57 protein-coding genes, 2 tRNA genes and 1 riboswitch (2 of these 60 only partly in view) are annotated in these 57,520 nt (G+C 51.4%); of the genes, 25 read left to right on the top strand and 34 right to left on the bottom strand.

Translation table 11 applies throughout. From position 1 onward, the window contains the following. The 4 genes from brnQ to O3660_RS03775 all read right to left on the bottom strand — a co-directional run. Positions 1–467, bottom strand: partial view of a branched-chain amino acid transport system II carrier protein gene (gene brnQ, locus O3660_RS03790; protein ID WP_049352530.1) — the 5' portion only. Its footprint begins 862 nt before the window's first position; 467 of the gene's 1,329 nt are visible here — the first part of the coding sequence; it begins with the start codon at positions 465–467; its stop codon lies off the left edge, out of view. 1 nt (position 468) lies between these two features. Continuing rightward, positions 469–1,365 (bottom strand): ScpA family protein, encoded by an 897-nt coding sequence (locus tag O3660_RS03785; protein ID WP_003684326.1) that lies wholly within the window; start codon positions 1,363–1,365, stop codon positions 469–471. A gap of 92 nt (positions 1,366–1,457) precedes the next feature. Further along, on the bottom strand, positions 1,458–1,925 hold the full coding sequence (locus tag O3660_RS03780) for a hypothetical protein (protein ID WP_049329026.1): 468 nt from the start codon (positions 1,923–1,925) through the stop codon (positions 1,458–1,460). A 13-nt stretch (positions 1,926–1,938) separates the two neighbouring features. Then, the gene (locus O3660_RS03775) at positions 1,939–2,715 is read right to left on the bottom strand and encodes a ThiF family adenylyltransferase (RefSeq protein ID WP_049352528.1); all 777 of its coding nucleotides are present in this window, start codon (positions 2,713–2,715) and stop codon (positions 1,939–1,941) included. Positions 2,716–2,901: 186 nt separating this feature from the next. Here O3660_RS03775 and O3660_RS03770 point away from each other — a divergent pair, with 186 nt between their 5' ends. Further along, a complete protein-coding gene (locus O3660_RS03770) occupies positions 2,902–3,366 on the top strand; it encodes a universal stress protein (RefSeq protein ID WP_049333908.1) in 465 nt (154 codons plus the stop codon). 83 nt (positions 3,367–3,449) lie between these two features. Here the strand turns inward: O3660_RS03770 and hemL are convergent, their stop codons facing one another. Further along, a complete protein-coding gene (hemL, locus tag O3660_RS03765; protein ID WP_049352527.1) occupies positions 3,450–4,733 on the bottom strand; it encodes a glutamate-1-semialdehyde 2,1-aminomutase in 1,284 nt (427 codons plus the stop codon). A 198-nt stretch (positions 4,734–4,931) separates the two neighbouring features. Here hemL and O3660_RS03760 point away from each other — a divergent pair, with 198 nt between their 5' ends. From O3660_RS03760 to O3660_RS03750, 3 genes are all read left to right on the top strand, one after another. Continuing rightward, positions 4,932–5,327, top strand: a complete 396-nt coding sequence (locus O3660_RS03760; protein ID WP_049352525.1) for a hypothetical protein — start codon at positions 4,932–4,934, stop codon at positions 5,325–5,327. A 73-nt stretch (positions 5,328–5,400) separates the two neighbouring features. Continuing rightward, entirely contained in the window at positions 5,401–6,723 is a 1,323-nt protein-coding gene (gene miaB / locus O3660_RS03755; RefSeq protein ID WP_003684389.1) for a tRNA (N6-isopentenyl adenosine(37)-C2)-methylthiotransferase MiaB, read from the top strand. Between the two features lie 224 nt (positions 6,724–6,947). Beyond that, positions 6,948–8,258: an NCS2 family permease gene (locus O3660_RS03750; RefSeq protein ID WP_049352523.1), complete on the top strand. Its 1,311-nt coding sequence runs from the start codon at positions 6,948–6,950 to the stop codon at positions 8,256–8,258. Positions 8,259–8,341: 83 nt separating this feature from the next. On the opposite strand, the gene O3660_RS03745 is transcribed toward O3660_RS03750, so the two are convergent. The 16 genes from O3660_RS03745 to gcvT form a co-directional block, all read right to left on the bottom strand. Continuing rightward, a complete protein-coding gene (locus O3660_RS03745) occupies positions 8,342–8,899 on the bottom strand; it encodes a hypothetical protein (RefSeq protein WP_049352577.1) in 558 nt (185 codons plus the stop codon). Positions 8,900–9,290: 391 nt separating this feature from the next. After that, positions 9,291–9,365: transfer RNA gene (locus O3660_RS03740), tRNA-Glu, on the bottom strand. 12 nt (positions 9,366–9,377) lie between these two features. Beyond that, positions 9,378–9,454, bottom strand: a tRNA-Arg gene (locus O3660_RS03735). 132 nt (positions 9,455–9,586) lie between these two features. Beyond that, positions 9,587–10,945 (bottom strand): deoxyguanosinetriphosphate triphosphohydrolase, encoded by a 1,359-nt coding sequence (locus O3660_RS03730; RefSeq protein ID WP_049352068.1) that lies wholly within the window; start codon positions 10,943–10,945, stop codon positions 9,587–9,589. A gap of 56 nt (positions 10,946–11,001) precedes the next feature. Next, positions 11,002–12,261, bottom strand: a complete 1,260-nt coding sequence (rho, locus tag O3660_RS03725) for a transcription termination factor Rho (protein WP_003680905.1) — start codon at positions 12,259–12,261, stop codon at positions 11,002–11,004. 244 nt (positions 12,262–12,505) lie between these two features. Next, entirely contained in the window at positions 12,506–13,408 is a 903-nt protein-coding gene (locus O3660_RS03720; protein ID WP_049352067.1) for a DMT family transporter, read from the bottom strand. Between the two features lie 82 nt (positions 13,409–13,490). Beyond that, a complete protein-coding gene (locus O3660_RS03715; RefSeq protein WP_049352065.1) occupies positions 13,491–15,179 on the bottom strand; it encodes a glutamine--tRNA ligase/YqeY domain fusion protein in 1,689 nt (562 codons plus the stop codon). Positions 15,180–15,284: 105 nt separating this feature from the next. Beyond that, positions 15,285–16,064 carry a DeoR/GlpR family DNA-binding transcription regulator gene (locus O3660_RS03710; protein WP_049352062.1) on the bottom strand — a complete coding sequence of 260 codons (780 nt, stop codon included), beginning with the start codon at positions 16,062–16,064 and terminating at the stop codon, positions 15,285–15,287. Between the two features lie 72 nt (positions 16,065–16,136). Continuing rightward, entirely contained in the window at positions 16,137–16,850 is a 714-nt protein-coding gene (locus O3660_RS03705; protein WP_004519550.1) for a GntR family transcriptional regulator, read from the bottom strand. 262 nt (positions 16,851–17,112) lie between these two features. Continuing rightward, positions 17,113–17,532, bottom strand: coding sequence for an OsmC family protein (locus O3660_RS03700; RefSeq protein ID WP_003679886.1), 420 nt, complete (start codon positions 17,530–17,532; stop codon positions 17,113–17,115). 111 nt (positions 17,533–17,643) lie between these two features. Next, positions 17,644–18,453 (bottom strand): bifunctional hydroxymethylpyrimidine kinase/phosphomethylpyrimidine kinase, encoded by an 810-nt coding sequence (thiD, locus tag O3660_RS03695; RefSeq protein ID WP_049352060.1) that lies wholly within the window; start codon positions 18,451–18,453, stop codon positions 17,644–17,646. A 224-nt stretch (positions 18,454–18,677) separates the two neighbouring features. Further along, positions 18,678–21,530, bottom strand: coding sequence for an aminomethyl-transferring glycine dehydrogenase (gcvP, locus tag O3660_RS03690; RefSeq protein ID WP_049352057.1), 2,853 nt, complete (start codon positions 21,528–21,530; stop codon positions 18,678–18,680). Positions 21,531–21,586: 56 nt separating this feature from the next. Beyond that, positions 21,587–22,138, bottom strand: coding sequence for a DNA-3-methyladenine glycosylase I (locus O3660_RS03685; RefSeq protein WP_049352054.1), 552 nt, complete (start codon positions 22,136–22,138; stop codon positions 21,587–21,589). A gap of 106 nt (positions 22,139–22,244) precedes the next feature. Continuing rightward, positions 22,245–22,643: a glycine cleavage system protein GcvH gene (gene gcvH, locus O3660_RS03680; RefSeq protein WP_036492952.1), complete on the bottom strand. Its 399-nt coding sequence runs from the start codon at positions 22,641–22,643 to the stop codon at positions 22,245–22,247. Between the two features lie 36 nt (positions 22,644–22,679). After that, positions 22,680–23,219: a hypothetical protein gene (locus tag O3660_RS03675; protein ID WP_152333183.1), complete on the bottom strand. Its 540-nt coding sequence runs from the start codon at positions 23,217–23,219 to the stop codon at positions 22,680–22,682. A gap of 147 nt (positions 23,220–23,366) precedes the next feature. Next, a complete protein-coding gene (gene gcvT, locus O3660_RS03670; RefSeq protein ID WP_049352049.1) occupies positions 23,367–24,467 on the bottom strand; it encodes a glycine cleavage system aminomethyltransferase GcvT in 1,101 nt (366 codons plus the stop codon). Positions 24,468–24,677: 210 nt separating this feature from the next. Then, positions 24,678–24,775, bottom strand: a riboswitch (glycine riboswitch). 206 nt (positions 24,776–24,981) lie between these two features. Between gcvT and ubiB the strand changes: the two genes are divergently transcribed. Continuing rightward, positions 24,982–26,493, top strand: coding sequence for a ubiquinone biosynthesis regulatory protein kinase UbiB (gene ubiB / locus O3660_RS03665; RefSeq protein WP_049352048.1), 1,512 nt, complete (start codon positions 24,982–24,984; stop codon positions 26,491–26,493). A 75-nt stretch (positions 26,494–26,568) separates the two neighbouring features. Here the strand turns inward: ubiB and O3660_RS03660 are convergent, their stop codons facing one another. The 6 genes from O3660_RS03660 to O3660_RS03635 all read right to left on the bottom strand — a co-directional run bounded on the left by O3660_RS03660 (position 26,569) and on the right by O3660_RS03635 (position 31,770). Beyond that, positions 26,569–27,939, bottom strand: a complete 1,371-nt coding sequence (locus O3660_RS03660) for a chloride channel protein (protein ID WP_049352046.1) — start codon at positions 27,937–27,939, stop codon at positions 26,569–26,571. Between the two features lie 77 nt (positions 27,940–28,016). Continuing rightward, positions 28,017–29,237, bottom strand: coding sequence for a bifunctional glutamate N-acetyltransferase/amino-acid acetyltransferase ArgJ (gene argJ / locus O3660_RS03655; protein ID WP_049328557.1), 1,221 nt, complete (start codon positions 29,235–29,237; stop codon positions 28,017–28,019). A 43-nt stretch (positions 29,238–29,280) separates the two neighbouring features. After that, the gene (locus O3660_RS03650; protein ID WP_049328556.1) at positions 29,281–29,979 is read right to left on the bottom strand and encodes an LrgB family protein; all 699 of its coding nucleotides are present in this window, start codon (positions 29,977–29,979) and stop codon (positions 29,281–29,283) included. Next, positions 29,979–30,323, bottom strand: a complete 345-nt coding sequence (locus tag O3660_RS03645; protein WP_049328555.1) for a CidA/LrgA family protein — start codon at positions 30,321–30,323, stop codon at positions 29,979–29,981. Before O3660_RS03645 ends, O3660_RS03650 begins: the two co-directional genes overlap by 1 nt. A gap of 186 nt (positions 30,324–30,509) precedes the next feature. Beyond that, on the bottom strand, positions 30,510–31,256 hold the full coding sequence (locus O3660_RS03640; protein WP_318250580.1) for a HesA/MoeB/ThiF family protein: 747 nt from the start codon (positions 31,254–31,256) through the stop codon (positions 30,510–30,512). A 49-nt stretch (positions 31,257–31,305) separates the two neighbouring features. Beyond that, positions 31,306–31,770 carry a cyclic pyranopterin monophosphate synthase MoaC gene (locus tag O3660_RS03635; protein WP_049352038.1) on the bottom strand — a complete coding sequence of 155 codons (465 nt, stop codon included), beginning with the start codon at positions 31,768–31,770 and terminating at the stop codon, positions 31,306–31,308. A gap of 187 nt (positions 31,771–31,957) precedes the next feature. On the opposite strand from O3660_RS03635, the gene ppc reads away from it, so the two are divergent. The 4 genes from ppc to tyrS all read left to right on the top strand — a co-directional run bounded on the left by ppc (position 31,958) and on the right by tyrS (position 37,983). Next, positions 31,958–34,660 (top strand): phosphoenolpyruvate carboxylase, encoded by a 2,703-nt coding sequence (ppc, locus tag O3660_RS03630; protein ID WP_371464578.1) that lies wholly within the window; start codon positions 31,958–31,960, stop codon positions 34,658–34,660. 350 nt (positions 34,661–35,010) lie between these two features. After that, the gene (locus tag O3660_RS03625) at positions 35,011–35,400 is read left to right on the top strand and encodes a hypothetical protein (RefSeq protein ID WP_371464574.1); all 390 of its coding nucleotides are present in this window, start codon (positions 35,011–35,013) and stop codon (positions 35,398–35,400) included. 123 nt (positions 35,401–35,523) lie between these two features. Further along, complete coding sequence (gene ychF / locus O3660_RS03620; protein ID WP_371464573.1) at positions 35,524–36,615, top strand: redox-regulated ATPase YchF; 1,092 nt, start codon at positions 35,524–35,526, stop codon at positions 36,613–36,615. 69 nt (positions 36,616–36,684) lie between these two features. Continuing rightward, entirely contained in the window at positions 36,685–37,983 is a 1,299-nt protein-coding gene (gene tyrS / locus O3660_RS03615; protein WP_371464571.1) for a tyrosine--tRNA ligase, read from the top strand. Between the two features lie 171 nt (positions 37,984–38,154). On the opposite strand, the gene hslO is transcribed toward tyrS, so the two are convergent. Next, positions 38,155–39,051 carry an Hsp33 family molecular chaperone HslO gene (hslO, locus tag O3660_RS03610; RefSeq protein ID WP_371464569.1) on the bottom strand — a complete coding sequence of 299 codons (897 nt, stop codon included), beginning with the start codon at positions 39,049–39,051 and terminating at the stop codon, positions 38,155–38,157. 260 nt (positions 39,052–39,311) lie between these two features. Here hslO and O3660_RS03605 point away from each other — a divergent pair, with 260 nt between their 5' ends. Then, the gene (locus O3660_RS03605; RefSeq protein ID WP_003684586.1) at positions 39,312–39,941 is read left to right on the top strand and encodes a C40 family peptidase; all 630 of its coding nucleotides are present in this window, start codon (positions 39,312–39,314) and stop codon (positions 39,939–39,941) included. Positions 39,942–39,949: 8 nt separating this feature from the next. Beyond that, positions 39,950–40,171 carry a hypothetical protein gene (locus tag O3660_RS03600; RefSeq protein WP_004519529.1) on the top strand — a complete coding sequence of 74 codons (222 nt, stop codon included), beginning with the start codon at positions 39,950–39,952 and terminating at the stop codon, positions 40,169–40,171. A gap of 79 nt (positions 40,172–40,250) precedes the next feature. Here the strand turns inward: O3660_RS03600 and O3660_RS03595 are convergent, their stop codons facing one another. Next, entirely contained in the window at positions 40,251–41,651 is a 1,401-nt protein-coding gene (locus tag O3660_RS03595) for an L-serine ammonia-lyase (RefSeq protein WP_049352024.1), read from the bottom strand. Positions 41,652–41,716: 65 nt separating this feature from the next. Continuing rightward, positions 41,717–43,606 carry a 1-deoxy-D-xylulose-5-phosphate synthase gene (dxs, locus tag O3660_RS03590; RefSeq protein WP_049352021.1) on the bottom strand — a complete coding sequence of 630 codons (1,890 nt, stop codon included), beginning with the start codon at positions 43,604–43,606 and terminating at the stop codon, positions 41,717–41,719. A 133-nt stretch (positions 43,607–43,739) separates the two neighbouring features. Between dxs and orn the strand changes: the two genes are divergently transcribed. The 6 genes from orn to O3660_RS03560 all read left to right on the top strand — a co-directional run bounded on the left by orn (position 43,740) and on the right by O3660_RS03560 (position 48,549). Next, the gene (gene orn / locus O3660_RS03585; RefSeq protein WP_049352019.1) at positions 43,740–44,297 is read left to right on the top strand and encodes an oligoribonuclease; all 558 of its coding nucleotides are present in this window, start codon (positions 43,740–43,742) and stop codon (positions 44,295–44,297) included. A 63-nt stretch (positions 44,298–44,360) separates the two neighbouring features. Then, a complete protein-coding gene (gene queD / locus O3660_RS03580) occupies positions 44,361–44,783 on the top strand; it encodes a 6-carboxytetrahydropterin synthase QueD (RefSeq protein WP_003748900.1) in 423 nt (140 codons plus the stop codon). Between the two features lie 73 nt (positions 44,784–44,856). After that, complete coding sequence (locus O3660_RS03575) at positions 44,857–45,228, top strand: DUF1304 domain-containing protein (RefSeq protein ID WP_003684508.1); 372 nt, start codon at positions 44,857–44,859, stop codon at positions 45,226–45,228. A 106-nt stretch (positions 45,229–45,334) separates the two neighbouring features. Next, positions 45,335–45,970, top strand: a complete 636-nt coding sequence (locus tag O3660_RS03570) for a 7-carboxy-7-deazaguanine synthase QueE (RefSeq protein ID WP_049352016.1) — start codon at positions 45,335–45,337, stop codon at positions 45,968–45,970. Between the two features lie 332 nt (positions 45,971–46,302). Next, entirely contained in the window at positions 46,303–47,889 is a 1,587-nt protein-coding gene (locus O3660_RS03565) for an L-lactate permease (protein WP_003684590.1), read from the top strand. A gap of 297 nt (positions 47,890–48,186) precedes the next feature. Continuing rightward, positions 48,187–48,549, top strand: a complete 363-nt coding sequence (locus O3660_RS03560; RefSeq protein ID WP_049352014.1) for a hypothetical protein — start codon at positions 48,187–48,189, stop codon at positions 48,547–48,549. 139 nt (positions 48,550–48,688) lie between these two features. On the opposite strand, the gene dnaN is transcribed toward O3660_RS03560, so the two are convergent. Both dnaN and dnaA read right to left on the bottom strand, forming a co-directional pair. Beyond that, entirely contained in the window at positions 48,689–49,792 is a 1,104-nt protein-coding gene (dnaN, locus tag O3660_RS03555; protein WP_003684553.1) for a DNA polymerase III subunit beta, read from the bottom strand. 106 nt (positions 49,793–49,898) lie between these two features. Next, the gene (dnaA, locus tag O3660_RS03550) at positions 49,899–51,467 is read right to left on the bottom strand and encodes a chromosomal replication initiator protein DnaA (protein WP_049352012.1); all 1,569 of its coding nucleotides are present in this window, start codon (positions 51,465–51,467) and stop codon (positions 49,899–49,901) included. A gap of 315 nt (positions 51,468–51,782) precedes the next feature. Here dnaA and rpmH point away from each other — a divergent pair, with 315 nt between their 5' ends. The 4 genes from rpmH (at position 51,783) to yidC (ending at position 54,244) form a co-directional block, all read left to right on the top strand. Then, the gene (gene rpmH / locus O3660_RS03545; RefSeq protein WP_002214728.1) at positions 51,783–51,917 is read left to right on the top strand and encodes a 50S ribosomal protein L34; all 135 of its coding nucleotides are present in this window, start codon (positions 51,783–51,785) and stop codon (positions 51,915–51,917) included. 2 nt (positions 51,918–51,919) lie between these two features. Beyond that, positions 51,920–52,261, top strand: coding sequence for a ribonuclease P protein component (gene rnpA, locus O3660_RS03540; RefSeq protein ID WP_049352010.1), 342 nt, complete (start codon positions 51,920–51,922; stop codon positions 52,259–52,261). Further along, complete coding sequence (yidD, locus tag O3660_RS03535) at positions 52,258–52,479, top strand: membrane protein insertion efficiency factor YidD (RefSeq protein WP_049352007.1); 222 nt, start codon at positions 52,258–52,260, stop codon at positions 52,477–52,479. The genes rnpA and yidD overlap by 4 nt, the downstream gene beginning before the upstream one ends. Positions 52,480–52,597: 118 nt before the next feature. Further along, positions 52,598–54,244, top strand: a complete 1,647-nt coding sequence (gene yidC / locus O3660_RS03530; RefSeq protein ID WP_049352005.1) for a membrane protein insertase YidC — start codon at positions 52,598–52,600, stop codon at positions 54,242–54,244. A 95-nt stretch (positions 54,245–54,339) separates the two neighbouring features. Here yidC and O3660_RS03525 read toward each other — a convergent pair whose 3' ends face one another. After that, the gene (locus O3660_RS03525) at positions 54,340–55,050 is read right to left on the bottom strand and encodes an SAM-dependent methyltransferase (RefSeq protein WP_049328886.1); all 711 of its coding nucleotides are present in this window, start codon (positions 55,048–55,050) and stop codon (positions 54,340–54,342) included. A 54-nt stretch (positions 55,051–55,104) separates the two neighbouring features. Next, positions 55,105–55,695: a Maf family nucleotide pyrophosphatase gene (locus tag O3660_RS03520; protein ID WP_049352071.1), complete on the bottom strand. Its 591-nt coding sequence runs from the start codon at positions 55,693–55,695 to the stop codon at positions 55,105–55,107. A gap of 55 nt (positions 55,696–55,750) precedes the next feature. On the opposite strand from O3660_RS03520, the gene O3660_RS03515 reads away from it, so the two are divergent. From O3660_RS03515 to plsX, 4 genes are all read left to right on the top strand, one after another. After that, positions 55,751–56,254 (top strand): DUF177 domain-containing protein, encoded by a 504-nt coding sequence (locus O3660_RS03515; RefSeq protein WP_049352003.1) that lies wholly within the window; start codon positions 55,751–55,753, stop codon positions 56,252–56,254. 33 nt (positions 56,255–56,287) lie between these two features. Further along, positions 56,288–56,467 carry a 50S ribosomal protein L32 gene (rpmF, locus tag O3660_RS03510; RefSeq protein WP_002240035.1) on the top strand — a complete coding sequence of 60 codons (180 nt, stop codon included), beginning with the start codon at positions 56,288–56,290 and terminating at the stop codon, positions 56,465–56,467. A 92-nt stretch (positions 56,468–56,559) separates the two neighbouring features. After that, a complete protein-coding gene (locus O3660_RS03505; protein WP_049352000.1) occupies positions 56,560–57,084 on the top strand; it encodes a phosphoribosyltransferase in 525 nt (174 codons plus the stop codon). Between the two features lie 122 nt (positions 57,085–57,206). Then, a protein-coding gene (gene plsX, locus O3660_RS03500) for a phosphate acyltransferase PlsX (RefSeq protein ID WP_049351994.1) crosses the window boundary here: on the top strand, positions 57,207–57,520 show its 5' end (the start). Its footprint extends 757 nt past the window's final position; the window shows 314 of its 1,071 coding nt (coding positions 1–314); it begins with the start codon at positions 57,207–57,209; the stop codon falls past the right edge of the window.

The raw sequence follows: 57,520 nt of genomic DNA, 5'->3' as shown, positions 1-57,520 counted from the left end.
AGGATTTTACCGATACGGTCAACCAGCTTCCCCGGAGAAATTGACAGCCAATAAGTCATGCCGAAAAACACCAGGCTGAATACGGCCAATGCGATGTTTTTCCAAGATTCACCAATGAAAGGGGAAATCGCGGTTTCAAAAGACACTGTCGCCGTACGCGGCATGGCAAACAGAGGGCCGATTGCCAAATAAAGCGCCGTGGCAAAAGTCACGCCGTACCAAGGCGCAACACGGGAAGCCAGTGCCTCCACATCACGCGAGCCGGAATAACCGACGGCAATCACACCCAACAATGGCAAACCCGCCCCTGTCAGCAAAAAGCCAAACATGGCCGAAAGCCATTTTTCACCGGCCTGCTGTCCCAAAAAAGCAGGAAAAATCAGGTTCCCCGCCCCAAAAAACAGGGCAAACAACATTAAGCCCACCGCCCATAAAGAAGCTTTGTTATGACTTGTCGTCGAATCCATTTTAGTTCTCTTTATTCAAATTCTCGTTATCGGTTTCATCGGCTTCAAGGCCGTCTGAAAGCATTTCAGCTTCGTTTGTTTCCAAACCGTCTTTCAGGCTGATTTCGATTTCACCATAATTTTCAGGCTGCACGATACGCACCAAGCCTTCTTTAGCCAATTCCAGCAATGCAATAAAATTGACCACCACATATGTCGCGCCCTGCTCCGGCTTAAATAAATCGCTAAACTTGCTGATACCACTTTCGTTCAAGCGACGCAAAATCGCCGTCATCTGCGCGCGCACGGAAATGGTTTCCCGCACCACTTCATGACTGCGCGTATGCTTGGCACGCGACAAAATACCCAACCAAGCCTGCGTTAAATCGGCAACGTACACTTCCGGCAACTTCGCTTCGACCGCGATTTCCAGCGGCAAATACGCCCAAGCAAAATCACGTCCGGCACGCGGCAACGCATCCAAGCCCTGAGCCGCCAGTTTCATCTGTTCGTAAGCCAATAGACGGCGCACCAACTCGGCACGCGGATCCGCCTCTTCATCCTCAACCTCTTCAGGACGCGGCAGAAGCAGGCGCGATTTAATTTCAATCAACATCGCCGCCATCAGCAAGTATTCTGCCGCTAAATCAAACTGATACGCTTCCATTTGGGCAATATAGTGCAGATACTGCTCGGTAATCTTCACCATCGGAATATCAAGGACATCGATATTCTGCTTGCGGATGAGGTACAGCAACAAATCCAACGGCCCTTGGAAGCTGCTCAATACCACCTTCAGCGCATCGGGCGGAATAAACAAATCCTGCGGCACATCAGTAACAGGCTGACCGAACACCCACGCAACGGTATGTTCAGACGGCGTTGCAGCAGTGGAAGAAATAAGGTGTTCTGAAGGCATGGTTAAAGGGTCTTTTTCTTTTTAAGTTTAGTAAGAAGTTTCATCAACAAAAGGCCGTCTGAAACAAGGACGACCCGTTTTTAATATAAAAATCAGAGTTTTTTACGATTGATTTGCAGAGAAACAATGGCGACGGCAAAGGTCTGAGCCAAGGCCATACCCAACAGCGGCAGACTGGCGAAAACTGTACCCGCCAGTACCGAGCCAACATCTCGGGACAACACAAAACCATCCCTCGCAAGCATCGCCACTATCAAAGCCAACAGCAGCAAACTTTCGCAGCCGACCAAAAACCAAATCATTTTAACCGAACGGAGTTTGCGCCATTTCATAATACCGGCGTGCAACAGGCTGAATATCACGACGGACAGAAACGGATAAAGAAAAGTGGTGAATGGGCGGTCATAACCGCTTTGCACACACAAATAATCGCCCGGCAGCGTATCGCATTCCATCACATCAAGAAACATCGGATCGACAGCATACATCAATACGCCGAACCATACCGCATAAATCAGACTGGCAATAAAATAGGCTTTGAAAAATCGGCTCTTAACCATCTTCCTCTACCCCTCACTTCCGCCCCGCGATATGCTCCACCGCCGCCTGCGCACAATACAGCCCAAACGAAGCCGTCACCAGCATACTCGCGCCGTAGCCCGCACAGGACAAACCTTGCGGCGCGACATCGGTCGAACACGCTTCGCCGGATTGCGGCGGCGTAATATTCTCGGTTGAATAAACGCAAGGCACGCGCATTTTTTCTTTGGTATCGCGGCTGAAGCCGTAGCGTTTACGCAAGGTGTAGCGCAAGTTGGAAAGCAGCGGATCGTGGGTAACGCGGCTCAAATCGGCGGTTTGGATTAAAGCCGGATTTTTCTGTCCGCCCGCGCCGCCGCTGATAATAAACGGTTGTTTGTGTTGCACAAAATAAGCCGCCATCGCCGCTTTGACACGGATTTGGTCGATGGCGTCGATCACGAAGTCAAAAGGCCGTCTGAAAAGCTCGTCCAGATTGTCTTCGGTAACAAAATCTTCGATTTCCGTCACTTCGCATTGCGGATTGATTTGGGCGATGCGTTCGCGCAAAGCGGTAACTTTTGCCTTACCGAAATCATCGGTCAAAGCGTGCAACTGGCGGTTGACATTCGACTCGGCAACGTTGTCCAAATCAATCAGCGTTAAACGACCGATACCGCTCCTCGCCAAAGCCTCCACCGCCCACGAGCCGACACCTCCGACGCCGACCACGCACACATGCGCACGCGAAAAGCGCGCCAGTGCTTCGTCTCCGTAAAGTCTGGCAATGCCGCCAAAGCGGCGCGAAGAAAGAAAAGCGGCATCCTGCATAAGTAACCTTGTGATATATCAATAAATTAATGAAAAACGCCACAGGCGAATCGGACTGACATTATACTTGAAAGCAGATGGGCTGTTGTACCCGCCCGAAAGAGTTTATAATCGTTTCACATTCAGACAAGTTCTGATTTCATATTAAACGAAAGTGCCGCTACTCGGCGCAAAAGGAGAATAAATATGTACAAACATCTGGTTGTAGCCGTTGACGGTAGCGAGACTTCCCTCAATGCATTGAAACACGCCGCCGAACTGGCAAGCCTCAACAAAGCCCAACTGACTTTGGTTCACGTTGCCAACCCTGCCGAATACATGGCTTTGGCTCCTGAATTCCTGCAACACGAAAGCTATGAAGCCGCCGCAGTGGCTCAAGGTAACGAAGTTTTGGATTTCGCAGAAAAAACAGCGCGTGAAAACGGCGTTGAAAACATCGTGAAACACCTGTTGGTTGCCAACAAAGGCGCGCGTGAAATGGCGCAAGACTTGGTTGACTACGCCGACAACAACGGCGCAGACCTGTTGGTACTCGGCACACACGGCCGCACCGGCCTGATGCACCTGCTGATGGGCAGCTTCGCCGAAACCGTAATGCGTCAAAGCCACCTGCCTCTGCTGATTATCCGCAGCAAAGCTGAAGAAGCATAATCAAGCATTTATTTAACATAGCGAAAGGCCGTCTGAATATTTTTCAGACGGCCTTTTTTCATTTCACATTACAGCTTCAGCTTTTATTTCGCCATTTCTTTGAACACTTCGTGTGCCACAGCAATGGTTTCGTCAATCAGCTCAGGCGTATGCGCGGCGGAAACAAAACCGGCTTCGTAAGCTGACGGGCCGAATGCGACATTGCGGTCGAGCATACCGTGGAAGAAATGTTTGAAACCGTCGATATTGGAACGCGCCATGTCGGCATAGTTTTGCGGCGTATGGCTGGCAAAATACAAACCAAACATGCCGCCCACGCTGTCCGCCGTAAATTCAACGCCATGTGCTTTAGCCGCATCGGCAATACCGTTGGCGAGGCGTTGGGTCAGGGCAGTCAGGTTTTCATAGAAGCCTTCGCGCTGAATGATTTCCAGCGTTTTCAAACCGGCGGCGACGGCAATCGGGTTGCCGGACAATGTACCTGCCTGATATACGCCGCCCAACGGGGAAATGCATTCCATAATATCTTTACGGCCGCCGAACGCCGCCAAAGGCATACCGCCGCCAATCACTTTGCCCATGGTGGTCAAATCAGGTTTGATGCCGTGCAAAGATTGCGCGCCGCCCAGCGCCACGCGGAAGCCGGTCATCACTTCGTCGTAAATCAACACGGCACCGTGTTTTTCAGTCAATTCGCGCAAGGCTTTGACAAAGGCTTCAGACGGCCTAACCAGATTCATATTACCGACAAAAGGCTCCAAAATCACACAGGCGATGTCATTGCCGCTTTGGGCAAAGGCTTCTTCCAGTTGGGCGATATTGTTGTATTCGAGTACCAAAGTATGTTTGGTAAAGTCGGCAGGCACACCGGCGGAAGAAGGATTGCCAAACGTCAGCAGACCGCTGCCTGCTTTCACCAACAGGCTGTCGGAATGTCCGTGGTAACAGCCTTCAAATTTGATGATTTTGTCGCGGCCGGTAAAACCGCGTGCCAAACGAATGGCGGTCATCGTTGCTTCTGTACCGGAGCTGACAAGGCGCAGCTGCTCGACAGACGGCATGATTTTGGCGATTTCTTCGGCGATGACGATTTCGCCTTCAGTTGGCGCACCAAACGACAAACCGCCCAATGCTGCTTCGCGCAAGGCTTCAATGACTTCAGGATGGGCATGGCCGACAATCGCAGGGCCCCAAGAGCCGACATAGTCGGTATAACGCGTGCCATTTTCGTCCCAAACATACGCGCCTTCTGCCTTTTTGATGAAGCGCGGCACGCCGCCGACGCTGCCGAATGCGCGTACAGGAGAGTTCACGCCGCCGGGAATAATGGCTTTAGCGCGGTTGAACAAGCTTTCATTACGGTTCATGGTCAATTCTTTCGTAAGAGGTCGTCTGAAAATCGAATCGGTGCCATTTTAACACCAAATCCTTTTCAGACGGCCCAAGCTTCAAAATAAGAATCGGGCGCAAAATCAAAATTATTCTTTAAAAACAAACACTCTATCCACATTTTTCCTGCTTGTGCTATAATCCGCGACCTATTGAAACAATAAAAGAAAAGCATCATGTTACGCGGATTCATACTCAGCCTCGCCCTTTTGTCGTCCTCCTTCGTCCATGCACAACGCAGCCTGCCTGACGATATGGATGTAGCCGTTTTAAAGACTGTCGATTTGCCTTATCTGAAAGTCAGCAAAGGCGGTTTTTCTTGGACGCGCCTGCTGACCTTGGGTATTGTAGACGGCAATGCGGCCAAACTGCAAATCACCCGCTTCACTAAAATTCACGATGAAAACGACCGTTTCATTCCGATGGGCCGCCTGCTGAATCAAACCGGCAAAGCCGTTGCGTTCAAATACAACGAAGAAAGCCGCCTCGTCCGCGAAATCTGGATTTTGACCGACGCCGAAGCCGACAGGTTCATCGAACACGCTAAAAAGCAGAAAAAGGCGGAAGAATAATTTTTCAGACGGCCCGAGTATTTCACAGGCCGTCTGAACCCTTTTACAACAAGCAAATCAATCAAAACAAACCATGAAAAAAGTATTTATCCGCACCTTCGGGTGCCAAATGAACGAGTACGACAGCGAAAAAATGCTGTCCGTCCTCGCCGAAGAACACGGCGGCATCGAACAGGTTACCCAACCTGACGACGCCGACATCATCTTGTTCAACACCTGCTCCGTGCGTGAAAAAGCGCAAGAAAAAGTCTTCTCCGACTTGGGCCGCGTACGTCCGCTCAAAGAAAAAAATCCCGACCTCATCATCGGCGTTGCCGGCTGCGTTGCCTCTCAAGAAGGCGAAAACATCGTCAAACGCGCTCCGTATGTGGACGTGGTTTTCGGTCCGCAAACGCTGCACCGCCTACCCAAACTCATCGTCGACAAAGAAACCACCGGCCTCTCGCAAATCGATATTTCCTTCCCTGAAATCGAGAAATTCGACCACCTTCCGCCTGCGCGCGTAGAAGGCGGCTCGGCTTTCATTTCCATTATGGAAGGCTGTTCCAAATACTGCTCTTACTGCGTCGTCCCTTATACCCGCGGCGAAGAATTCTCCCGCCCGCTCAACGACGTATTGACTGAGATTGCAGGCTTGGCGCAACAAGGTGTTAAAGAAATCAATCTCTTAGGCCAAAACGTCAATGCCTATCGCGGAGAAATGGAAAACGGCGAAATCTGCGACTTTGCCACTTTGTTGCGCATTGTCCACGAAATCCCCGGCATCGAACGCCTGCGCTTTACCACCAGCCATCCGCGCGAATTTACCGACGCGATTATCGAGTGCTACCGCGACCTGCCGAAGCTGGTTTCCCATCTGCACCTGCCGATTCAAAGTGGTTCCGACCGCGTATTGAGCGCGATGAAACGCGGCTACACCGCCTTGGAATACAAATCCATCATCCGCAAACTGCGTGCCATCCGTCCTGATTTGTGCCTCAGCTCCGACTTTATCGTCGGCTTCCCGGGCGAGACCGAGCGCGAGTTCGAGCAAACCTTGAAACTGGTCAAAGACATCGCCTTCGACTTGAGCTTCGTCTTTATTTACAGTCCGCGCCCTGGCACGCCTGCCGCCAACTTGCACGATGACACGCCTCATGAAGAAAAAGTGCGCCGCCTCGAAGCTTTGAACGAAGTCATCGAAGCCGAAACCGCGCGCATCAACCAAACCATGATCGGCACGGTTCAACGCTGCTTGGTTGAAGGTATCTCCAAAAAAGACCCTGACCAACTGCAAGCCCGTACCGCCAACAACCGCGTGGTCAACTTTACCGGTACACCCGACATGATCAACCAAATGATCGATTTGGAAATCACCGAAGCCTACACCTTCTCCCTGAAAGGCAAACCGGTATAAGTACACACAAACAAAGGCCGTCTGAAACTGTTCAGACGGCCTTTATCTTGGCTCGGCTCAGTATCATCTGATTCATTTTTATTACCCGAACAAAAGGCTTTTCAGTATAATACCGCCCGAAAATTCCCTTATCTGTTGAGAAGTTAAGGCTAAAATCCGAGCTTCCGGCAGTTAAACCCGATGATGCCGTCCTTAAACGGCTTTCCCCCAAAGGAATATCTCGAATGAGTTCTTCAAATCAAAGCGTTTTGGAAAGATTGTTCAACCTCAACGCCAATCAGACCAACGTCCGCACGGAAATTATGGCCGGTGTGACAACCTTCCTCGCCATGTGCTACATCATCATCGTCAATCCCCTGATTTTGGGCGAAACCGGCATGGATATGGGCGCAGTATTTGTGGCTACCTGTATCGCCTCCGCCATCGGCTGTTTCGTGATGGGCTTTGTCGGCAACTACCCGATCGCCCTTGCTCCGGGCATGGGTTTGAACGCCTACTTTACCTTTGCCGTCGTCAAAGGCATGGGCGTGGACTGGCGTGTGGCTTTGGGTGCCGTTTTCATTTCAGGCATTATTTTCATCCTGTTCAGCTTCTTTAAAGTGCGCGAAATGCTGGTCAACGCCCTGCCTATGGGCTTGAAAATGTCGATTGCCGCAGGCATCGGCCTCTTCTTGGCATTGATTGCGCTCAAAGGCGCAGGCGTGATTGTGGCCAATCCTGCCACATTGGTCGGTTTGGGCGACATCCACCAGCCTACCGCCCTGCTGGCAATGGCAGGCTTTGTCATGGTGGTTGCACTTGGCCACTTCCGCGTTAAAGGCTCCATCATCATTACCATTCTGACACTGACCGCCATCTCCACCATCTTGGGCTTGAGCGAGTTCAAAGGCGTGGTCGGCGAAGTTCCGAGCATTGCGCCAACCTTCATGCAGATGGACTTCAAAGGCTTGTTCACCGTCAGCATGGTCAGCGTGATTTTTGTATTCTTCCTGGTTGACCTGTTTGACTCTACCGGCACATTGGTCGGCGTTTCCCACCGCGCAGGCCTGTTGCAAGACGGCAAACTGCCGCGTTTGAAACGCGCCCTGCTTGCCGACTCTACCGCCATTATCGCCGGCGCTGCCTTGGGTACTTCTTCCACTACCCCTTACGTTGAAAGCGCGGCAGGCGTTTCTGCCGGCGGCCGCACCGGCCTGACTGCCGTTACTGTCGGCGTACTGATGCTGGCCTGTCTGATTTTCTCCCCGCTGGTTCAAAGCATTCCTGCATTCGCTACCGCACCCGCCCTGCTCTATGTTGGCGCACAAATGTTGCGCAGCGCGCGCGAAATCGATTGGGACGACATGACCGAAGCCGCACCGGCATTCCTGACCATTGTCTTCATGCCGTTTACCTACTCGATTGCCGACGGTATTGCGTTCGGCTTTATCAGCTACGCACTCATCAAACTCTTGTGCAACCGCACCCAAGACGTACCGCCTATGGTATGGATTGTCGCCGTGTTGTGGGCATTGAAATTCTGGTTCTTAGGTTAAACCACTCAAAAGAAAAGGCCGTCTGAAAACTTTTCAGACGGCCTGTTTTATTTTATCCAGCGTTTAAAGCTGTCGGTAAAAAATTATTTTTTCACTTTTTTAGCAGCTGGTTTAGCGGCAGCTTTCGCGCCTTTGTCCAATGCGCAGAAGCGGGTAACGATTTGATCAACCACTTCTTGTTTGCCGTTTACTTCGGTAGTACCGCGGATAGTCAGCATGTTGCCGTCAACTTTGTCTACGTTGGCTGCAGTGGCTGCTTCAGCAACCCAAGCAACATTACCGCCCCAAAATGCGTTTACATCTTTGCTGCTGTCAGTGATACGGAACAGGTTTTCAGTTAATTGACCTTTGTATTTTACTTGGGCGGCAACAACTTCGTTGCCTTTGAAGCCGTACATTACGCTCAGAGGTTCTTTGCCGTCTTTACCGCATTTGTAGTGAACTTCTTTAGTACCGTCGATAGAGTCTACTTTCAAAGTATTAGGTACTGGAGCTTGAGCTTGTTGAGCTTGGGCTTGAGTTTGTTGTTGCGCAGTAGGCGCAGCTTTGGTTTCAGGTTTGGCTTTAGAACCGCTGCTACATGCAGTCAGGGCAACAGCCGCCAAAACGGTAGGAACGATTAATTTAACATTCATATTCATAATTGACTCCCAAATGGTTTCAATAAAAACCGGCAAATGCCGTGACATTTACACATTAACAGAGATATTCCGTCTTGTCTTTATCTCAGACGGCATTTTTCAAGAAAAGTTCAAATAAATATTTTTATTTTCTGAAATCAAGAAATTATAAATATGAAATCATGTAAATTCAGGTTTGGGAATTTTTAAGATGAATACTGTTGTCAATAAATTGGGTTTTGACAATGGTAAAATGAGATTGAAAAGCGCATATAGACAACAAAAAGCCTGAGCAATTTATTTTACACACTTCTGCCTTTGGATTTACTGAGCGTTTCAGACGGCCATAAAACATACACAGCAAATACAATAAAAAAACGCAATCCGAAACAGATTGCGTTTTTTTGAAAACTGGCACGCCCACGGGGAATCGAACCCCGGTTACCGCCGTGAAAGGGCGATGTCCTAACCGCTAGACGATGGGCGCAGATAAATCTTGTGGCGCACCCGGAGCGATTCGAACGCCCGACCCTCTGGTTCGTAGCCAGATACTCTATCCAACTGAGCTACGGGTGCATCCTTATCACTTCGCTAGTGCGTTGTGAATCAAGAAGACCGAATAATATAGGCTTTGCCGAAACCTGTCTACTCTTTTCGCAGATATTTTTTATATTTTCAATTAACTGATTGAAATTAAAAAATATAAAATTAACGTAAAATCCCTACTCCTGACAAATCCTGCGCCATTTTAGCGGCGGAGTTATCGGTCATACCGCCGACAAAATCCAAAATTTTCATATAGGCCTGATACAGACTGTCTTCAGGAAGAATCGGATTGTGCTTTTTCAATAATTCCAACGCCAAAGACTGACGTGTTGCCAGCTGTTTTTCAGCAATCAGGGCATACGCGGCAGGGACGAGTAAATCTAAGATAGATCCTAAACATGGGAATGTAGCAATTTCGGTCAAGAGCTTGGTGTGATGGCGGAAAATCCGTGTTTGCGCCAAATCTTTTGCTTTTGCCAAAGTGTTTTGCACTTGCGGGCTACACAACGCAAGCAAGTCTTTGCCTTTGAATGTTCCGTCCAACAAATCGGACTGATGCAGCATAAAGGTTTGCGCGACATCATCAATCGCCTTGCCGATCGCAATGCCGCGTAACATGGCGCAACGCTGACGGCTGGAGCTGGCGTGCCATGCACTTTCGGCAAAGGTCAGCTCGGACAAAATACTTTCCACTTCCGTATCCGTGAGCAAATCCAATTCGACGGCATCTTCCAAGTCCAGCAAGGCATAGCAAATATCGTCGGCAGCCTCCATCAAATAAGACAAAGGATGGCGCGCCCAGCTGTCTACTCCTGCGGAAACCAGCCCCAATTCGTCGGCAACTTGACGGATAAACGGCAACTCGGTTTGATAAATATTGAATTTCTTTCTGCCGTTCGGATGTTGCGTTGTCCACGGATACTTCAGCAATGCGCCGATGGCTGCCGCAGTCAGGCGCATTCCGCCCGCCTCCGGATACATTTCAAGGCTGGCAACGATACGCAGGCTATGCGCATTGCCTTCATAAGTTTGAATATCATTGCGTTCCGCTTCGTTTAATGTGTTCAGATAAATTTGATGTTCAGGCCGTCTGAACCAATCGCGCAAAGCATCTTCGCCGGTATGGCCAAACGGCGGATTGCCCAAATCATGCGCCAAACAGGCAACCTGCACCACGGCACCAATATCGCTGGGCGTATTGCCCTGCGGCAGAAAACCGCCGTTGTGCAACATCACGCCCACGCGGTTACCCAAGCTCCTGCCCACGCTGGCAACTTCAACGCTGTGCGTCAGACGGTTGTGCGTCAAGTCATGTTGCGCCAGCGGATGCACTTGCGTTTTACGGCCAAGGCGACGGAAGGCTCCGGAGAAAACAACCCGGTCGTAGTCGATGTGAAAATCCGTACGCAAAGCATCGGCACCTTCCTGCGTCGAAGGGGTAACGGTCGGCACGATTTCGCCGTTTTTGGTACGGAAGCGTTGGGTGGACAATAAGTTTTGCCAATTCATTCGGATGGTCATAAAGGTTCCTCAAGCAAAGTAAAGGCCGTCTGAAACATATTCAGACGGCCTTATGCTTATTTACCGCGCATCAATTCAAAGAAATCGTCGTTATTTTTAGAGTCTTTGAGTTTACCCACCAAAAACTCGGTTGCTTCGATTTCGTCCATAGGATGCAAGAATTTGCGCAAGAGCCACATACGTTGCAACTGATCGTTCGGCACCAGCAATTCTTCGCGGCGCGTACCGGATTTATTGATGCTGATGGCCGGAAACAGGCGTTTTTCTGCCATGCGGCGGTCAAGGTGCAATTCCATATTGCCCGTGCCTTTGAACTCTTCGTAAATCACGTCGTCCATGCGGCTGCCGGTTTCAACAAGTGCCGTCGCAATAATGGTAAGCGAACCGCCCTCTTCCACATTACGCGCTGCACCGAAGAAGCGTTTCGGACGGTGCAAAGCGTTGGCATCGACACCGCCGGTCAGAATTTTGCCCGAAGTCGGCACAACGGTATTGTAGGCGCGTGCCAAACGGGTAATCGAATCCAGCAGAATCACCACGTCTTTTTTGTGTTCGACCATGCGTTTGGCTTTTTCAATCACCATCTCGGCCACTTGTACATGGCGTTGCGCAGGCTCGTCAAACGTAGAGGAAACCACTTCGCCGCGTACAGAACGGCTCATTTCGGTCACTTCTTCCGGACGCTCGTCAATCAACAGGACAATCAACTCAACATCGGGATAATTGGCGGTAATGGCGTGGGCAATGTTTTGCAACATCACGGTTTTGCCGGTTTTAGGCGGCGCAACCAACAATGCACGTTGGCCTTTACCGATTGGGGAAACCAAGTCGATGGCGCGGCCGGTCAGATTCTCTTCGGCTTTGATGTCGCGCTCGAGTTTGAATTGTTCGGTTGGGAATAAAGGCGTGAGGTTTTCAAAAAGGATTTTGTGTTTGCAGACTTCGGGCTGATCGCCGTTGATGGTATCAAGGCGGACAAGTGCGAAATAACGCTCATTGTCTTTAGGCACGCGCACGCTGCCTTCGATGGTGTCACCGGTGTGCAGATTGAAGCGGCGGATTTGCGTGGGCGAAACATAAATATCATCAGGGCCGGCAAGGTAAGAAGTATCTGCGCTGCGCAAGAAACCGAAGCCGTCGGGCAGGATTTCGAGTGTACCGGAACAGGTAAAGCTGACATTCTGCTTCATCATCTGGCGGACGATGGCAAAAACGAGGTCTTGTTTGCGGAAACGGTTGGCGTTTTCAATGCCATGTTCTTCTGCCATTTCCAAGAGTTTGGAAATGTGGAGGGTTTGGAGTTCTGAAACGTGCATAGTATTGATATATTTTGAATGGTATCAGAGAGATGGCACAAAGGCCGTCTGAAAGTATGAAATCGTGCCGCAGGATACGGTAGATTTTTGAGAAAGTTGAATTTTAGGCAGTTGGAGGCAGGGTGTCAAATTTTTAAATCGAACACTAAGGCCGTAACTTAGTCTTATCCTTCAATAAGATTACGGCTGGAAGTAACGTGGCAACTGCAATCTTATTATCAAAAATCCGAGTATTTGCCCAACTTCAGACGGCCTTCTGCCCGTACCGCATCAGCGTCATGCCGCCGACTGCCGCTGCACAACCTGCAACCAGCGAAATATGCAACGGTTCGCCCAAAAACCACGCCGAAGACAGTACACCGAAAATCGGCACGAGCGTAATGTACGCCGCCGCACTGCCTGCGCCCAAAATCTTCACACCTTCGAAATACCACGCATATGCCAATACCGTCGCGCCGATGACCAGCCACGCCAAGGCCGTCCAACCGCGCCCATCCATTGCCGCCATTGCCTCAAACGGTAATCCATCGACCCACAACGCCACCACCGACAACATCAACGCGCCGATAAGCGAAGTTGCCGCCGTTACCGTCAGCGCGTCTATACCGCGCAAAACCGCGCGACCGATTAAAGTATAAGCCGCCCAGCAGACCACGCAGCCGAAAATCAACCACTCCCCCGCCTTGATGCCGCCCGACAATACCGTCAAAGGCTGTCCTTGCGTTACCGCCGTTATTGCACCCAAAACCGCCAGCAGCATACCCGCCAAAATCTTCGCGTTTAAACGCTCGCCGAAAAGCCAAGCCGCCAGCAGCAGCGTCAGCACAGGATTCACCGCCACGACCACCGCCGCCTTACCCGCCGGCATCGCCTGCAAACCCAACATAAAAAACACCGCATAGCCGCATACCCCGACGGAAGCAGCTACCGCCAAGCCCAGCCATTGCCGCGCCGACAAAGCCGCCAAAGTCGCAAACCTGCTGCGCGCAAACAACCAACCCAACAACAAAATCGAAGCCAGTACAAACCGAACTGCCCCACCCGCCAATGGCGGCAGCGACTGCCCCAGCATCCGCCCCATCGGCCAAGACGCACCCCACAACACCGCCATTCCCAGCAGTTTCAAATGTACAGAATAACGTTCCATCTCATCCCTTTATCGACAAAGGCCGTCTGAAAACCGGATTTCAAGTTTTCAGACGGCCTTCAATATAGCAACTGCAAACAGATTACTTGGGCTGCCAAGAATCTTTCAACGTCACAGTGCGGTTAAACACCGGCGTGTCTTTGCTGTGGTCTTTGCGGTCGGTTACGAAGTAGCCGATGCGTTCAAACTGCCAACGGCTTTCTGCCGGCAGATCTTTTGCGACAGGTTCGGCGTAGGCGGTGATTTCCTTAATGGATTCGGGATTGAGGAAATCGGTAAACGGCAGGTATGCGCCGTCTTCGCCGCGCACGGCATCGGGACGCTCGACGGTAAAGAGGCGGTCGTACAGGCGGACTTTGATTTCTGCTGCGTGTTCGGCAGACACCCAGTGAATCACGCCTTTGACTTTGCGGCCTTCTGGATTTTTGCCCAAGGTATCGTGGTCGATGCTGCATTTGAGTTCAACCACATTGCCTGCCTCGTCTTTTACTACTTCATCGCATTTGATGACATAGCCGTGGCGCAAACGCACTTCGCCGCCGGGAATCAGGCGTTTGAAACCTTTAGGCGGATTTTCGGCAAAGTCGTCAGCTTCGATGTAGATGGTTTGTGAAATAGGTACTTCGCGATCGCCCATTTCCTCGTGGTTCGGATGGAACGCGGCACGACGGCTTTGTGTTTTGCCGGCTTCAAAGTTGGTCAGGGTCACTTTGAGAGGGTTCAAAACCGCCATCAGGCGTGGCGCAGAGTTTTCCAACTCTTCACGAATTGCGCCTTCCAACACGCTCATGTCAACGACGTTTTCAGATTTGGAAATACCGGCGCGTTTGGCAAACAGGCGCAGGCCTTCGGGCGTGTAGCCGCGGCGGCGCATACCGGAAATGGTCGGCATACGCGGGTCATCCCAGCCGGAAACGTGGCCTTCTGAAACCAGTTGGTTCAGCTTGCGTTTGGAGGTGATGGAATACAAAAGCTCCAAACGGGAAAACTCGTATTGGCGCGGGCGGGTGGCGTGTGGCGCGGGGATGTTGTCCAACACCCAGTCGTACAGCGGGCGGTGGGCTTCAAATTCGAGCGTACACAAGGAATGCGTGATGCCTTCGATGGCATCGGAAATGCAATGTGTGTAGTCGTACATCGGATAGATGCACCATTTGTCTCCGGTGTTGTGGTGATGGGCGCGGCGGATGCGGTAGATGACGGGGTCGCGCATATTGATGTTGCCTGAAGCCATGTCGATTTTCAGGCGCAGGGTTTTGCTGCCGTCGGGGAACTCGCCGTTTTTCATGCGTGTGAACAGGTCGAGGTTTTCTTCGACGCTGCGGTCGCGGTAAGGACTGTTTTTACCCGCTTCGGTCAATGTGCCGCGGTATTCGCGCATTTCTTCGGGCGTCAAATCATCGACATACGCTTTGCCATCTTTGATCAAACCGACGGCGTAGTCGTAAAGCTGGTCGAAATAATTGGAAGCGAAACGCGGCTCACCCGCCCAATGGAAACCCAACCACTCGACGTCTTCTTTGATGGCGTTGACGTATTCGTCGTTTTCTTTTTCAGGATTGGTATCGTCGAAACGCAGGTTGCACAAGCCGTCGTAAATATATGCCAAACCGAAGTTCAGGCAGATGGATTTGGCGTGACCGATGTGCAAATAGCCATTCGGCTCGGGCGGGAAACGGGTTTGGATGGCTGTATGTTTACCGCTTTTGAGGTCTTCTTCGATAATGGTGCGGATGAAATGGTTGTCCGCGAATTGGTCTTTATTCAACATAATATTTCTTTGATGGGAAAATGATTTTCTGTTTTCAGACGGCCTGAACATTCAATCAGGCCGTCTGAAAGGAATGGAATGATGGCTCAATTGTACCCGACTTGGCTACTTTGATACAGGGTCGGCAACCTGCCACGCTACGCCGCGCTCGTTTAGGGTTTTCTGCATGGCGACGGATGGTGTGCGGTCGGTAAACAGCTTATCGAATGCGCCGATATCGCCCAGCCTGACCAAGGCATTGCTGTTGAATTTGCTGTGATCGACGCCAAGATAGCGCACGCGGGCATTGTTCACCATTGCCTGCATCACGCTGACTTCCTTGTAATCGTCATCCAAAAGCGAGCCGTCGTTTTCTATGCCGTGGGTACTCATGATGGCATAGTCGACTTTGAATTGGTTGATAAAATCGACGGTCGCCACGCCGGTAATACCACCGTCCAAGGGGCGGACCACCCCGGAAGCGATGATGACCGTGTAATCGGTACGCGCCGCAGTGATGGAGGCGGCGTAAATATTGTTGGTGATAATCCGCAGGTTTTTACGCTGTCTGACCAATTCGGCGGCAACGGCTTCCATGGTGGTGCCGATGCTGATAAACAGCGAGGCATTGTCGGGAATGGTGGAAGCAATCAGTCGGGCAATGGCGTTTTTTTCCTGCTGCTGATGGTTGCGCCGCTCCTGCCCTGCCGTTACAACTGAAACATCGCCCAAAGATGCGCCGCCGTGATAGCGTTTGAGCTGTCCGGTCTCGCTTAACTCTTGCACATCGCGGCGTATGGTTTGCGGTGTCACATCCAAATTCGCCGCCAACTCTTCCACCGTCATAAAGTTATGTTCGCGGACAAGGGTGAGGATATGTTCGTGTCTTTGGATTTTTGGTTTCATGGCGTTTCGTTTTATAGGGATAAACCAATGGCCGTCTGAATATTTCAGACGGCCTTGTTATTGTCAAACCGATTACATCTCGAGTTTCTGTTCCAAGCGTTCCATACACGCGCCCAAATGGCGGCGCATGACTTTGGTCACACGGTTGCGCTTGCCTGCCAGCAACAAATCGAGGATTTCCCGGTGTTCATGGTGTGAATTGGAATCGATGTTGCGCTTTTCTTTGCGAAGCGGGTCGGAAACGGCCACAATCAATGAAGAGCGCGCACACAAGGTATTCATGATTTCAAACAGGACATCATTATCCAACAGCCGCGCCAATTCGACATGGAAGGCATTGGACAGGCGGTTCCAACCCACGCGGTCGCCGCTTTCGGAGGCTGCGCCCTCTTGCTCAATCATGGCGTAAAGCGGTTGCAGACGCGTTTCCAAATCAGGCATATCAATGAGGACGCTCAAAATCATGCTTTCCATTTCGATACGCGTGTTGAACACGTCTTTCATTTCTTTCAAGTCCGGCACATGGACAAATGCGCCGCGGTTGGGCTGCAAATCGACAATTTTGTCGTGCGCCAAAAGCGACAATGCGCCACGCACGGTATTACGCGAGCAAACCATTTGTCGGCAAAGCTCGGACTCGGTCAGTTTTTTGCCCGGCAACAGCAGATGGTCGGTAATGCCGTCCAAAATCAATGCGTACACGCGGAAGAGTTCGGAATCGTGACGCTCTTCCAAAATAAGCGATGAAGTTGCAGGCGCAACGTTGGTATTATTTTCGTAATCCATAATGTTTCCCCAGTATCCGTATTAAGGCACAAGCGTTTACAAACCTGCAGCTTTCGGGGGTGTTTAAAATATAATTAAAAATTGTTGACAATGTTAAACGAAACTTGCACAATGAGATCAACAAGCCAAGTTATAAAGGCTGATAGAGAGAGAAGAAAAAGGAATAAAAAGCAAGCAGATATATTCATGTTAATGCGTGAATATATCTGCTTTTTTTGTGGGTAGTCGGTTCACGCTCCGACACGCCCACCCTGAAACCGTCCTATTCTGTTTCGACGATCTCGAAGCTGTGGCTCATTTTTGCCGCTTTGCCCAGCATAATCGATGCGGAGCAATATTTTTCGGCAGACATCTGTACGGCGCGTTCAATCGCGCTTTCTTGCAAATCCCGACCATACACTTTGAAATGGATATGGATTTCGGTAAACACGCGCGGCGCGGTGTCGGCGCGTTTGGCAGTCACTTCGGCACGGCAGTCGGTGATTTTTTGGCGTTGTTTCTCGGCAATCATCACGACATCGATGCTGGAGCAGCCTGCTACACCCAACAACAACATTTCCATCGGGCTGGGGCCGCGTTTGACTTCGCCTTCAGCCGCCGCGCCTTCCATCACAACGCTGTGTCCGTTTGCCGTTGTACCGACGAAGCACATTCCGTCTATCCATTTTGAGGTAACTTGCATGGTGTCTTTTTTATCCGTAAAAGCATTAATCCGATATTGTAAACAATTTCAAATGATAAACCTAGTCAGGCCGTCTGAAAAATACAATCAATTACAATCGGACTAAACGCATCATTCGTCCTGATACGCCCAGTGGTTGACCGGCCCGTGCCCTGCCCCGATGCCCAAAGGATGGGAAATGGCGGCGGCAATATAGTTTTTTGCCGTTTGAACCGCCTCAGGCACGCTAAACCCTTTTGCCAACTCGGCAGTAATACAGGCGGAAAACGTGCAGCCCGTGCCATGCGTATGCGGCGTTGGGAAACGTTTGCTGTTCAGCTCAATGGTTTCGTATGGCGTAAACAGCCAGTCGGTGCAATATTCGCTTTGGCTGTCGGCAAGATGGCCGCCTTTAATCACCACATTTTTCACGCCCCAATCCTGAAGAATTTTGGCGGCGCGTTCCGCATCTTGGCGGTTTTCAATATTAATACCCGTCAAAGCCTGCGCTTCGGGCAGATTGGGGGTCAAGACGTCCGTATGCGGCAGCAGCAGGCGTTTCATGGCTTCGACGGCCGAGTTTTCCAACAACGGCGCACCGCCTTTAGCAATCATGACCGGATCCAATACGCGTTTACCGAAGTCGCATTCGGCGGTTTGTTCCGCCACGCATTCGATGATTTCCGCCGTACCCAGCATGCCGATTTTATAAGCACGGATTTGAAAATCCTCCTGAATCGCGGCAATTTGCGCGGCAATTATGTCGGTCGGTATCGGATGCACTGCCGATACGCCCAAAGTATTTTGTGCGGTAACCGCGGTCAGTACGCTGGTGCCGAACACGCCGCGCATCTGAAATGTCTTCAAATCCGCCTGTATGCCTGCGCCGCCGCCGGAATCTGAGCCAGCAATCGTCAACGTTTGAATAAAAAGTTCGTCCATCGTGTCCTCCTGTTTTTCAGACGGCCTTTTGCTTATCGTTATGGAAAGCCGTTTGGTTTTATCCGCAAGCAAAGGCATTCGCCGTCTATCTTTCCGAATGCCTTATCCGTTGTTTTACCAAAAACAAATGTATGTTCTCGGGCGAAATATCTTAACAAACAAAAGGCCATCTGAAAACTATTTTCATTTTCAGACAGCCTGTTCAATTTTAAACCTATTCAGGCTTAATCTTCGTATGCGTCAATCGGCAAGCAGGAGCAAATCAGATTGCGGTCGCCATACACTTCATCTACACGTTTGACGCTCGGCCAGAATTTGTGTTCGCGGACGAACGGCAATGGGAAGACAGCTTCTTCGCGGGAGTACGGATGCGTCCATTCGCCGGTTACGTCGGATGCAGTGTGCGGAGCGTTGACCAGCGGATTGTCTTCTTTCGGCCATTCGCCGCGCTCGACTTTCAGCACTTCCTGTTTGATTTGTTTCAAGGCGGCGATGAAGCGGTCGAGCTCGGCTTTGCTTTCGCTCTCGGTCGGCTCAATCATCAGCGTACCGGCAACAGGGAAGGAAACCGTCGGCGCGTGGAAGCCATAGTCCATCAGGCGTTTGGCGATGTCGGTTTCGGTGATGCCGCTTTCGGCTTTGAGCGGACGCAAATCAACGATACATTCGTGCGCGACGCGTCCGTTTTTGCCTGTATACAGGATCGGATAGTCTTCGCTCAGGCGTTTGGCAACGTAGTTGGCGTTGAGCAATGCCCAGCGTGTCGCCTGCTCCATGCCTTGTTTGCCCATCATGGTCAGGTACATCCAGGTAATCGGCAGGATGGACGCTGAACCGAAGGCCGCAGCAGCAACGGCGGTTTGGTCGGCACTGGCGCTGTGGGTGTCGGTCAAAGCGTGTCCCGGTGCAAACGGGGCAAGGTGGGCTTTCAAACCGATAGGGCCGACGCCCGGACCGCCGCCGCCGTGAGGGATACAGAAGGTTTTGTGCAGGTTCATGTGCAACACGTCCGCGCCGACTTCGGCAGGCTGCATGATGCCGATTTGGGCGTTGAGGTTGGCGCCGTCCATATAAACCTGTCCGCCGTTTTCATGGATGATGCGGCAGATGTCGCGGATGCCTTCTTCGTACACGCCGTGGGTGGACGGGTAAGTAATCATGATGGCGGACAAAGCGTCGCGGTATTGCTCGGCTTTGGCTTTCAAATCGTCGATGTTGACGTTGCCGTGTTCGTCGGTGTCGACAACGACGACTTTCAAACCGAGCATGGCCGCAGTCGCAGGGTTGGTACCGTGGGCTGATTTTGGAATCAGACAGATGTTGCGGTGTCCCTCGCCGTTGGCTTCTTGGTAACGGCGGATGGAGAGCATGCCGCTATATTCGCCCTGTGCGCCGGAGTTAGGCTGGAAGGAAATCGCGTCAAAGCCGGTGATGGCTTTCAGGCTGTTTTCCATATCGGCAAGCAATTCGCGATAGCCGGCGGTTTGCGCTTCGGGAGCGTAAGGATGGATGTCGGTGAACTCAGCCCAAGTAATCGGCAACATTTCCGCAGTCGCGTTGAGTTTCATGGTGCAGCTGCCCAATGAAATCATGCTGCGGTTCATCGCCAAGTCGCGGTCTTCGAGTTTTTTCAGGTAGCGCAACATTTCGTGTTCGGTGTGGTAACTGTTGAACACAGGATGTTGCAGAATGTCGTCCTGACGCAGCAATTCGGCATTCAGACGACCTTTGACATCATCGGCAAATGTGAATGTATCTTTGCCGGTAAATGCGCGGTACAAATCGACCAAATCTTCGTATGCCGACGTTTCATGGAACGCAGCCGCAACTTGAGTATCGTTGACGCGGCGCAGGTTGTAACCCGATTTCAAAGCAGCGGCAAACACTTGGTCTGCTTTCTCTTTGCTGCCGAAATCAACGGTAATGGTATCAAAGAAGACTTTGTGAACCACATTCAGGCCGTCTGAAACCAGCGCATCGGCAAAGGCAGAAGCCAGCGCATGAATGCGGTTGGCAATGCGTTTCACGCCTTCAGGGCCGTGGTAAACGGCATACATACCGGCCAAGTTTGCCAGCAATGCTTGTGCGGTACAAATATTGGATGTCGCTTTTTCGCGGCGGATGTGTTGCTCGCGTGTGGACAACGCCATGCGCAGCGCGGGTTTACCCGATGCGTCTTTGGATACGCCGATGATGCGGCCCGGAGCGGAACGTTTGAACTCGTCTTTAAACGCGAAATAAGCAGCGTGCGGACCACCAAAGCCCATCGGCACACCGAAGCGTTGGGTGTTGCCCAAAGCAATATCTGCGCCTAACTCGGCAGGGGATTTCAGCAAGACCAAGCTCATGATGTCGGCGGCAACGGCCACAATTGTGCCTTTGGCTTTCAGACGGCCGATAACGTCCTGCAAGTCTTGCACGTCGCCGTCTTTGCCGACGTATTGGAGCAGCGCGCCGAAGTATTCGCCTTCATCCGCTTGGGCAAAATCGCCGACCACCAGTTCAAAGCCGAAATATTTGGCACGGGTTTTCATCACGTCTAAAGTTTGCGGATACACGCGCGCATCCACAAAGAAACGCTCGGATTTCACTTTGCCCACGCGGTGCGCCATCGCCATCGCTTCAGCGGCGGCAGTTGCCTCGTCCAACAAAGACGCGCCTGCCACAGGGAAACCGGTCAAATCGATACACACTTGTTGGAAGTTCAACAAAGCTTCCAAACGGCCCTGGGCAATTTCCGCCTGATACGGGGTGTAGGCAGTGTACCAACCCGGATTTTCCAATACGTTGCGCAAAATCACGTTCGGCACGCGTGTCGGGTAATAGCCCAAGCCGATATAGGACTTGTTGATCACGTTTTTAGACGCGATGCCTTTCAATTTCGCCAACGCGTCCGCCTCGGTCAAAGCTTCGGGCAAATCGAGTTCGGACGGCATACGGATGCTTTGCGGCACGGTATTGCCGACAAAATCATCCATGCTCTTCTCGCCGAGCGCTTCCAAAAGCGCAGCCTCGTCGCCAAAGCTCAAATGGCGCGCGGCAAATTCGTTCGGGTTGAACAATTCAGATAGTTTCATTTCTACTCCTTGCGGTGTTATCGATATCAACACTGTTTTTTCTTGCAGATGTTGTTTCAGACGGCCTCCGCCCACTTTGGACGACATGCCAATATTTCCCTATAAACCGGACAGGTTTCCACATGCGCGCCAGGCAGGTAGCCGGTACTCATCAGAAATTCGCCGACGATTTCGCCACCGACAAATTTGAAATGTTTTTTAAACAGCTTCACCCATTCAGTCTTGTCGAGCGGATGGTGAGTATCCAGCCAGTTTTTGAATGAGCCGTATTCTTGCTGTATTTGTCTGATTTGTCGCGCGTTATAAATGGCTGCGTTGATTTTCAGGCGGTTGCGGACGATGCCTGCATCGGCAAGCAGTCGCTCAATATCGGCTTCGTCAAATGCAGCGACCGTATCGATGTCAAAACCTTTAAATGCCGTCTGAAATGCCTGCTGCTTCTTCAGCATCAGCGTCCAGCTTAATCCTGCCTGATTGATTTCCAACACCAGCCGCTCAAACAATTCATTGTCGTCCTCAATCGGAAAACCGTATTGCGTGTCGTGATAATGTTTGTTGGGATTGTCTGTATCGTCAGGAAGCGTGTCGACAAATTCGCAGTAATTCATGTTTGCTGAGGGAAAATTGAAACAAAGGCCGTCTGAAAGCATTTTTCAGACGACCTAAGACCTGCAATATCAAACAGATGAAAACCTGTTTGGATGTTTGCAAAAATCAAGCTACTTCGCCTGCGTATTGTTCGGCAGTCAGCAGACCGTCGTAATCGGCAGGGTTGGCAGGTTTGATTTTGAAGAACCAGCCTGCGCCGTAAGGGTCGCTGTTGGCAGTTTCCGGAGCGCTTGGCAAATCTTCGTTGACGGCAACGACTTCGCCTGCAATCGGCGCGTACACGTCAGATGCGGCTTTTACAGACTCAACCACACCGGCTTGCTCTTCGGCAGCCAGGTTTGCGCCGACTTCTGGCAGCTCGACAAACACGATGTCGCCCAACAGCTCTTGCGCGTGATGGGTAATGCCGACGGTGATGGTACCGTCTTCTTCAAGGCGCAGCCATTCGTGGCTGGCAACGTATTTCAGTTCTGCTGGGATGTTGCTCATGGTTTGATACTCCATTGATAGGGGGTTATTTTCAGACGGCATCTGCACAGCTTAGCGTGCGCAGATACCTCGTGCGATTAATTCTTCCAAGCGTCCGTAATGGACGGCAATCATATTGTTTTTATCTTGTTCCAATTTTTGCTTTTGGGCGGAAGGAAGTTTAGGGGATGCAGAATAATCCAAATATGCTTCGTTTATCTTGCGCTTGTTACTTGCCATTACGCCGCTTGCGCGGAATACAACGATTCCTTGTTTGGACCTCATATTGTCTGCAACGGCAACCTTCAGGCCCTTACTGCGGTAATCTGCACAAATGCCTGTAACAGCCGATACTTTATCCACTTCAACTGTTCCTGCATAACGGCTGAACGCAAACAGGGTAAATGATTTCGCTTGCGACAATGATTTCAGGTCGGAAGCACGGCTTCTACCCTTATTATCTTGCACGGCAATACTCAAATCATCATTCATGCGGATAATATCAAGAGCATATTCCTCGTCTATCGTCACCTCGCCGGCAATCTTTCCATTGCTGCCAACGGTTTTCATAAATGTTGCAGTACGGGATTTTCCTTCTGTATCGAAAAACATCAATCCGCTCTCGCTGGCAGACGAAGCGCAAGCCGATAACATCAATAACAACAATAAACTGCCAAAGGTTGCTTTCATAGGAAACAACAATTCCTTAAAACCTGCTTTCAGACGACCCTTAACAAATAAAGGCCGTCTGAACCGATATTAATCAAACTGTTTTTGACCGTTGCGCACAAACGGCAGCTTCAGTACGCGTACGTCCACTTCTTTGCCGCGCATCAGCACTTTGGCGGTATCGCCGTCAAAGTCTTTCGGTACGCGTGCGATGGCGATGGATTGTTTCAGGCTTGGCGAGAATACGCCGCTGGTGGTTTCGCCTTGGCCTTTGCCGGTCAACACTTCCATATGCGCGCGCAGGATGCCGCCTTTGTCGAGCAACAGGCCGACCTGTTTGACGGCAACGCCTTTTTCTTTCAATGCCAATAAAGCAGCTTTACCGACGAAATCGCGGCTTTCGTCTTTCAAGTCAACCGTCCAACCCATGCCTGCTTCGAGCGGGCTGGTGTCGTCGTCCATATCGTTGCCGTAAAGGTTCATACCGGCTTCCATGCGCAGGGTGTCGCGCGCGCCGAGGCCGCAGGGCTGTACGCCGGCTTGTTGCAGGGCTTTGAAGAATGCGCTAGCTTCGGTGCTGGGCAGGATGACTTCAACGCCGTCTTCGCCGGTGTAGCCGGTGCGGGCGACAAACCAGTCGTTGCCCAAATCCGCGCCTTGGAACGGTTTGAGGTTGTGGACGACATCCGCCCATTCGGGTTTGACGGTCAGGAGTTTTTCGATGGCTTTAGGACCTTGTACGGCAATCATACCGAGGTCGTAGCGCGGGTTGAAGGCGACGCCGAACTCTTGTCCGATTTTGTGGAGCTGGGCGGTATCTTTTTCGCGGGTCGCGCCGTTGGACACAATGCGGTATTGGGTTTCGGCTTCGTTGGTGCGGTAAACGATTAAGTCGTCAATCACGCCGCCGTTGTCGTTGAGCAAAGCAGAATAAAGGGCTTTGCCGACAAAAGCGAGTTTGGCGACATCGTTGGCAATCAATTTGCGGAAAAAGGCTTTGGCATTTGCGCCTGCTACGTCGGTAACGAGCATATGGGATACGTCAAACATACCGGCGTCGGTGCGCACGGCTTCGTGTTCGGCGATTTGTGAACCATAATGGATGGGCAGCTCCCAGCCGGCAAAATCTACCAGCTTCGCGCCTGCATCTTGATGGGCTTGATGAAATGGGGTGGTTTTCAGAGCAGTCATTCTCAAGTTTCTCCGGATTTTTTGTTCAGATGCCGCCCGCGCACCTGTGCGCGGATGACCCTATCTGTCCTTGAACCTGAGATTTTCGGCTGTATCCGCATGATGGCAAACCAGTCTGCTCACTGCTTTGCGCGGTTGTCTGAATGGTGGTTCAGACGGCCTTCTCCCCTTCGGTGGACGTTATTCTAACGCCGCTCTCCAGATTGTTTGTTTCAATGTGCAGTCCCTGATACCTGAGCGATTTAAGGGTGTCTGCGCCTTCGGTGGTTACATTGTAGTTGGATGTAACACTCTCCTGCACATTTCCCGATTATGTCTTGAATCGGCGGTTTGGGCAAGTAGCCGACGAATATTTATGATGCGAATATTCGTCTTTTTATTGAGGCGGCAAAACCTTAGCCTTTATAAAATTGTTAGCCATGCGGCAAATGTTTTTGCAAAAGTCCCAGGCCGTCTGAAGCCCTTGGCCGTTTTTCCTATATAATTCTGTTTTTTCGATTTATCTGCGTCCATCATGAACCGCCTCAAACGCATTAAAACCATCCTCTGCACGCTCTACCGCTACCGCCTTGCCGAGCTGATTGCCTCGCTGGTCCGTCCGGGTTGGGCGCGGACTTTCCTCAATATGCTGCCGCAGTCGTCCAAGTTCAAACACGAGATGCCTGCCGTGCGCCTGCGTTTGGCGTTGGAAAGCCTGGGGCCGATTTTCATCAAATTCGGACAGGTATTATCCACGCGACCCGATTTGATTCCGCATGATTACGCGGTCGAACTGGCAAGGCTGCAAGACAAAGTGCCGCCGTTTGACGCGCAGCTTTCACGCTCGCAAATCGAAAAATCTTTGGGCCAATCCATCGACACTTTATACGCGGAATTTGAAACAGAGCCTGTCGCCAGCGCGTCCATCGCCCAAGTACACAAAGCCCGCCTGCATTCTGGCGAACAGGTCGCAGTGAAAGTCTTGCGCCCCAACCTTTTGCCCGTTATCGAACAGGATTTGTCGCTGATGCGCTTTGGCGCAGGCTGGGTGGAACGTTTGTTTTCAGACGGCAAGCGTTTGAAGCCGCGCGAAGTGGTGGCCGAATTTGACAAATACCTGCACGACGAATTGGACTTGATGCGCGAAGCCGCCAATGCCAGCCAACTTGGACGTAATTTCCAAAACAGCGATATGCTGATTGTGCCGAAGGTGTTTTACGACTACTGCACCAGCGACGTACTGACCATCGAATGGATGGACGGCACGCCGATATCCGATATTGCCAAACTCAAAGCAGACGGCATTGATTTGCACAAACTTGCCGATTACGGCGTGGAAATCTTCTTCACGCAAGTTTTCCGCGACGGCTTTTTCCATGCGGATATGCACCCCGGCAATATTCTGGTTGCCGCCGACAACCGCTACATCGCCCTCGATTTCGGCATCGTCGGCACGCTGACAGATTACGACAAACGCTATCTCGCCATCAACTTCCTCGCCTTCTTTAACCGCGATTACCACCGCGTCGCCACCGCCCACATCGAATCGGGCTGGGTGCCTGCCGACACGCGTGCGGAAGAATTGGAAGCCGCTGTCCGCGCCGTGTGCGAGCCTGTGTTCAACAAACCGATTTCGCAGATTTCCTTCGGCTTGGTGCTGATGCGCCTGTTTGAAGTCAGCCGCCGTTTCAATGTCGAAATCCAACCGCAGCTGGTATTGCTGCAAAAAACGCTGCTCAACATCGAAGGCTTGGGGCGTCAACTCGATCCCGATTTGGACTTGTGGAAAACCGCCAAACCGTTTTTGGTGCGCTGGATGAACGAACAGGTCGGCCCCAAAGCCCTTTGGCGCAACCTCAAAAACGAAGCCCCCGACTGGGCGCAAATCATCCCTTCTCTGCCGCGTAAAATCAGCGCGCTGGTTGATGAAAACCGCCAACAGGAAATGCGCGATGCCTATGTGCATTTGGTCAAAGTACAGCAACGCCAAAGCCTTTGGTTGGCTGTGATTGCGGTTGTTTTGCTGCTGATTTTGCTGTTTAAGTAAACCGTAATACAGCTTTAAACGACATAATAAAGGCCGTCTGAAATCTGATTTTCAGACGGCCTTTTATATACCGACCTATTCTTTTTTCTCGTGCTGAACATGTCCGCTTTCGGCTTCAATATGCCGTCTGAAGCGCAAACCTGCGGCATGGTAAAACGGATGCGGCGAGAATTGGCGCGAGACTTGCGAAGCGAAGATGCAAGTCAGCAACATCCAAAACAGTAAATTCTGTCCGCCCGTCATTTCCATGACCACCACAGCGGCGGTCAACGGCGATTGGGTTGCGGCGGCAAGGAATGCGGCCATGCAGAGCAAAACCGCGACATTGGACGCGTCGCCCAGTTGCGCGAAAGAAGCCATGTGTTCGCCTATCATCGCACCGATGGTTAACGACGGCGTGAAGATGCCGCCGGGAATGCCTGCCCAATAGCTGAACACGGTTGCCGCCCATTTTGCGACTGCCAAGCCGAACGGCGCTTCATACGCACCTTTGAGTGCGGCTGCGGCTTCGTGATAGCCCGTGCCATAGGTTTTACCTTGATAAAACGTACCGAGCAGCGCGAGCAAGATACCCATTGCAAAGGCGACCACCAACAAATGGCGGCGGATGAAACTGCGCCAGCGTACCGGTGCGAATGCCGCCGCTCCGCGATACAAAAAGCTGCCGAACAATCCGCCGGCCACGCCGCAGACGATGCCCGACACCGCGGCCCACATCAGCATGTTTGGCAACTCATGCCCTTGAAAACCTGAGAAATACGGGTTATTGCCCTGTATCGCCACTTGAATGAAACCGGCTGCCAACACGCCCATCAGGATTTGACGTTCCCAACGTAAAAGCACGCCACGCCCCAATTCTTCGATGGCAAACACCACGCCGGCCAAAGGCGCGTTAAACGCCGCCGCCAAACCGCCGGCCGCACCTGCGGCAATCAAATCGTTTTCCTGCATGCCCCTAAACGCCAGCCCGTGCTTTTTACACCACGCACCCCAAGCGTTCATGACCGCCGCACCCACTTGTACAGACGGCCCTTCCCTGCCGATCGACGCCCCCAAAATCATGCCCAAAAACGTCAGCGGAATTTTGAAAAAGGTTTCGCCCAAACGAATCAGACGGGTTTTCTGCGCACCATAAGGCAAAGACAAAGAGGCGATAACCTGCGGAATACCGCTGCCGGAAGTGTACGGCGCAAATTTGCGCGTAAACCACGCCAAAAGCGGTAAACCCAGCGGCAAAGCCACCCACGCAAACCACGGATATTTCCCCACCAGCAAAGCGTTCCATTCCAAAGCCAAATCCGCCAAGTACGCAAACATCAAAGCCGTCAGGGCGACCAGTGCCGAGCCTGCCAGCAAAAACAGAAGGGCAATGCTCTTTTTCGACAGGCGTTTGGTTTGGCGGATTTTGTGGGCAAGGCGCGCCGCCCAAGTCTGGGGAAATTTCATAATAAACACGCAGTCAATGTGTCCAGACGGCCTTGATACTTTTCTCAAAGGCCGTCTGAAAACAAGGATAAAGGTTTTTAAGAACGGTAATCCGCATTAATCGACACATATTCATGCGACAAATCGCAGGTATAGACGGCCGCCGTCGTATCGCCGCGTTGCAAATCGATGCGGACGGTGATTTCCGGACGGTTCATCACTGCTTGTCCTGCTTCTTCGGTATAGCTTTCCGCGCGGCCGCCGTTTTCGGCAACCAACACGTCATCCAGCCACATTTTCAAAGCATCGACATCCAAGTCTTCAATACCGGCATAGCCGACGGCTGCCAACAGACGGCCCAAGTTCGGGTCGGAGGCAAAGAAAGCGGTTTTCACCAAAGGCGAATGGGCAACGGCATAAGCCACTTTGCGCGCCTCTTCGCGGGTTTTCGCGTTTTGCACTTCAATCGTGATGAACTTGGTCGCACCCTCGCCATCACGGACAATCGCCTGCGCCAATTCCAAAGCCAGCGAACCGAGCAAGGCTTTAAGCTGCGCATAGCGCGGATCGGCGGTATTGTCGATTTCACTCTGACCGCAACGGCCTGTCGCCATAATCACGAAGCTGTCGTTGGTGCTGGTATCGCCGTCCACGGTAATCGTATTGAAACTCTTATCTGCGATTTCTTGCGTCATCAGCTGCAAAATCGGTTGGGACACTTTGGCATCGGTGGCAATAAACGACAACATGGTTGCCATGTTCGGATGAATCATACCCGAGCCTTTGGCGATACCGGTGGCGCGGACTGTGTGTTTTTCACCGACCAAGCCTGTGCGTGAAGCAGCTTTCGGTACAGTATCCGTCGTCATGATGGCACGCGCCGCGTCCGACCAAAATGCAGGGCGAACTTGCGGCAAAGCGGCCACGATTTTATCCACAGGCAGCGGCTCCAAAATCACGCCGGTCGAAAACGGCATAATCTGATTGGATTGGCAGCCGACCTGTTCCGCCGCCGCCGCGCACACTTTAATCGCATCCAGACGGCCTTGTGCGCCGGTACCCGCATTGGCATTGCCCGTATTGATGACTAAGGCACACACGCCGTCTTGGTCAAACAGATGCGACTTGGCGATATGCACAGGCGCGGCGCAGAAACGGTTTTGCGTAAACACTGCGCCCACCGTATGTCCGCCGCCCAACACCATCAGCGTCAAATCGTCGCGGTCTTGTTGCTTGATGCCGGCACGACCTGTAAACAGACGGATGCCGTCGATTTCCAACAATTCGTCTGCACGTTTTTCAGTCAAATTTACAGCCATATCATTTTCTCCTGTTTACACTATTTTCAGACGGCCTAAAACGCTATACGCCCAATAAGGGAATCAAGATAGGCACCAATATCGCCGTCAACACACCGTTGAGCGTCAAGCCCAAGCCGGCATATGCGGCCATACGGCGGCCGTATTCCAAAGACGCCGCAATACCCATCGCATGTGAGGCCGTACCCAAAGACATTCCCACTGAAGAAGGCATATATAACGTCCCTTTCAACACTTTATATCCGGCCATCTGTCCAAAAAGTCCAGCAATAATCACCGTTGCCGCCGTAATCGCCGGAATACCGCCGATAGACGCCGTGATTTCAATCGCAATCGGGTTGGTCACAGATTTGGAAGCCAGCGACAAAATCACTTCGCGCGAAGCGCCCAGCCATTTGGCAAAATACACACCCGTAACAATGCCTGTCACGCTGCCCGCCAACTGCGACAACACCACTGGCAACCACTGGCTGCGGATACGGTCCCAATTTCGATAAAGCGGCACGGCCAGCAACACGACTGCCGGTTTCAACCAAAAATCAATAAAGCGCGAAGCAGAATGGTATAGCTCGTAATCGATGGCAAATACCTTCAAATACCCCATCAACACCAGCGTACTGATCAATACCGGATTACACAGCACATTCCCCGTGCGCGCCCGAATCTGCACCGCCAAAGCATACACGGCCAAAGTCAGGAACAGCATGACCGAGGGCATGCGCAACAGCCCGTCTATATTCATCACATCCGCCTCCTGACCCACTCATGCACTTTGCCGGTCACCAACAATACGCAGATCGTACTGCCGATTGTGGCCGTCAAAATTGAAAACCAGTCGTTTGCAATCACGTCCAAATAGCTGATGACGGCCACGCAAGGCGGCACCAAAAACAAAGTCAGGTTTGCCATCAAAATGTCTGCCAGTTCGCCCACCCAAGACAATTTGACCCAGCCCGCCTGAAGCGCGGCAAACAGCAAAGCCATGCCGACAATACTGCCCGGCAGCTTCAACCCCAAAATCCAAACGGTTGCCTCGCCCAAAGCCAGGCAACCCAATACCACCAATAAGGCACGAATAATATTCATTAAGCCGGTTTCTCCTTATCCCTTTTCAGACGGCCTCAAAAAATTTATTAATCATTGAATCATATCGTGCCACAGGCCGTCTGAAAAGGGAAGAAACGCCTTCCTTCGAGTTTAATGAAAGATAAGTATGATTACTCTAGCGGATTGGCTGAGGCAATATTGAAACCCCTACCCTGCTTTTTGTCTTTAACGGCCGCTGCAAACCGGGCATTCGGGATTGTGTTTCACCCCGTATTGCTGCCATTTTCCGCTCAACGCGTTGTAGGTAGAAAGTTTGCCGTGCGACGGCGTACCGATACCGATCAGCACTTTAAGCGCTTCGGCGGCTTGGGTCGTTCCGATAACGCCGACCAACGGCGAAAAAACGCCGAACAATGCACAAGCGCCGTCGCTGGCTTGTTCGCCATCAAACAGGCAGGCATAGCAGGGCGTATCGGGAAGATCGGGACGGTACACGGCGATTTGTCCATCAAAGCCGACGGCCGCTGCGGAAACCAAAGGCGTGCGCGTGGCAACGGAGGCGCGGTTGACTGCTTGGCGTGTGGGATAATTGTCGGAACAATCAAGGATGATGTCGGCGGCGTTTGCCAATTCGACAAGCCTGGCCTCATCGAGAAATTCGGCAATAGCTGTAATGTGTGTTTGGCTGTTGATTTGTTTCAGACGGCCTTGCATCACCAAAGCCTTGTTTTTACCGATGTCGGCTTCGGTAAACGTGATTTGGCGTTGAAGATTGGTCTCGTCGATGGTATCGGCATCGGCAATCGTCAGGCTGCCGATGCCGGCGGCGGCAAGATACGGCAAGGCCGCCGCACCCAGCCCGCCGCAACCGACAACAAGCACATGGGCAGCCAAGAGTTTTTCTTGGCCTTCGATACCGATTTCGTCAAGCAAGATATGGCGGCTGAACCGCAAGAGTTGTTGATCGTTCATCATAATAATAAGGCCGTCTGAAACCCAATGTTCAGACGGCCTGAATGGTTTAGAAATTAATATTTTCGTATGCGTTGTCAAACAAGAAAGGACGGCCTTCGCTGCTGGTTTCGGATTCTAGGCGGATGCCGCTGAGCATCATATTGCGGTCAACGTCTTTCATCATGTCGTAAACGCTCAAGAGCGCCAAATTGAGGCCGGCCAGGGCTTCGGTGGCAATGCTGCCGTTGCTGTGCGCTTGGACGGTCAGCGTGGCCTTCAGGCAGGCCAACTCAACGTTAATATCGAAATCAACCTGCACGCCGATGATGCGGCCGGGCAGGTGCAGCGGAATCAGGTTGGCAGTCTGTTTGATGCTCTGAATGGCGGCAACGCGGGCGATGGTCAGGATACTTGCCTTTTCGGTGGCATTCTCTATCAACACCCTTATCGCCTGCTGGCTCATGTTGATAGTGCCGACGGCGACGGCGGTGTGTTGCTCAGGAAAATCGGGTTGGTTGGGAAATTCAATCATGGGTTTCTCGCCTCTGTTTTGATGGGCAATATTTTACGGCATTTTACAGACAGCGACCACGCGGCGGATACAGACGGCCGTTTTCCGGTTTGAAATGTATCGGGTGTTACCATTGGCAGTTTATAAAAATCTGCTATACAATGTATTCACGATACACCCAAATTAACATTTAAATAAGAGAAAAATCATGCAACTGCATATCTTGAATAATCCAAAAGATGCCGCTCTGGCAGCGGATGCGGAATTTTTAAAACAGTCTCTTTTCAATCTGCTGCATGAGGAAGCATCGCCTTTGGTGGTCGAAACCGTTAAGCTATTATCGACCTCAGACGACAGTGCTGCCCTGATTGAGAAGGTGTTGCCGCAATTGGACGAACAACAAACCCACGATTTAACCTTGGCCTGCGGCCTGTTCGCGCAGATTTTGAACATCGCCGAAGACGTACACCACGAACGCCGCCGCCAAATCCACGAAGAGGCCGGACACAACAGTGCCGAAGGCAGCCTGACGGAAACCGTGCGCAAGCTCAAAGCCGGAAAAGTCAACGGCAAAGCGGTGCAACAACAACTGGACAACACGGTCGTTACCGCCGTTTTGACCGCGCACCCGACCGAAGTACAACGTCAAACCGTCTTGAGCTTCAACCGCCGTATCCGCACGCTGCTGCCGCAACGCGAACGCTGCACCAACCCAGAAGCGCTGGCTCAGTTGCGCCGAGAAATCGACGCCGTGCTTTTGTGCCTGTGGCAGACCAGCGAAACGCGCCGCCACAAACTCAGCGTCAACGACGAAATTAACAACGGTGTATCCATCTTCCCAATGAGCTTCTTTGAAGCCCTGCCTAAACTCTACCGCACAATGGAACGCGATTTTCAGACGGCCTATCCCGGTGTCCGCGTTCCGAATATCCTTAAAATCGGCGGCTGGATCGGCGGCGATCGTGACGGCAATCCGTTCGTTTCTGCCGAAACCTTGCGTTTTGCGTTCAGACGGCATGCCGATGCAGTGTTCCGCTTCTATCGCGGCGAACTCGATAAACTCTACCGCGAATTGCCGCTCTCCATCCGCCGCGTCAAAGTCAACGACGACGTGATGGCACTGGCCGCCCTCTCGCCTGACGAAGAAATCGCCCGCACCGAAGAACCCTACCGCCGCGCCATCGCCTACATCATGGCCCGCGCCATGGGCAAAGCGCGCTCACTCGGTTTGGGCATGGGCTGCAAATTCGGCTTCCTCGAGCCTTATGCCACGGTCGAAGAGTTCCTCACCGACCTGAAAAAACTGCAACGCTCGCTCCACGAAAACGGCAGCCAACTGCTGGCAGAAGGCCGTCTGGCCAATATTATCCGCAGCGTATCCGTGTTCGGCTTCCACATGATGCCGCTCGACCTGCGCCAACACGCAAGCAAACACGCCGATGTGGTTGCCGAGCTCTTCCAACACGCAGGCTTGGAAGACTACAACAGCCTGAACGAAGAGCAAAAACAAGCCGCCCTGTTGCGCGAATTGATCCATCAACGTCCGCTGTACAGCCCGTTCATCACATACAGCGACCATACCCGCCACGAATTGGCAATTTTCAACGAAGCGCGCAAAATCAAAGACGAATTCGGTGAAGATGCCGTTACACAAAGCATTATTTCCAACTGCGAACAACCCAGCGACCTGCTCGCCTTGGCATTGCTGCTGAAAGAAAGCGGCCTGTTGGTGGTGGAAAACGGCAAACCGCACAGCCGCATCAATATCGTGCCTCTGTTTGAAACCATCGAAGCACTCGAAAACGCCTGTCCGGTCATGGAAACCATGTTTCGCCTCGACTGGTATGATGCCCTGCTTGAAAGCCGCGGCAACATCCAAGAAATCATGCTGGGCTACTCCGACTCCAACAAAGACGGCGGCTACGTTACCAGCTCGTGGTGTCTGTATCAGGCAGAGTTGGGCTTGGTCGAACTCTTCAAAAAATACGATGTCCGCATGCGTCTGTTCCACGGCCGCGGCGGCAGCGTAGGTCGCGGCGGCGGCCCATCTTACCAAGCCATTTTGGCGCAACCTGCGGGCAGCGTTGCCGGACAAATCCGCATTACCGAGCAAGGCGAAGTCATTACCGCCAAATACGCCGACCCGGGCAATGCCCAACGTAACTTGGAAACCTTGGTTGCCGCGACTTTAGAAGCCAGCATCCTGCCGGACAAAAAAGACCCTGATGCCAAACTGATGCAGGATTTGTCGGACGTATCGTTCAAATACTACCGCGAACTGATTACCCATCCCGACTTCATCGACTACTTCCTGCAAACCAGCCCGATTCAGGAAATCGCCACCCTCAACCTCGGCAGCCGTCCCGCTAGCCGCAAAACCTTGGCGCGGATTCAGGACTTGCGCGCGATTCCATGGGTATTCTCATGGATGCAAAACCGCCTCATGCTGCCGGCTTGGTACGGTTTCGGCAGCGCAGTGGAAACCTTGTGCGAAGGCAATCCCGACACACTGACCGCCCTGCGCGAACATGCCCAAAGCAACCCGTTCTTCCAAGCCATGCTCTCCAACATGGAGCAAGTGATGGCGAAAACCGACATCACCTTGGCGGAAAACTATGCCGGCTTGAGCGAATCGCCCGATAAAGCAAAAGTCATCTTCGGCATGATCAAGGAAGAATACCAACGCAGCCGCAAAGCACTACTCGACCTGCTGCAAACCGAAGAGCTCCTGCGCGACAACCGCAGCCTCGCCCGTTCTCTTGCCTTGAGGATTCCATATCTGAACGCCCTCAACGGCCTGCAAGTCGCCATGCTCAAACGCCTGCGCAAAGAGCCCGACAATCCGCACGCCCTGCTGATGGTTCACCTGACCATCAACGGCGTGGCGCAAGGTTTGCGCAATACCGGTTAAGGCAGCACGGAAAAAAGGCCGTCTGAAACAATTTTCAGACGGCCTTTAAACTAACTGCGAACCGCAGCAACGGCTTTATCCACGAAGCCCCATACTGTTTCTCAACCTGCTTGCCACTCTTACCCTATTCATTTAACTTGCCCTGTATTTCAAACTATTATGGGCAACAGCAGATAATCTATTGTCAAATCAAAGTGTTCATTTAAGTATGGCAAGCGCTTCAGCATGATGGATGATCAACCTCTGACATACCTTACCGCAGCACTACCCCATACGCCGCACAATACGCTTTCAGACAATCCTAAGGCCGTCTGAAAACAAAAACATCTTACACCAAGGCAACTATCATTATGTTTGACATTGTATTTATCTTGTTATTCGGCAGGCTTCAGCCCCACAAAACACCCGATTCATCCGACACGCCCGTCCCTTTTGGGCATTCGGCGGCAGGCTCGGCTTTAATTTATTTATGCATACGCATAGGGACAATCATCCTTCATGATTCGATTTCCGAAGCCATTAACAGCCTCCCCCTCATTCTGTTTCAAACAATCTGCATGTTCGGCTGTCTGGTTTTGTATTTCAAAATGTTGCGTACCGCATCCGACCCGAAATACCGTCAGATGATTTATTGGGTACTGGGCATTCTTTCAGGTTTGATCTTAAGCCTCCTGTCCGAAAAATTGTTTTATTTAACGGCTTTATTCATTTACTCATTCTTCGGAAGAACAATAAATTGAATGCCTGCCCTCTTTTTTCAGACGGCCTTTTATCATAAGAACACCCCAGCATTGCAGCTGTGTTGAGTACCTCCACAATATGCTATAATCCGCCGTTAAACTTTTATCTTTTCAGGAAAAACCATGAGCTTGAAATGCGGCATCGTCGGCCTGCCCAACGTCGGCAAATCCACCCTCTTTAACGCGCTGACCCAATCGGGCATCGAAGCGGCGAACTATCCCTTCTGCACCATCGAACCCAACGTCGGCATCGTCGAAGTACCCGACCCGCGCATGGCGGAGCTGGCAAAAATCGTCAATCCGCAAAAAATGCAGCCTGCCATCGTCGAATTTGTCGACATTGCCGGTTTGGTTGCAGGCGCGAGCAAAGGCGAAGGCCTGGGCAACCAGTTCCTCGCCAACATCCGCGAGACTGACGCGATTGTTAACGTCGTGCGTTGCTTTGACGACGACAACATCGTTCACGTTGCAGGCAAAGTCGATCCGATTGCCGACATCGAAACCATCGGCACCGAACTAGCGCTTGCCGACCTCTCCAGCGTCGAAAAAGCCATCGTCCGCGAAGAAAAACGTGCCCGCTCAGGCGACAAAGACGCGCAAAAACTGGTCGAACTATGCAAAAAACTGCTGCCGCATCTGGACGAAGGCAAACCCGTGCGCTCCTTCGGCTTAGACGCTGAAGAACTTGCCATGCTCAAACCACTGTTCCTGCTGACCGCCAAGCCCGCTATGTACGTCGGCAACGTTGCCGAAGACGGTTTTGAAAACAATCCGCACCTCGACCGCCTGAAAGAATTGGCAGAAAAAGAAAACGCCCCCGTCGTTGCCGTATGCGCCGCGATGGAGAGCGAAATCGCCGAATTGGAAGACGACGAAAAAGCCGAGTTCCTCGCCGAAATGGGCTTGGAAGAACCCGGCCTGAACCGCCTGATCCGCGCCGGTTACGACCTCTTGGGTCTGCAAACCTACTTCACCGCCGGCGTGAAAGAAGTCCGCGCCTGGACCATCCACAAAGGCGACACCGCCCCGCAAGCCGCCGGCGTCATCCACACCGACTTCGAACGCGGCTTCATCCGCGCCCAAGTCATTTCCTACGACGATTTTGTCTCACTCGGCGGCGAAGCCAAAGCCAAAGAAGCCGGCAAAATGCGCGTGGAAGGTAAGGAATATGTCGTGCAAGACGGCGATGTGATGCACTTTTTGTTTAACGTATAAACCAAGCAAAACGCTTTTTCAGACGACCTTTGCCAAATCAAGGTCGTCTGAAACATTGAAGGAAACCCAATGACCTCCGTTATCCAAGACTTGAAAGCGCGCGGCCTTATCGCGCAAACTACCGACATCGAAGCCTTAGACGCTTTGTTAAACGAACAAAAAATCGCCCTCTACTGCGGTTTCGACCCAACAGCCGACAGCCTGCATATCGGCCACTTGCTGCCCGTGTTGGCATTGCGCCGTTTCCAAAAGGCAGGGCATACGCCGATTGCTTTGGTGGGCGGCGCGACCGGTATGATCGGCGACCCCAGCTTCAAAGCGGTGGAGCGCAGCTTGAATTCCGCCGAAACCGTTGCCGGCTGGGTAGAAAGCATCCGCAACCAACTGAAACCGTTTTTGAGCTTTGAAGGCGAAAACGCCGCCATTATGGCGAACAACGCCGACTGGTTCGGCAGCATGAACTGCCTCGATTTCCTGCGCGACATCGGCAAGCATTTCTCTGTCAACGCCATGCTGAACAAGGAATCTGTCAAACAGCGTATCGAGCGCGACGACGTGGGTATTTCCTTCACCGAGTTCGCCTACTCCCTGCTGCAAGGCTACGACTTTGCCGAATTGAACAAACGTCATGGTGCGGTTTTGGAAATCGGCGGCTCCGACCAATGGGGCAATATTACTGCCGGTATCGACCTGACACGTCGTCTGAATCAAAAACAAGTATTCGGTCTGACCCTGCCTTTGGTTACTAAATCCGACGGCACCAAATTCGGCAAAACCGAAGGCGGCGCGGTATGGCTGAATGCGAAGAAAACCTCGCCGTATCAGTTCTACCAATTCTGGCTGAAAGTTGCCGATGCCGATGTGTATAAATTCCTGAAATACTTTACCTTCCTGTCTATCGAAGAAATCGACGCCATCGAAGCGAAAGACCAAGCCAGCGGCACCAAGCCCGAAGCGCAACGTATCCTCGCCGAAGAAATGACCCGTCTGATTCACGGCGAAGCCGCCCTGCAAGCCGCGCAGCGCATTTCCGAAAGCCTGTTTGCCGAAGACCAAAGCAGCCTGACCGAAAGCGACTTCGAACAGCTCGCCCTCGATGGTCTGCCCGCATTTGAAGTTTCAGACGACCTCAACGTCGTTGAAGCCTTAGTCAAAACCGGCTTGGCATCTTCCAACAAAGAAGCGCGCGGTTTTGTGAACAGCAAAGCGGTATTGCTCAACGGCCAAGCCGCCGAATCGAACAACCCGAACCACGCCGCCGAACGCCCCGACGATGCCTATCTGCTGACCGACGCGCACAAACGTTTCGGCAAATACACCATCGTACGGCGCGGCAAACGCAACCACGCTTTGTTGGTTTGGAAATAATCTTTAAACATTAAACACATCGTTTAAAACAATCATGCCGTCTGAAATCAGCCACGCTTTTTTTCAGACGGCATTTTCTATTGATGATATTCAGTTTTCCAAAAAGAAAGGGCAGGTTTTGCACCTGCCCTTCTATTAAGCCAATTTCCTTAAGAAACTTTTATCCCCAGCTTACTGCAAACGTTCATTTTCTTGACGGACGGCATTCACCACATCTGCGCCAAACAAAGCGTTGACATCGGTTTCATCAAACACATACTTGCTATGGCAGAAATCGCAATCGATTTGAATGCTGCCTTGTTCCGCCACCACGCCGCCAACTTCTTGGCCGCCAAGCATCAACAGCATATCGCTGACTTTGCCGCGGGAGCAGGTGCAGGCAAATTCAATAGTCTCCGGTTCAAAAACGCGGGGCGGGGTTTCATGGTAAAGGCGGTAAAGGGCGTGATGAGCGTCCAAACCGGTCAATTCTTGCGAAGTAAGCGTTTGCGCAAGCGTAGTCACATGCTCCCACGCGGCATCATCCAATTCTTCTTCCGGCAGACGTTGCAGCAATAATGCGCCTGCGGCTTGGTCGTCGGCGGCAAGCGTAATATAGGTATCGATCTGCTCGGAACGTTTCATATAGTTGACCAACATTTGCGCAATGCTGTCGCCTTCCAGAGGGACAACACCTTGCCATGGGTCGGCATCTTTAGGCTGATGGGTCAAAACGAACACGCTGTTTTCGCCCAACAGCGCAGTCAGGCTTTCGTCATCATGGATTTCAGCAGTTTCGTCCCAACGTGCGGTAGCACGGACAGTATTTTCAGAAGTCGCTTCCACCACCAACATTTTCAGACGGCCCTGACCTTGAACCTGAACAATCAGCGTGCCTTCGTTTTTAAGGTTGGCAGACAATAAAGAACCGGCAGCCAACAATTCACCCAATGCGCGACGGATGGCGACAGGATAATGTTTTTGGTTGACGATGTGGTGCCAAACCTTTTCAAGGCGGATGTGCATACCGCGGATAGGCATATCGTCGAAGATAAAGCGTGTACGGATATCGCTGTGATTTTGTGTCATGTCAGTCTCTGAAAATAAATCAATGAATGCCGCTTATATGGTTGCAGCGGCGGATAAATCAAGCGAAACCGTGTTTGATGTTTTTCTAGTTTGTTTGGAAACAAGGGTTTAACGCAAAATAACAGCAGTTTTTTTGCCAAAAAGACAGTTTTTGAATACAATCAAGCAGATAACAAGAGAATGATACGGGATAACATCTCAGAAACCGGCAATGTGCCTGCAATCGGCAGGGAATGCCTTCTGAAACGGAAGTTTTTATAATGAATTTTTTACTCCGGCTCGCAGCAGTTTGGACTTCGGTCGCCATGCTCGCGAGCGTCAATTTTTCTTACGCCGATGATTTGGAAAACCTGATTACCACCCGTCAGCATGTTTTAAACCAATTCAACGACAACGCCAACGTTTACGACAATACGCGTCAGGCAACCCCTGTCCACCCCGTCAATACACACCCCGCTCCAAGCAACAATACGCGCGCACCTTCAGGCAATGCAGACGAATTGATCGGCAGCGCCATGGGCTTGCTCGGCGTGGCCTACCGCTACGGCGGCACATCGGCTTCTACCGGCTTTGACTGCAGCGGCTTCATGCAACACATCTTTAAACGCGCCATGGGTGTAAACCTGCCGCGCACCTCTGCCGAACAGGCGCAAATGGGCGTTGCCGTGAGCCGTTCGGAATTGCAGCCGGGCGACATGGTCTTTTTCCGCACCATGGGTCCCGGCCGTATTTCCCACGTCGGCCTTTACATCGGCAACAACAATTTCATTCATGCGCCGAGAACGGGCAAACGTATCGAAATTACCAGCCTCGGCCACAAATATTGGAGCGCGAAATACGCCTTCGGCCGCCGCGTGAAGAAAAACGATCCATCCCGTTTCTTGAATTGAGGTGCATGATGGCAATGCCGCAAATGCCCAAATGGTATGACGATGACGGTCAGATTGTTTCCTGCACCGAAAAAGTCAAAGTCATGACCGAAAACTTGAACGAACTGTACCAAATAGCGCAGGACGCATTTGAAGACGCGCTGCTGATGGGTTGTTCCGAAAAACAGCTACGCGAATACTTCCGCGACTTAATGGCTGGACTGGAAAACCCTTATCAAAAAAACGGTTAGTTATTCGATCCATACAAAAAAGGCCGTCTGAAAGTTTTTCAGACGGCCTTTTCTTATTGGCCAGACCCCTACCCTATTGCTAACATTCCACCACGCGCACGGATACAGGGACGGCTTTTTTCTGCAAGGTAATGGCCAAGCCTGCGAGTGAGGTTTCTTTGTAGGTTGCCTTCATATCGCGGCCGGTTTGCAGCATGGTTTGAATCACTTCATCAAGTGAGACTTTTTTGTCTGTGCCGTCTTCTAAAAGTGCGAGGGTGGCGAGCTTGAGGGCTTTTTCGGCGGCGATGCCGTTGCGCTCGATACAGGGGATTTGCACCAAGCCGCCGACCGGGTCACAGGTCAGGCCTAAGTGGTGTTCCATGGCCATTTCGGCGGCGTTTTCCACTTGTTTCGGTGTACCGCCGATAACTTCGGCGTATGCGCCAGCCGCCATGGAACACGCCACGCCGACTTCACCTTGGCAGCCTACATCCGCGCCGGAAATCGACGCGTTGGTTTTATACAAAATACCGATGGCACCGGCAGTCAGCAGGAAATCTTCGACACGCGATTGGTTGGCGTGCGGATTAAATTTGCGGAAATAGTGCAAGACGGCAGGAATGATGCCTGCCGCGCCGTTGGTGGGTGCAGTTACAACACGGCCGCCGGCGGCGTTTTCTTCATTGACCGCCATGGCGTACACCATCGGCCAAAGTTGGGTATTGACGATTTCGCTCTCACGCAGGACTTTGAGTTTGGCCGCCAACTGCGGCGCGCGGCGGCGGACGTTCAAGCCGCCCGGCAGCTGCCCTTCCGCACCCAAGCCGCGCTTGATGCAGTTTTCCATCACATCGGCCACGGCAGCCACACGGCGGCGTACTTCCGCTTCATCGCAACCTGCCAACGCCGCTTCATTGGCCAACACGACTTCGGAAATATTCAACTGGTTCAGACGGCATTGTGCCAGCAGCTCGTCGCAGTTTTTGTAAGGATATGGCACGTCTGAATTTTCCTGCGCTTCTTGTGCAAACCCTTCGTCTGTTACGATAAAACCGCCGCCGACCGAATAATAGATCTGCTCTTTCAGCTTCTGGCCGTCTGAATTATAGGCGATAAAGTTCAAACCGTTCGGATGTTTGGGCAACACTTTGTCGCCGCGGATATCCAAATCTTTTTCAGGATTGAATGCCATTTCACGGCCGTTGAGTTTTAAAACGTGCTGCGTGCGGATGCGTTCCAAGCGTTGGGAGATGTCTGCAAGCGGAATATCGTGCGGCAGGCTGCCTTCCAAACCAAGCAATAATGCGTCGAATGTGCCGTGTCCGATGCCGGTCAAGGCAAGCGAGCCGTACACTTCAATGACAATGCGCGCCACTTGCGTATCCAAGTTTTCGGCATGCAGCAAATCGGTAAAAGCGGCCGCAGCCTTCATCGGGCCGACGGTATGCGAGCTGGACGGGCCGATGCCGATTTTAAAAATATCGAAAATACTGATCATGGGGTTTTCCCTTATAGTCTGAAAAGGCCGTCTGAAGATTTCAGACGGCCTGTTGTTTGTAAAGCTTAAACAGTCTCTATCCAACCGCCAATGCGTTTTTCAACGGCTTCGGCATTCAGCCCCAAATCGGCTAAAAGTTTTTTCGGATCGCCGTGTTCGGTAACTTTGTCTTCTACACCCAGCAGCAATACCGGTTTGCAGATGCCGTGTTTCGCCAACACTTCCAACACTGCGCTGCCTGCGCCGCCTTGTTCGGCGTTTTCTTCGGCGGTAACGATGTAATCGTGGCTTCGGGCAAGACGGACGATCAGCTCTTCATCTATCGGTTTGACAAAGCGCATATCGGCAACAGTGGCGTTCAGCTTGTCGGCGGCGGTCAATGATGGGGCAACCATGCTGCCAAAGGCAATAACGGCAATTTTCTCGCCTTCGCGACGGATGATGCCTTTGCCGATTTCAACGGTTTCCAGGCCGTCTGAAACGGTTGCGCCCGTGCCTGTACCGCGCGGATAACGGACAGCGGACGGCGAATTTGCCTGATAGCAGGTTGAGAGCAGCAAGCGGCATTCGTTTTCGTCGCTGGGAGCGGCAATAATCATGTTCGGCACGCAACGCAAAAAGCTCAAGTCGTATAAGCCGGCATGGGTCGGGCCGTCTGCACCGACAATACCTGCGCGGTCGATGGCGAACAAAACAGGCAGGTTTTGCAAGGCAACGTCATGTACCAACTGGTCGTAAGCGCGTTGCAGGAAAGTGGAGTAAATCGCCACGACAGGCTTAATGCCTTCGCATGCCAAGCCGCCTGCAAAGGTAACGGCGTGTTGCTCGGCGATACCGACGTCGAAATAGCGGTCAGGGAATTGCTGTTCAAACTCAACCAAGCCGCTGCCCTCGCGCATGGCAGGCGTGATGGCAACCAAACGTTCGTCCGCTGCCGCCTGGTCGCACAGCCATTGGCCAAACACTTGCGTATAAGTCGGTTGGGCCGCGGCAGGTTTGACTTCCGGAGCAGGTACTTCGCTCGGCAGCTTGGCGACAGCGTGATATTTGATAGGGTCGTTTTCGGCGAATTTGTAGCCGTTGCCTTTTTTGGTGATGACGTGCAGCAACTGAGGGCCTTTGCGGCCGCGCAAGTCTTTTAATACATCGACCAGATTTTCAACGTTGTGACCGTCCACCGGGCCGGTATAACGGAAACCGAAGTTTTCAAACAAAGACAGCGACTGCTTGGCGTGTTCCGCTTCACCTGCCAATGTTTTGATTTTATTTTCAACTTTTTGGGCAAGCTCCATCGCGCCGGGCAATTTGTCCAATACTTTGCTCGATTGGGCTTTGATGGTGCTCAACAGGCCGTGCATATCGCGCACGACGTTGCTGGCGAGGTATTTCGGCAACGCGCCGACATTGGGGGAAATCGACATTTCGTTGTCGTTGAGGATGACCAGCAAATCGACATCCATATCGCCTGCGCAGTTCAGGGCTTCAAACGCCTGACCTGCCGTCATGGCTCCGTCGCCGATGATGGCGACGCTGCGGCGGTTGTTGCCCAACTGCTTGTCCGCAACGGCCATGCCTAAAGCCGCGCCGATGGATGTAGAAGAATGCCCCACGCCGAATGCGTCGTATTCCGACTCACTGCGTTTCGGAAAACCCGCCAAACCACCGTATTGGCGCATGGTGTGCATTTGATTCTTGCGGCCGGTGAGGATTTTGTGCGGATAGCTTTGATGGCCGACATCCCAAACCAAATGGTCTTCGGGCGTGTCGTACACATAATGCAGTGCCACCGTCAGCTCGACCGCGCCCAAGTTACTGGCGAAATGGCCGCCCGTCTTACCGACGGAATCCAACAGAAATTCGCGCAATTCGGCGGCAACTTGCGGCAGCTGTTTTTTCTCCAGACGGCGCAAATCCTGAGGCGTATCGATAATATCGAGCAAAGGGCTTGGGTTCATGATTTTTGGCGGTGAATTTTTGTGTAACGGACGATTATATCAAGAGATTGCACAACTTGTTACAAATGCTTTCAGACGGCCCGAACCTTTATCCTTTATAATACTGCCAACTAAAAACACAAGGCCGTCTGAAATGACCCAAAACGCAAACAATCTCTGCTGGCTCGATATGGAAATGACCGGCCTCAACCCGGAACATGACCGCATTATCGAAGTCGCCATGATCATTACCGACTCCGATTTGAACGTACTGGCGCAATCGGACGTTTACGTCATCCATCAAAGCGACGAGTTGCTCGACGGCATGGACGAGTGGAACACCGCCACCCACGGCCGTACCGGCCTGACCCAACGCGTGCGCGAATCCAAACTGACCGAAGCCGAAGTCGAGCAAAACCTGTTGGACTTCATGTCCGCATGGATACCCGAAAAATCCACGCCCATGTGCGGCAACTCCATCCATCAAGACCGCCGCTTCATGGTCAAATACATGCCGCGTTTGGAAGCCTATTTCCACTACCGCAACTTAGACGTATCCACGCTGAAAGAATTGGCCAAACGCTGGAATCCGGCCGTCGCCAAAAGCGTGATCAAACGCGGTTCGCACAAGGCATTGGACGACATCCTCGAAAGCATCGAAGAAATGCGCCATTATCGCGAGCATTTCCTCAAACTCCCTTCCGAACAATAATCCCAAGGCCGTCTGAAACAGGTTTTACACTGTTCAGACGGCCTCATCGGCTTCCTTCATCTCATGAAAATCACCAAAATCTTTACCTTCGATTCCTCGCATATGCTCGACGGGCATGACGGCAAATGCCAAAACCTGCACGGCCACACCTACAAACTTGAAATCACCGTCTCCGCGCCCGTTATCCAAGGCGGCGCAAAAGACGGCATGGTGATGGACTTTACCGACCTGAAAGCCATCGTCAAACAACACATTACCGACCCGTTCGACCATGCCTTCATCTATCACGGCAACAACGAACGCGAAAGCCAAATCGCCGCGCTTTTGGAAGGCTGGAACATGAAAACCCTGCGCCTGCCCTGCCGCACCACCGCCGAAAACATGAGCGTAGAAATGTATGGCCGTCTGAAAAACGCCGGTGTCAAAGTGTGCAGCGTGAAATTATGGGAAACGCCGACTTCGTGTGCGGAATATGAAGGTGAATAAACTGCCATCCTGTATTTTTCAGACGGCCTGCTCCCCAAACACACCCATCCGCTAAACATCAAAAGGAATCTTCATGAAACTCCTCTCCACCCTCCTCGTTCTCTTCGTCGCTGTCGAACATTTCTACATCGCCTGGCTCGAAATGACGCAAATCCCAAGCGAAAAAGCGTCGGAACTGTTCAACATGCCTTACGAATTTATGGAACAAAAACGCGTGCAAACCCTGTTTTCCAACCAAGGCCTGTACAACGGCTTCCTCGCCATCGGCTTAGTATGGGCGCGCTTTGCCGCACCCGACAACGCCGTTTACGGCGCGACGATTCTGTTCCTCGGCTTCGTCCTCATTGCCGCCGCATGGGGCGCGTTTTCATCCGGCAACAAAGGCATTTTGCTCAAACAAGGCTTGCCGGCATTTTTGGCCGCCGCAGCCGTCATTACAGCTTAAACACACCAGCCATTCTTTCCCCTCAACCTAACAGAAAGAATGGCTGCCTCAACCGATTTCTCAAAACGCTTTACCACAACAATTAAATCCCGCACACCCGACATTCATGACCATTCAAATCACACCAAACAATCCCCAATACCGCATTGTCGAAATCTTTGAAAGCCTGCAAGGCGAAGGCTGGAATACAGGCATGCCCGCCGTTTTCATCCGTTTGGGCAAATGCAATCTCGCGTGCAGCTGGTGCGATACCGACTACCTCAAATTCGGCATGATGAGCCTATCCGATATTTTAGGCCGTCTGAAAACCTACACGGCGCGCAACATCATCATTACCGGCGGCGAACCCACCATCCAACCGCATTTGGATACCCTGCTCAATGCACTCAAAGCCGAAGGCTATTTTCTGTGTATCGAAACCAACGGCCTCAACACCGCGCCGCCGCAAATCGACTACGTTGCCACCAGCCCTAAAGCCTGCTATGCCGCCAAATATGAATCTAGTTGCATCGAGAAAGCCGACGAAGTGCGTATTGTTGCCGACGGCGATGTCGTTGCGTTTTGCCAAGAGATGGAACGCAAAATCCGCGCCCAACATTACTACCTCTCGCCTTGCGAACAAGACGGTGTGATGAATATCTACGACACCATCCGCCAAATCGGCGTATTAAACAGCCGATCCGACTCCCCCGTCCATTGGCAACTGAGCGTACAGACGCATAAATGGGCAGGAATAGAATAATTCGTTTGAAATCAATTAAAAACAAATCCTTTACAAAATATTGAATGTAAATACCATTCGATATTCGACCAAATGCACTACTGGCAATGCTCTCAGGCCGTCTGAAAACCCAATTTCAGACGGCCTTTTTTGTTACAAACCTCTTGACCGATTACATAAGATTACGTAAAGTGTGCAACAGTTTTCATAAATTGGTAAAACCAATTTACCTGATAACTGATTGCATCTAAAAAAGTGGCAATCCTTATTCGAAAAACATCTATTACTCAACACATCGCATCAAACCGCCATTGATTGACGGTTATGGTGCCCGTTGCCCCAAGGATAATCCCATGGCTCTCTTTCTCAGTATTTTTCCCATTGTGCTGCTGATCTGGCTGATGGTTAAGAAAAACAGTATGCCGTCCTACGTCGCGCTGCCGATTACCGCCGCGCTGATTTATGCCATCAAACTGTTTTATTTCGGCAACGACGCTATGTTGCTCAACGCAACAGCCGCGTCCGGCCTCGTCTCTACCCTGACCCCGATTACCGTGATTTTCGGTGCCATTATGTTTAACCGCATGATGGAAACCACCGGCTGTATCGACGTCATCCGCAAATGGCTGGCTACCATCAGCCCGAATCCGATTGCCCAGTTGATGATTATCGGCTGGTCTTTCGCCTTTATGATTGAAGGCGCATCCGGTTTCGGCACACCTGCCGCCATTGCCGCGCCAATCCTGATGAGCTTGGGCTTCAACCCATTAAAAGTAGCCATCTTCACTTTGGTCATGAACTCCGTACCCGTGTCCTTCGGTGCAGTAGGTACCCCGACTTGGTTCGGCTTCGCGCCTTTGGGCTTGGATCAAAAGAGCATTATGGAAATCGGTATGAGAACCGGCGTAATGCACTTCTTTGCTGGTTTCATCATCCCTGTGATCGGCTTGAGCTTCATCGTACCTTGGGCTGAAATCCGCAAAAACTTGGGCTTCATCGGTATCGCCGTATTCTCCTGTACCCTTCCTTACGTTGCCTTGGCGATGGTTAATGAAGAATTCCCATCTCTGGTTGCCGGCGCAATCGGCCTGATGGTGTCCGTATTCGCAGCAAACCGCGGCTGGGGCTTGAGCAAAGATTACGCCAAAGACCCGAATGCAGAAAAAGTACCTTTCGCACAAGTTGCCAAAGCACTGGCTCCTTTGGGTATGCTGATCGGCATGCTGGTGATCACCCGTATCAAACAGCTGGGCATCAAAGGCCTGCTGACCAGCAAAGAAGAATGGTTCAGCTTCCAACTGCCGTTTGATTTGTCCAAAATCACCGTCAGCGACTCCCTAACCATCACCTTCGGCAACATCTTCGGCCAAGGCGTAAACGCTTCCTACCAAACCCTCTACGTTCCGGCTTGGATTCCGTTTGTCTTCACCGTTTGGATTTGCATCCTGCTGTACAAAACCAAATTCAAAGATGCGTGGTCTTTCTATGCTGCAACCTTCAACCAAACCAAAAAACCTCTGCTTGCCCTGATGGGTGCGTTGATTATGGTTCAACTGATGATGGTTGGCGGCGACGACTCCATGGTGAAAATCATCGGTAAAGAATTTGCCAATGCGGCTGGCGAACACTGGGTGTACTTCTCCCCATACCTGGGTGCAATCGGTGCATTCTTCTCCGGCTCCAACACTGTATCCAACCTGACCTTTGGTCCGATTCAACAACAAATCGCGCTTGATACCGGCCTGTCCGTTACCCTCATCCTCGCCCTGCAATCTGTCGGCGGCGCAATGGGCAACATGGTCTGCATCAACAACATCATCGCCGTGTGCAGCGTGTTGAACGTAAACAACGCCGAAGGCGCCATCATCAAGAAAACTGTGATCCCGATGAGCATCTACGGCATCATCGCCGTGACTGTGGCTGCAATTTTCTTCTTCTAAACCGCTTCATATCAAAGGCCGTCTGAATATTCAGACGGCCTTTTTTGTATTCTTTCGCTATATTTCTTAAAGAATCATTAATGTATATATTCCGCAACAACCCGCATAACCACTTTGCAACACCAAATTACAAACAACTTTCTATTAATAAACAATCCGGTAACCATAAGTAAACACTGTTTTGCAATTTACCCAATTGCCACTACCGACAAAACGCCTAAAATACGCTTCATCTGCAAACGGAAACCCTTTCTCACTTTGCAAGATAACACACAACACTCATATGGAGCTTAGATCATGAAATTACTTTCTGTTATCACTGCAGCCGCATTGGCTACTGTTTCCTTCTCCGCTGCCGCTGCACCTGCCGGCTTCGTTTCTTACAGTTGTGACGGTGGCAAATCACTGAACGTGATGTACGGCTTTGACCGTAGCGGCCGTGCCATTACTGCTGACGTAAATGCCGGTGGCAAAAAAGCCTCTTTGGTTGTCGACAAAAAACGTTCTGACAGCACTGGCACTACTTTCACCAACCGCCGCGGCTATGCAATGTCTGCCGGTTTCATCGACAAAAACACCCACACTACTTCTGAAGTAGTTGGCGTGAACGCCCCTAACGGCTCATTCCTGGTGAAAAACTGCGAACCACGTCCACGTTAATCCCAGTTTTCCTATTTAACCGAATCATCCCGGTTTGATAGAAAGGCCGTCTGAAAAACAATTTTCAGACGGCCTTTTGATTCGAGCCTATAAAAAGAGCATGTACCGTACACGCTCTTTTTGTTTGTTCACACAACAATTAAATACGCATCGGCATTACGATGTATTTGAAGTTCGGATTATTCGGTACGGTAAACAGCGTTGAACGGTTGGCATCGCCGAAGGCAAGCTGCATATCGTCGGAGTGGATGTTACGCAACACATCCATCAAGTAGCCGATGTTGAAACCGACTTCGAGCTCTCCGCCTTGGTAAGCGATTTCCAGCTCTTCGCGCGCTTCTTCCTGCTCGTTGTTGCTACATACGACACTCAGCAAACCAGGCTGCAGGAACAGTCGTGCGCCGCGGAATTTTTCATTGGCAAGAATGGCGGCACGCTCGAGTGCACCCAAAAGCTGGGTACGGGATACGAGGAAAATCTTGTCATTATCCAAAGGAATCACGCGGTTAAAGTCAGGGAACTTGCCGTCGATGACTTTGCTGACAATGGTTGTGCCATTGCATTGGAAGCGTACTTGATTGTCCAAAAGCTCAACGGTGATGGACTCGGACGGATTGTTCAACAGCTTGAAGAGTTCCAATACCGTTTTACGCGGCAGGATCACTTCCGTTTTCGGCAGTTCTGCTTCAATTTGACTGGCCGCATAAGCAAGGCGGTGGCCGTCGGTTGCAACAAGGCGCAGCTGATTACCTTCAACCTGCATCAGCAAACCGTTGAGGTAATAGCGGATATCTTGAACTGCCATGCTGTATTGCACTTGCGAAAGCATGGTTTTGAAGGTTTCTTGAGTCAGTGAGAAAGTCGCACTGACGTCGCTGCCGACGCTCATCAACGGAAAGTCTTCAGCCGGCAAGGTTTGCAGGGCAAAACGGGATTTTCCCGCGCGCAGAGTCAAACGGTTGTCCGCCCAATCCAGTGACACCAGCGCACTGTCAGGCAGGGCACGCAGGATGTCTTGGAATTTTTTAGCGTTGGTCGTAATACGGAAATCGCCTGCCTGACTTTCAGGGCCGGCGGTATTGATTTGGATTTCCAAGTCGGTTGCCAAAAGTTTGGTTTGTCCGTCTTTGCTTTCCAGCAACACATTAGACAAAATCGGCAGAGTATGGCGACGTTCGACAATACCGGTAACGGCTTGCAACGGCTTGAGCAGACTGTCGCGATCGGCTTGTAAAATCAGCATGTTCCATTCCTTTGAATTTGAAATCGGTTGATTTGGGTATTTTAAAATATTTTTTGTATTCAGACGGCCTCACATTGACATCAGGCCGTCTGAATATTGCATTGGGTCAGTTCTGAATCAAAATCAGCAGTTTTTCGTAGTCTTGCGCCAATTCGGGATCTTCTTCGCGCAGTTTTGCCACCGCTTTGACACCGTGCATCACGGTCGTGTGATCGCGACCGCCAAAGGCATCACCGATAGAAGGCAGGCTGAGCGTGGTCAGCTCTTTGGTCAGGCTCATGGCAACTTGGCGCGGACGGGCAATATTGCGCGTGCGTTTTTTGCCTAATATATCGCTGATTTTAATACGGTAGTATTTGGCTGTCGCATCGATGATGATGTCGGCGGTAATGACTTTGTGTTTCTCGGCAATAATATCCTGCAAAGCCGTGCGCGCCAAATCCATGTCGATGACAGGACGGTTCATAAAACGGCTGCTGGCACTGACACGGTTGAACGCGCCTTCCAGTTCGCGCACGTTGGAACGAATCAGGTTGGCAACAAACAATGCGGCTTCGTCTTCAATGCTGATGCCTGCCGCTTCTGCCTTTTTCTGCAAAATCGCCACGCGCATTTCCAGCTCGGGTGGCTCGAGTTCTAAAGTCAAACCCCATGAAAAGCGCGATTTGAGCCGGTCGTCCATGCCTTCAATTTTGGCAGGTAACACGTCGCAAGTGAGGATGAGCTGTTTTTTCTCGTTATGGAAATGGTTGTACAGATAGAAAAATTCTTCCATCGTACGGTCTTTGCCTTTAATGAACTGAATATCGTCGATAATCAGCAGGTCATATTGTTTGTATTGTTGCTTGAACACATCATAAGTGTTGTTGCGTACAGCCTTCATAAAGCTGCGGATATAGTCGTCCGAGTGCATATAACGCACTTTGGCATCAGGACGGTTTTTCAGCAATTCATTGCCGATGGCTTGCACCAAGTGGGTTTTACCCAAACCGGTACTGCCGTATAAGAAAAACGGGTTGTAGCCCTGCCCCGGATTTTCAGCAATCGCTTGGGCGGCAGCGGCGGCAAGGCGGTTGCCCTTACCTTCCACCAAAGTTTCAAATGTATAGTCGCGCGACAGATTGGTCTGTTCGTAGCGTGCTTCTTCCGCATCGTGTTGCGCGTCGGTTTTGGCTTTGGCAACTGCTTTAGATTCAGCCGGAGCAGTAGTTTGCACTTGAGGCTCATGCGGCAGGTTTTTCATGCGTTGCGCCAAAATCTCGGCAGCCGTCATGGCAGCTGCAGGTTTGGAAACCGTTTCAGACGGCCTATTTTCTTCCATTGGCGCAGCAGTTTGCAAAGGCATTTGAACAGGCTCTACACACTCTTCAACTTCAATGACCTCTTGCACTTGCACCGGCGCAACAGTCTGAGCCGCCATTTCATAATGCGTACCTACGCCCGGCTTAAACGCGAAAGCAGCCTGCTGAGGCACCAATTCGGCACGCACGGCATCAATTTTGGCGGCAAACTGGCTTTTAAGCATATTGCAGGCAAATTGGTTTTTACCATACACCACCCACACGCCGTTTTCTTCACCCACGGTCAAAGGCGCAATCCATTGCGCAAACTGCCCGGCAGGCAACATTTCGTGAAGGCGGCAAAGGCACAGCGGCCAAAATTCAGCTAACGTCATGAGATTAAGCTCGGAAATGGAAGATTTGGGAAATACAAGAAGGCAGAGCAGACAGGCAATCCGATAAAAATCAAATTTTTACGATACTCCCGCTTTCAGACGGCCTTGCACACAGAGAAAAGCAAGGTTGGTCAATTATACCCATTCCGCTCTTTTTTATCCACAACCGCCGCAAAATTTTATCCACAAATTCTATCAATGCATAAAACCCGTTGTCACACTTTAGCCAACGAAAAGTTTTTATATTGATTGACAAAAGCGGCAAATTGGAGTGTAATTCACGGTTTAATTATCTACCAATTTTTAGGAAACATCATGAAACGCACTTATCAACCTTCCGTTACCAAACGCAAACGCACCCACGGCTTCTTGGTTCGCTCCAAAACCCGCGGTGGTCGCGCAGTATTGGCTGCCCGTCGCGCCAAAGGCCGCAAACGCCTGGCTGTATAATTTTGAATTACGGCTTCTCGAAGCAGTATCGCTTATTAAAAACGGATGATTTTTCATCCGTTTTTGCGTTGAAAAACCGACGCAGCCGCGATTTGCTGCAAGTCTCCCAGTCCGCAGACAATGCGCTCGGCCATCCGCGCCTTGGCTTGGTCGTCAGCAAAAAGACCGCCAAACGCGCCCACGACCGCAATTATATGAAGCGCGTCATCCGCGACTGGTTCAGACTGAATCAACACCAGCTGCCGCCGCATGATTTTGTTGTGCGCGTGCGTCAGGCGTTTAATCGGGAAACTGCCCCAGAAGCCCGAGACCAACTTGCCCAGCTGATGAAAAAACGCCGATGAACACCCTGCTTTCCAAGCTCCTCCTTGCACTCATCCGCTTTTACCAATACTGCATCAGCCCTCTCATTCCGCCGCGCTGCCGCTATACCCCGACCTGTTCACAATACGCAGTCGAAGCCATCAAAAAATACGGCGCATTCAAAGGCGGATGGCTGGCAATCAAACGCATCGCACGATGCCATCCTTTCGGCGGACACGGACATGACCCTGTTCCATAATGCTGCTGTCAACCATTTAAAGAACACGATTTCCTTTAATTTCCCGTCGGTTTCTATATAATGCCGTCTGAAGCAGTTTTCATCTCGATTACCTATCCGTCAATTCCAGGAATCTCTTATGGATTTTAAAAGACTAATGGCGTTTTTTGCCATTTCAGTGGCAATCTTTGCCGGCTGGGAACATTTTTTTCCCAGCCCCAAACCCAATCCGGCGCAACAAGCCGCGCAACAGCAAACGGCCGCCGCTCCGGCAAAAGCCGCTGCCGAAGCCGTGCTTGCCTCGGCCTCTCCCATTACCGTTACCACAGACACGGTTAAAGCCGTCATCGATGAGAAAAGCGGCGACCTGCGTCAGCTGACCCTCTTGCAATACAAAGCAACCGGCGACGAACACAAACCTTTCGTCCTGTTTAACGACGGCAAGGAATACACCTACGTTGCCCAATCTGAACTTTTGGACGCTCAAGGCAACAACGTTCTGAAAGGCATCAGCTTTACCGCCCCACAAAAACAATACAGTTTGGAAGGTGACAAAGTTGAAGTCCGCCTGAGCGCACCTGAAACCAACGGCCTGAAAATCGACAAAGTTTATACTTTTACCAAAGGCAGCTACTTGGTTAACATCCGCTTTGACATTACCAACAGCAACGGCCAACCTGTCGACCTGAGCGCGGACTACCGCATCGTACGCGACAACAGCGAACCCGAAGGTCAAGGCTACTTCACCCGCTCTTACGTCGGCCCGGTGGTTTACACCCCTGAAGGCGACTTCCAAAAAGTCAGCTTCTCTGATTTGGACGACGATGCCAAATCCGGCAAATCCGAAGCCGAATACATCCGCAAAACCCCGACCGGCTGGCTCGGCATGATTGAACACCACTTCATGTCCACCTGGATTCTCCAACCTAAAGGCGGACAAAGCGTTTGCGCCGCTGGCGACTGCCGTATCGACATCAAACGCCGCAATGACAACCTGTACAGTGCAAGCGTCAGCGTGCCTTTAGCCGTGATCCAAGCCGGCGCAAAAGCCGAAACCGCCATCAACCTGTATGCCGGCCCGCAAACCACTTCCGTTATCGCCAATATCGCCGACAAACTGCAACTGGCCAAAGACTACGGCAAAGTACACTGGTTCGCCTCTCCCCTCTTCTGGCTCTTGAACCAACTGCACAACATCATCGGCAACTGGGGCTGGGCAATCATCGTTTTGACCATCATCGTCAAAGCCGTACTGTATCCATTGACCAACGCCTCTTACCGCTCTATGGCAAAAATGCGTGCTGCCGCACCTAAATTGCAAGCCATTAAAGAGAAATACGGTGATGACCGCATGGCGCAACAACAAGCCATGATGCAGCTTTATAAAGACGAGAAAATCAATCCGCTGGGCGGCTGTCTGCCTATGCTGTTGCAAATCCCCGTCTTCATCGGTCTGTACTGGGCATTGTTCGCCTCCGTAGAATTGCGCCAAGCGCCTTGGTTGGGTTGGATTACCGACTTGAGCCGTCCGGATCCTTTCTACATCCTGCCTTTGATTATGGCGGTAACCATGTTTGCACAAACTTATCTGAATCCGCCGTCAACCGACCCAATGCAGGCGAAAATGATGAAAATCATGCCTTTGGTTTTCTCCATCATGTTCTTCTTCTTCCCTGCCGGCTTGGTTCTGTACTGGGTAGTCAACAACCTCTTGACCATCGCCCAACAATGGCACATCAACCGCAGCATCGAAAAACAACGCGCCCAAGGCGAAGTCATTTCTTGATGAAGGTTTAGGCAACACAAAGGCCGTCTGTTGTTCAGACGGCCTTTTTTTATTTCCTCAAACAAATACAGTTTAAGATTGAACCCAATCCAGTTTTAAGCGGCATGCAACACAAAAATTGTTGGGCGTTTTTTCAAATTCGGCATTTCTTTTCTTTTTCGCCACTGCGCAATCGTCTGGCTGATGATTTCCTGTGTCGGCAAGGTCAAGTCCGTAGCCACACATAAGCGCGTTTCAGGATGCAGGTTTTCCACCGCATCAGCCAACAACGCATCGTTGCGATACGGCGTTTCGATAAACAGCTGCGTTTCATTCTGCTGGCGCGAACGTTGCTCCAAAGCCTTCAAACTCTGAATTCGCTCATTTTTTTCAGACGGCAGATAACCCTTAAATGCAAAGTTTTGCCCATTCGCACCCGAAGCCATCAGCGCCAGCAGCAAACTAGACGGCCCAACCAAAGGCCGTACTTCAAACCCGTGTTTATGCGCCAATGCCACCAAATTCGCACCCGGATCGGCAACAGCCGGACAACCTGCCTCACTGACAATGCCCATACTGCGCCCTTCTTGCAAAGGCTTCAGCAATTCCGGCAAAGTCTTCAAATCCGTATGTTCATTCAGCGTTTGCAGATTCAGCTCACGGATAGGCGTAGTCACGCCCAAATGTTTCAAATGCGCACGCGCCGTTTTTTCCGCTTCTACGACAAAATCCGTCAGCCCGACAATCGCCTGTTGTTCATGCGGCAACAGGCATGGCGTATCAGGCGCACCCAAAGGGGTAGGAATCAAATACAAAATCGGTTTCATTCTTGCAACTCCAAAAAATCTCAGGCCGTCTGAACACATTCAGACGGCCTCAAACTATAAAACTTCCACACCTTCGTTTTTCAAAAAATCAATCAGACGGAAAATCGGAAGGCCGATCAAAGCATTCGGGTCCGTACTTTCAATCCGCTCCAACAAAGCAGCGCCCAAACCCTCGCTCTTCGCCGCACCGGCACAATAAACCGCATCCGGCTCGCGTTCCAAATATCGGCTGATTTGCTCCTGCGTCAACTGTCGCATGGCAACCACCGTATGATCGACATGATGCTGAACCTTGCCCGTAGCAGTATTCAAAAGCACGATTGCACTGTAAAATTCAATCCGTTTTCCGCTTAAGTCCGCCAGCATCTGTTGTGCATTTGCGACGTTCATCGGCTTGCCCAACTGCCGTCCTTCGCACCATGCGACTTGGTCTGCACCGATAATCAGCGCGGCAGGGAAAATTGCCGCCAATGAACGGGCTTTGCCTTCCGCCAAACGCAGCGCCGTTTCGCCCGCATGCTCGCCCACAATAGGCGTTTCGTCAAAATCAGGCGATGCCGTCTGAAAATCGACACCCAAACGGCGAAGCTGTCCGCAGCGGAAAACCGAACTCGACCCTAAAACCAAAGGCAGTTTTACTTCCATATTTTTACTTAAAAACATTGACGTTAGACCGTCGAAATTATATCATACTCCGTTTATGTCATACCCTAATTTGATTGACCCAGAAGTTTTCGCCGCCGAAGGGCAGAATCTGCAAGACAGCTTCCTGCTCGAAGAATTGGATGAACGAGTCAGTTCGCACGATTATCCGGCCGACAAACAGACACGCGTGTCGTTTACGCTGCAAGGCGGTCGCGACCGGCTGCAACGTCTGTTTCTCGATTTAAACGTCAAAGCCGACATGCCCCTGATTTGCCAGCGTTGCATTACGCCCATGCCGTTTCTGCTCGATGAAACCAGCCGTATCGTCCTGTTTGCCGATGAAGAGAGTTTGGACGAAGCTATGCTTGCCGATGAAGAATTGGAAGGCATGCTGCTCGAAAAAGAGCTTGACGTGCGGACTCTGGTTGAAGACCAAATCCTGATGTCGCTCCCTTTCTCCCCTCGACACGAAGACTGCGGCAACAATGGAACACTGGACGAAGTCAATCGGGACAAACCAAACCCCTTCGCTGTTTTAGCAGGTTTGAAAAGCAGTTAATTAGGACACAGTTTATTTATCTAGGAGCTTGAAATGGCCGTTCAACAAAACAAAAAATCCCCTTCTAAACGCGGTATGCACCGTTCACACGACGCTCTGACTGCGCCTTCTCTGTCTGTTGACAGCGCAACCGGCGAAGTGCATCGTCCACACCACATTTCTCCAAACGGTATGTACCGTGGCCGTAAAGTGGTAAAAGCTAAAGGCGAATAATCCGTTCGTCTGACTGAAAAAGCCAGAATATTGCCATGCAATGACTGGCTTTTTTGCATTGCACCCTGTATTTTCCTCTTCGGAAGCACACCATGAAACGTAAAATCTGGTACACCTACGACGACATCCACCGCGTAATCAAAGAATTGGCGGAAAAAATCCAAAACTCCGGCACCAAATACGATGCCATGATTGCCATTGGCGGCGGCGGTTTTATCCCTGCCCGCATGTTGCGCTGCTTCTTGGAAATTCCGATTTACGCCGTCACCACAGCCTACTACGACAGTGATAACGAAGGTCAAGTGACCGAGGAAGTGAAAAAAGTCCAATGGCTTGATCCCGTTCCAGATGCCCTGAAAGGCAAAAACGTACTGGTTGTTGACGAAGTGGACGACAGCCGCGTTACCATGGAATTCTGCCTGAACGAATTGTTGAAAGAAGATTTCGGCACTGTCGGCGTGGCAGTATTGCATGAAAAAATCAAAGCCAAAGCCGGTAAAATTCCTGAAGGCATCCCTTATTTCAGCGGCATTACCGTTGAAGACTGGTGGATCAACTATCCTTGGGACGCGCTGGACATCGACGAACACAACAAATTGGCTGCGCAAAACCAATAAATCTGGCACGACCGTCGCAACAAGCCTTTTCATCTGATTTTCAATTCAATCTCCTGAAAATCAGATGAGTGTGCTTTTCCGATTGTTTGAGGCCGTCTGAAACACACAAACCGGAGAACAACATGATTACACTGGCCGTAGATGCCATGGGCGGAGATGCAGGCCTTGCGATGACCGTCCCCGGTGCAGTGGATTTCCTGAAACAGCAATCCGACGTACATCTGATTATGGTCGGAGATGAAGCAGCAGTCCGCCAAGCATTAAGCTCGGCAGGCGCGCCTATGGATCGCATTACCGTCTGCCATGCAGCGCAAGTCGTCGAAATGGATGAAGCGCCACAATCCGCTCTGAAAAACAAAAAAGAATCATCCATGCGCATCGCCATCAACCAAGTTAAAGAAGGCAATGCGCAAGCCGCCGTATCGGCAGGCAATAC

This window comes from Neisseria sp. 27098_8_139, from assembly GCF_041433195.1.
Taxonomy (GTDB): Bacteria; Pseudomonadota; Gammaproteobacteria; order Burkholderiales; family Neisseriaceae; genus Neisseria; species Neisseria subflava.
This window is presented reverse-complemented; position numbering and strand designations above follow the sequence as displayed.

Coding starts and splice junctions, on each gene's coding strand:
- O3660_RS03785 (WP_003684326.1), bottom strand. CDS start 1,365: ATGCCTTCAGAACACCTTATTTCTTCCACTGCTGCAACGCCGTCTGAA.
- O3660_RS03780 (WP_049329026.1), bottom strand. CDS start 1,925: ATGGTTAAGAGCCGATTTTTCAAAGCCTATTTTATTGCCAGTCTGATT.
- O3660_RS03775 (WP_049352528.1), bottom strand. CDS start 2,715: ATGCAGGATGCCGCTTTTCTTTCTTCGCGCCGCTTTGGCGGCATTGCC.
- O3660_RS03770 (WP_049333908.1), top strand. CDS start 2,902: ATGTACAAACATCTGGTTGTAGCCGTTGACGGTAGCGAGACTTCCCTC.
- hemL (WP_049352527.1), bottom strand. CDS start 4,733: ATGAACCGTAATGAAAGCTTGTTCAACCGCGCTAAAGCCATTATTCCC.
- O3660_RS03760 (WP_049352525.1), top strand. CDS start 4,932: ATGTTACGCGGATTCATACTCAGCCTCGCCCTTTTGTCGTCCTCCTTC.
- miaB (WP_003684389.1), top strand. CDS start 5,401: ATGAAAAAAGTATTTATCCGCACCTTCGGGTGCCAAATGAACGAGTAC.
- O3660_RS03750 (WP_049352523.1), top strand. CDS start 6,948: ATGAGTTCTTCAAATCAAAGCGTTTTGGAAAGATTGTTCAACCTCAAC.
- O3660_RS03745 (WP_049352577.1), bottom strand. CDS start 8,899: ATGAATATGAATGTTAAATTAATCGTTCCTACCGTTTTGGCGGCTGTT.
- O3660_RS03730 (WP_049352068.1), bottom strand. CDS start 10,945: ATGACCATCCGAATGAATTGGCAAAACTTATTGTCCACCCAACGCTTC.
- rho (WP_003680905.1), bottom strand. CDS start 12,261: ATGCACGTTTCAGAACTCCAAACCCTCCACATTTCCAAACTCTTGGAA.
- O3660_RS03720 (WP_049352067.1), bottom strand. CDS start 13,408: ATGGAACGTTATTCTGTACATTTGAAACTGCTGGGAATGGCGGTGTTG.
- O3660_RS03715 (WP_049352065.1), bottom strand. CDS start 15,179: ATGTTGAATAAAGACCAATTCGCGGACAACCATTTCATCCGCACCATT.
- O3660_RS03710 (WP_049352062.1), bottom strand. CDS start 16,064: ATGAAACCAAAAATCCAAAGACACGAACATATCCTCACCCTTGTCCGC.
- O3660_RS03705 (WP_004519550.1), bottom strand. CDS start 16,850: ATGGATTACGAAAATAATACCAACGTTGCGCCTGCAACTTCATCGCTT.
- O3660_RS03700 (WP_003679886.1), bottom strand. CDS start 17,532: ATGCAAGTTACCTCAAAATGGATAGACGGAATGTGCTTCGTCGGTACA.
- thiD (WP_049352060.1), bottom strand. CDS start 18,453: ATGGACGAACTTTTTATTCAAACGTTGACGATTGCTGGCTCAGATTCC.
- gcvP (WP_049352057.1), bottom strand. CDS start 21,530: ATGAAACTATCTGAATTGTTCAACCCGAACGAATTTGCCGCGCGCCAT.
- O3660_RS03685 (WP_049352054.1), bottom strand. CDS start 22,138: ATGAATTACTGCGAATTTGTCGACACGCTTCCTGACGATACAGACAAT.
- gcvH (WP_036492952.1), bottom strand. CDS start 22,643: ATGGAGTATCAAACCATGAGCAACATCCCAGCAGAACTGAAATACGTT.
- O3660_RS03675 (WP_152333183.1), bottom strand. CDS start 23,219: ATGTTTTTCGATACAGAAGGAAAATCCCGTACTGCAACATTTATGAAA.
- gcvT (WP_049352049.1), bottom strand. CDS start 24,467: ATGACTGCTCTGAAAACCACCCCATTTCATCAAGCCCATCAAGATGCA.
- ubiB (WP_049352048.1), top strand. CDS start 24,982: ATGAACCGCCTCAAACGCATTAAAACCATCCTCTGCACGCTCTACCGC.
- O3660_RS03660 (WP_049352046.1), bottom strand. CDS start 27,939: ATGAAATTTCCCCAGACTTGGGCGGCGCGCCTTGCCCACAAAATCCGC.
- argJ (WP_049328557.1), bottom strand. CDS start 29,237: ATGGCTGTAAATTTGACTGAAAAACGTGCAGACGAATTGTTGGAAATC.
- O3660_RS03650 (WP_049328556.1), bottom strand. CDS start 29,979: ATGAATATAGACGGGCTGTTGCGCATGCCCTCGGTCATGCTGTTCCTG.
- O3660_RS03645 (WP_049328555.1), bottom strand. CDS start 30,323: ATGAATATTATTCGTGCCTTATTGGTGGTATTGGGTTGCCTGGCTTTG.
- O3660_RS03640 (WP_318250580.1), bottom strand. CDS start 31,256: ATGAACGATCAACAACTCTTGCGGTTCAGCCGCCATATCTTGCTTGAC.
- O3660_RS03635 (WP_049352038.1), bottom strand. CDS start 31,770: ATGATTGAATTTCCCAACCAACCCGATTTTCCTGAGCAACACACCGCC.
- ppc (WP_371464578.1), top strand. CDS start 31,958: ATGCAACTGCATATCTTGAATAATCCAAAAGATGCCGCTCTGGCAGCG.
- O3660_RS03625 (WP_371464574.1), top strand. CDS start 35,011: ATGTTTGACATTGTATTTATCTTGTTATTCGGCAGGCTTCAGCCCCAC.
- ychF (WP_371464573.1), top strand. CDS start 35,524: ATGAGCTTGAAATGCGGCATCGTCGGCCTGCCCAACGTCGGCAAATCC.
- tyrS (WP_371464571.1), top strand. CDS start 36,685: ATGACCTCCGTTATCCAAGACTTGAAAGCGCGCGGCCTTATCGCGCAA.
- hslO (WP_371464569.1), bottom strand. CDS start 39,051: ATGACACAAAATCACAGCGATATCCGTACACGCTTTATCTTCGACGAT.
- O3660_RS03605 (WP_003684586.1), top strand. CDS start 39,312: ATGAATTTTTTACTCCGGCTCGCAGCAGTTTGGACTTCGGTCGCCATG.
- O3660_RS03600 (WP_004519529.1), top strand. CDS start 39,950: ATGGCAATGCCGCAAATGCCCAAATGGTATGACGATGACGGTCAGATT.
- O3660_RS03595 (WP_049352024.1), bottom strand. CDS start 41,651: ATGATCAGTATTTTCGATATTTTTAAAATCGGCATCGGCCCGTCCAGC.
- dxs (WP_049352021.1), bottom strand. CDS start 43,606: ATGAACCCAAGCCCTTTGCTCGATATTATCGATACGCCTCAGGATTTG.
- orn (WP_049352019.1), top strand. CDS start 43,740: ATGACCCAAAACGCAAACAATCTCTGCTGGCTCGATATGGAAATGACC.
- queD (WP_003748900.1), top strand. CDS start 44,361: ATGAAAATCACCAAAATCTTTACCTTCGATTCCTCGCATATGCTCGAC.
- O3660_RS03575 (WP_003684508.1), top strand. CDS start 44,857: ATGAAACTCCTCTCCACCCTCCTCGTTCTCTTCGTCGCTGTCGAACAT.
- O3660_RS03570 (WP_049352016.1), top strand. CDS start 45,335: ATGACCATTCAAATCACACCAAACAATCCCCAATACCGCATTGTCGAA.
- O3660_RS03565 (WP_003684590.1), top strand. CDS start 46,303: ATGGCTCTCTTTCTCAGTATTTTTCCCATTGTGCTGCTGATCTGGCTG.
- O3660_RS03560 (WP_049352014.1), top strand. CDS start 48,187: ATGAAATTACTTTCTGTTATCACTGCAGCCGCATTGGCTACTGTTTCC.
- dnaN (WP_003684553.1), bottom strand. CDS start 49,792: ATGCTGATTTTACAAGCCGATCGCGACAGTCTGCTCAAGCCGTTGCAA.
- dnaA (WP_049352012.1), bottom strand. CDS start 51,467: ATGACGTTAGCTGAATTTTGGCCGCTGTGCCTTTGCCGCCTTCACGAA.
- rpmH (WP_002214728.1), top strand. CDS start 51,783: ATGAAACGCACTTATCAACCTTCCGTTACCAAACGCAAACGCACCCAC.
- yidD (WP_049352007.1), top strand. CDS start 52,258: ATGAACACCCTGCTTTCCAAGCTCCTCCTTGCACTCATCCGCTTTTAC.
- yidC (WP_049352005.1), top strand. CDS start 52,598: ATGGATTTTAAAAGACTAATGGCGTTTTTTGCCATTTCAGTGGCAATC.
- O3660_RS03525 (WP_049328886.1), bottom strand. CDS start 55,050: ATGAAACCGATTTTGTATTTGATTCCTACCCCTTTGGGTGCGCCTGAT.
- O3660_RS03520 (WP_049352071.1), bottom strand. CDS start 55,695: ATGGAAGTAAAACTGCCTTTGGTTTTAGGGTCGAGTTCGGTTTTCCGC.
- O3660_RS03515 (WP_049352003.1), top strand. CDS start 55,751: ATGTCATACCCTAATTTGATTGACCCAGAAGTTTTCGCCGCCGAAGGG.
- rpmF (WP_002240035.1), top strand. CDS start 56,288: ATGGCCGTTCAACAAAACAAAAAATCCCCTTCTAAACGCGGTATGCAC.
- O3660_RS03505 (WP_049352000.1), top strand. CDS start 56,560: ATGAAACGTAAAATCTGGTACACCTACGACGACATCCACCGCGTAATC.